Source organism: Paenibacillus sp. 22594 (genome assembly GCF_052044425.1).
In the GTDB taxonomy this organism is placed as follows: domain Bacteria; phylum Bacillota; class Bacilli; order Paenibacillales; family Paenibacillaceae; genus Paenibacillus_AQ.
This window is the reverse complement of record NZ_JBQENA010000004.1, coordinates 1-57,671: the sequence shown is the minus strand read 5'-3', so window position 1 is coordinate 57,671 and position 57,671 is coordinate 1. Positions and strand designations below refer to the sequence as shown.

The following is a 57,671-nucleotide window of genomic DNA, read 5'->3' as shown; positions in this document are numbered from 1 at the left end:
TTTCTGAAGCGGATCACGCCGGAGCTGAACTATTCCATTTAGGAGGCAACCCTATGGCTATTACAATAAGCGTACTGGATCAAAGTCCAATCTTTCCCGGTGAAACGCCGGAGGAAGCCTTTCAGCATACGGTCAAGCTGGCGCAGTTATCCGAGCGGCTGGGCTTCCGCCGATTCTGGGTTTCGGAGCATCATGACTCCGAACAGGTAGCGGGCTCCTCCCCGGAGGTGCTAATCTCACATCTGCTGGCCAAGACAGAGCGCATCCGAATCGGCTCCGGCGGCATCATGCTGCAGCACTACAGCCCTTATAAGGTAGCGGAGAATTTCAACGTGCTGGCAACGCTTGCTCCGGGCCGTGTGGATCTGGGGGTTGGGCGTGCACCCGGAGGTTTGCCCCGAAGCACGCAGGCGCTGCGGCAGGGAGGAGAAGAAGCGGCTTCCTTGACAGACAAAATCATTGAGCTTGAGAAATATGTGCATAACCGGCTGGAGGCGGATCATCCGCTGTTTGGGCTGAAGGCGGGGCCGACTCCAGGTACTCCGCCCGGGCTTTATGTGTTAGGTGCCAGTGTAGCGAGTGCCGAAATCGCTGCCGAGCTGGGGCTGCCGTATGTGTTCTCTTTGTTCATAGGCGGGGATCGGGCAGTGGCTGTGGAAGCCATTCGTGTCTACCAGAGCAGATTTGACACCTCGCAAGGTAAGGAACCGCAAGCGATACTTGCACTTGCCGTACTGGTCGCAGAATCGGAAGAGGAGGCCCGGGAGTTGGCTGGAGCGCACAAGCTGATCCGGATTCATCTTGCCAGCGGCAAGACGCTAACGGTAGCAACCCGTGAGCAGGCTGAGGAATTCACACGGCAAAGCACAGAGGCCTTTACGCTGGAAGAACGGGAGCCGGAGATTACCAAAGGCACAAAGGAATCCGTCCGCGAGCAGCTGCAAGCTTTGGCCAAGGCATCCGGTGTTGAAGAGTTTATCGTCACAACCAATGTGCAGCCCTTTGACAAACGGGTCCGTTCCTTTGAATTGTTGAGGGAAGCATTTGCTGAAGTCCTTACAACACTTTGAGGAGGGAGTCAGGTATGACGAATCAAACGGTGGAGTTCAGTCCGGAGGCGTTTACGGAGACATTGATTGGAATCCGCAGGCATTTGCACCGGCACCCGGAGCTTTCGAATGAAGAGTATCATACGACAGCATATATCACAGCGCTGCTGGAACAGGCCGGGGCGACCATCACGGACTACGGACTGAAAACAGGAGTTATCGCGGAAGTGGGCGGACAGCAGGGGGGACCGGTGATTGCTCTGCGTGCCGACATTGATGCGCTTCCGATTCAGGAAGAAACCGGTCTGCCCTATGCTTCGCTGTATCCCGGCAAAATGCATGCCTGTGGTCATGATTTTCATACGGCGGCACTGATTGGAGCGGTCCAACACTTGAAGCGGCAGGAAAGTCAGTTAAAAGGTACGGTACGGTTTCTGTTTCAGCCGGCTGAGGAAAAGGCGAAAGGCGCACTGCAGATCATAGACAGCGGAGCGCTCGAAAACGTCCGTGCAGTCATCGGCATGCATAATAAGCCGGACTTGCCAGTAGGAACGATTGGAATTACCGGTGGTCCGTTAATGGCTGCAGCAGATGGTTTTATGGTGGAGATACGGGGAGCCGGATCACACGCGGCGGTGCCGGAGGCAGGGACCGACCCTATCGTAGCCGCTTCGCATATCATTACCGCGCTCCAGAGCATTGTCAGCCGCAATGTCAGCGCTCTGCAAAGTGCAGTGGTCAGTGTTACAAAAGTACACAGTGGAAATTCCTGGAACATTATTCCCGAGACAGCGGTGCTGGAGGGTACGATTCGCACTTTTGATGAAGCTGTGCGGAGCAGGGTTCTTGAACGGTTTGAGCAGGTGGCGGTCGGAGTGGCCGCTGCTTTAGGATCGGAAGCGACGGTGCGCTGGCTAGGCGGTCCTCCGCCGGTGAACAACGATCCCGTGCTGGCCAGGCTCGGAGAAGAAACAGCCGATTCGCTCGGCTTTCACCGTGTGAAACCTCAGCCTTCGCCGGCGGGGGAGGATTTTGCTTTTTATCAGCGCGTGGTTCCCGGATTGTTCGTCTTCGTGGGTTCTGCCGGGAACTGGGAGTGGCATCATCCCTCCTTTAATCTGGATGAATCGGCACTGCCAGTGGAAGCCGCATTCTTTGCTGATCTGGCTGTTAGGGTGTTGGAACGCTTCTCTGCAGAAGAGGGTGAAGTATCATAGCTAATTCCCGCAGTTATGACGTTATTATCGTTGGGTGGCTTGCCGAAGCGGAGAGAGACGCTTGTACCTTTTCACAACTGAATATCGGGCCATTTTCCTTGCCCCGCTTTGACTCATCACAGGTCCAGCCGCAGTCTGGACTTACTTTGGAGGGGACTTAATGAGCAGTGAGCAAATCCGGGATTATCTGAATACGTATGACCAATTGGCACAAGCACTGGAAGGTCTGACGGAGGAACGGCTAAAGTGGAAAGCCGCACCGGCCAGCTGGAGTGTCACCGAGGTGCTGGCGCATTTGGCCGATCACAGCATTGTCGTTTCCTTCCGCATCCGTGACATTCTGGCCGGCACTGAGGTGCAGCTCCCGGCATTTCATCAGGACGCCTGGGTTAGCGGGCAGCACTCCAATACAGGCCATGCCGCTGACAGTCTGGAGCTGTTCCGCAGTCTGCTTCACTACAATGGCCTGCTGTTCAACCGGCTAAGCGCCGGGGAATGGGAGAAAAGCGGGATTAATTTTAAAGGCGAGGTTGTCAGCGTTACGGATATTGTCCGCAGCTTTACAGCCCATGTGCAGACTCATCTTGCTCAGATTGAACGGATCAAGCAGGGAGCTGCCGTATTCCATTAAGCTGGTAGTTGGCTCCATAAAACTAACTTTTAGGAGGAATGTATATGACGAGGCCAAAACAATTAAAGCTGGGTGCGCTGCTGCACGGGGTTGGGGGAAGCACCTCTATGTGGCGCCATCAGGACGCCAAGCCGGATGCCAGTGTAAACTTTGAGCTTTATAAGCAGTGGGTGCAGAAGGCCGAGGAAGGCAAGCTGGATCTGATCTTCATAGCGGACGGATTATATATTAATGAGAAATCCATTCCGCATTTCCTGAACCGTTTTGAACCGCTGACGATTCTTAGCGCACTTGCGGGAGTCAGCAGCAGAATCGGCCTGGTTGGCACATTGTCCACCTCCTATAGTGAGCCATTTACCGTGGCCCGGCAGTTCGGATCGCTGGATGTGATCAGCGGCGGACGCGCAGGGTGGAATGTGGTGACTTCTCCACTGGAAGGCTCCGCCTTGAACTATGGCAAAAAGGAGCATCCTGATCATGGCAAGCGCTACCGGATTGCTGCCGAATATTTGGAGGTGGCGCGGGGCTTGTGGGATTCGTGGGAGGATGATGCATTTGTCCGCAATAAGCAGACCGGAGTCTTTTTTGATCCGAAAAAAATGCATACACTGGACCATGAAGGAGAATTCTTCTCCGTTAAGGGGCCGCTGAATATCGCCCGCTCCAAACAAGGGCAGCCGGTTGTTTTCCAGGCAGGGTCTTCGGAGGTTGGTAAAAATTACGCCTCGAAGGAGGCGGACGCTATCTTTACGGGGCATGACACGCTAGAGGAAGCGCAGGAATTCTACCGGGATGTGAAGGAGCGGGTAGCCTCTTTTGGCCGAAATCCGGATGAGGTGCTGGTTTTTCCAGGTATTGCCCCCATTCTTGGCGAGACGCCGGAGGAAGCGGAGCGCAAATATCAGGAGGTTGCCGGACTGGTAACGATTGAGAACGCGCTGAACTATCTGGGGAGATTTTTTGAGCATCATGATTTCTCACAATATCCGCCGGATGAGCCTTTTCCGGAGCTTGGAGATTTGGGACGGAACAGCTTCCAGAGCGGCACGGACAAAATCAAGAAAAATGCCAGGGAAAAAGGCCTGACCCTGCGGGAGGTCGCTCTGCAGGCTGCAACTCCGCGTAGCAGCTTCATCGGCACACCGGCGCAGGTTGCCGATCAGATCCAGGCCTGGTTCGAAGGCGGAGCGGCGGATGGATTTATGATCGCTGCTGCAGTTCCAAGCGGGGTGGAAGAATTCGTGGATCATGTGGTTCCGATTCTTCAGGAACGGGGATTGTTCCGTACCGAATATGAAAGTGACACCCTGCGGGGAAATCTGGGTCTTCCTGTTCCGGCAAACCGCTATGCGAAAGCTTCGGAACCTGCGCGGCAGGTGTGATTGCAGAAATAGAGGAATGCAATTCTTACATGGGTGTCCCAACATGCAAAGCAGCGATCCTCCTATCACGGGAGAATCGCTGCTATTGCATGTTTTTTGTGATTATAAGAATGAAGAGAGCTGTCCCAGTCATAGGGCCGTTAGAACAAGCTCAAATTTATTTGCTCTCACCGGCCTTGCGGCTACGGAGGCGTTCCAGCTCAGCTTCAACGGCACTGTTCAGCGGGGATTCAGCGATGCCGGAGGAATAATGTCCGGAGCTTTCGGCAGATGCTTCCCATTCGCTGATTTTGTCCTCCATGCGGTCGAAGCCGCGGGTGGCAGCACCGGGATTCAAGATCTGTCCAGGGTTACCCGTATGGGCAGTATAACTGGTGCTTTCGGCGGAACGCTTCAGCTCGGCCGCTTTACGGGCACGGGCAGCCAGTTCAGCTCTTTTGGCCTTTAGCCGTTTATGCTCTTCCTTGGCATTCAGCAGAGTGCTCTCCAGAACTACGAGGGCTTCGCGGGTTTCTTCCAGTCCTGCGGTGCATTCCTGGATACTTTCAGTGTAGCGCAGTTTTGCCATGACCGCTGCTCTGGCGGCTGGCTCATTCCCTTCGCTCATGGCTTGCACGGCTTCAGCCTCGCTTCGATCGGCCAGCACCTGATTCTCGTAAATGCGGCGCTCCAGAACACTTGCTGCGGCTTTGAACTCACGCTGTCTGGTTTCGGCACCGGCTATTTTTTCCTCCAGATCCCGCAAATATTGTCCGGTCAGCAGTACCGGGTCCTCCAATTTATTCAGTCCTTCGTGGATGGCTGCTTTGGTCAGGGTTGTAATTCTTTGAAAAATACTCATGTTCATTTCTCCTTTTATTTTCATATATGGTGGCGCTGGTGTGGCGGCTCTGAATTAGTAATACTCATAACCTTCAGGGTAGCTGTTATAGTTCTCTTTAGGTACCACGATACTGGCCAGAATGTACAGGAACGCTACAGTCCCGAAGCTGAATAGGGCAGTGGCGACAACTAAGAGCCGGATGATGGTGCTGTCGATGTTTAGGGAACGGGCCAAACCTCCGCAGATGCCGCTGATTCTCTTGTCACTTTCGGAACGATACAATTTTTTCATAATATAATCTCTTCCTCTCCTATGGGTTGAACCGGGTTAGCAGTTCGTCTTAGCCGTTGTCTATGTGTTTATTGTATAGCTATTGATGATGCTGCAAAACGGCCTGAAGACTGTTCTTTAGTCTCGACCTTAGTCGGGGACGGCATCGGCAGTAAGGCGGGGAAGGCTTGTCCCGTGACAGGATAAGACCATAGTGATCCCGTTTTTTTAACATAACTTGTCAGCTTGTTTATTTGGAATTAACATTGAATGCTTATACTAGCTAGACAATACCGGATCATATCAAGATCAAGACAAGGGAGGACTGGCATGGGAATCCACAAATATTTCCGCTCGCTGAACGAACTGGAACGTATTATCCGCTGCCCCGGCAAATTCAAATTTGAGGAGCACAGCGTAGCGGCCCATTCCTGGAAGGTCGTGCAGTATGCCAAAACACTGGCCGACATCGAGGAGAAAAATGGTGCAGTCATTGACTGGAAGAAGCTATATGAAATTACGAGCAGCCATGATTACGGTGAGATTTTTATTGGCGATATCAAAACCCCGGTGAAACACTCATCTCTGCAGCTGCGGTCCTTAATCCAGCAGGTGGAGGAGGGGATGATCGATAATTTCATTAAGGAGCATATTCCGGAGGAGTTCAAAAGCATCTTCTACCACCAATTGCGTGAAGGCAAGGATGAGTCGCTCGAAGGGCTGATTCTGGAGGTGGCCGATAAGATGGACCAGGTGTATGAAGCTTTTGCCGAACTGCAAAGAGGGAACACGGAGAAGGAGTTTGTGGTGATGTACCGCAATGCCCTGATCAAGATCAAGAACATCGATTTGAAATGTGTCGAGTATTTTCTGGCGGAGATTCTGCCGGACATGGTAAACGAAGAAACGATATCTTCAATTGATATCAGACAGATTACGGAAGAGGCACTGGCTCTGTAGGAAGGAGCGGGTACTCTTCTTTTTTTTGTGGATATTATGTTTGTCTAGTCTGGTTCGATGCAATATATAAATTGGATAATCATGTATATAATAATCCACACATGTTATAATGAAGGAAAAATTTGGGGTGATCATAACCGTGGGATATTTGGACGTATTGCCGGTTTCCAGTGTATTGGCCTGGTTCGGCGGCTTGATGCTTGTTATTTATATTTTGGAGTTCGTGTGGATGCCCCCTAATGGCCGTCTTCGCGTAAACGGTGTGAGAGAATTTGTGAAAAAAGTAACAGCTGATGTCCTGATCTTTTTGATTCTTACCAGTGTCCTTGTCTACTCGCTCCACCCTCAAAAGAGTCAGGTCCTGATGCTGCTGGTCTTTGCATTAAGTATCGTCAGCTATCTGTTCAGCACGGGATTCCTGAAGCTCTCTTTTGCATATCGCGTGTGGGGAACGGCAGTGCACATCCTGCTCTGTACGGGTTTTTACTGGCTGTTCGGCATGATGCTGATGGATTCACTAAAGGTAACGTTCAATCTCAATATGACGGATAATTTCGACATCTTGTATTTTGTGCACGGGCAGGAACGGGGCGTAGTCTATGGATTTTTTGCTGTTCTGGTTATTCTTTATTTTGTGATCGGCAAGCTGTACATGAGACCCGTATATGCATTGTATTCGGAAGCCTATGAGGCGCGCTGCCAGGCCAAGGTTGAAGTATAGGAGTTTTCCACAAAACATATGAAAGAAGGATCTGCATGAGTCTGAGCAAAAGGTTATCCCAAATCCTGTTCCCGGTCATGGTCATGTCTGTGATGGCGGGATGCGGTGATAACACACAGAATAGCGAAGCAGCAAGCAAGCAGGAGCCGTCGACCCCGATTAGCGCTCATCAGGCGCATTGGTCCTACGAGGGAGAAACATCACCGGAACATTGGGCGGAGCTAGACAAACTTTTTACCACCTGCAGTACAGGTAAGGCACAGTCACCCATTAATATTCCACAGGAAAAAGTAAAGGATGAAGCGAGCCTGTCACCAGTCTCTGTGGAGTATTCGCCGTCCCCGGTAGCTATAATGAACAACGGACACACGATTCAGGTTAACCTGAAGAATCAGGACAACCGCATCACTATTGAAGGGAAAACGTATATGCTGCAGCAGTTCCACTTTCACCTGCCCAGCGAACATGAGGTGGATGACAAGCATGCGGATATGGAGCTCCATTTTGTGCATAAAAGTGATGAGGGTAAGCTTGCAGTACTAAGTGTGCTGATCACTAAAGGCACAGAAAATGCCGAACTGAGCAAGCTGTGGTCCGTGCTTCCGAGCGAAGAAAACAAAGAAGAAATTGCGGTTCCGGGTAATTTTGACATGAACAAGCTGCTTCCGGCAGACCTTCATTCCTTCCGCTACCAAGGATCGCTCACCACGCCGCCATGCACCGAAGGCGTGCAATGGATCGTTCTAGAACATCCGGTTCAATGGTCTGAAGCCCAAATCAGCCAATTTGCAGCAATTTTCCCGCATGATAACCGTCCCGTACAAACGCTCGGGTCACGGGAAATTGAGTCGGATGAATAAAGACCTTTATCTCCACGATTTCGAGAGATAAAGGTCTTTTGATCATGTATACAGGTTCAACGCCGATTTATTTCGAGATCTGATCCATCAATGCTTTGATTTCCGGATCCAGGCACAGGGCATTCATGATAATGGTCAAAGCCTCTGCTCTGGTCGATGATTGAGCCGGGGCAAATTTGCCGTTGCCTTTACCACTAATCAGACCGATTTCGGCAGCTTTGGCAATCTGGTCCTTGTTCCATGCACCTGCCGTATCACTGAAGGCGATGCCCCCTTTTACCGGTGACACGTTATTGAAGTTCACAATCCTGGATAGGATGGTAACGATTTCGGAGCGGCTGATTTCCCGGTCCGGCCTAAAGGTTCCATCCGGGTAACCGGCAATGACACCATTAGAGGCTAACACGGCAATGGCCTCTTGGGCCCAATGGGCATTAACGTCACTTAATGGAAGGGAGGTATCCGACTTCACCAAACCAAAGGCTTTGATAAGGACTGTGGCAAATTCCCCTCTGGTGATGGTTTGGTTCGGTTTGAAAGAGCCATCGTCATACCCTTTGATGATTTTCAACTTAAGGAAGGCCGTGATCGTCCGGGTGCTCCACAGGTCAGCTATATCCTTAAGGGCTGGTACGGGAATGTCCCCGTCTTTCGCGGCAATGATGCTCTTCAGTGTCTCTTTTAGGGCTTGAGCGCTTACTCCCTCAGCAAAAACAGCAGATGGCGGCATCTTAACCGGAACAGGCTTATCTGAAGGAACAACTGAAGGTGTTGCTGTAGGCACTGCACTTGGTACCGTGCCAGGGTTCTGTCCTGTCCCTGTACCAGGAGTTGGGCTAGGGTTCGTGCTTGGTACCGGACTTGGGTCTGAGCTTGGAGCCGGAGTTGGGTTCGGGCTTGGTTTTGTGCTTGGCTCCGGTTCCGGTTCGGGATTAGGGTCAACGGTTTTTGCTTTTTCAATAGTCAGGCTTTGCAGTTTTTGGCCATCTGTCGTTCTTGCTTCAATCAATATCCGGTCTTTGTCGATCGAGATGGCGGAATAGACCGGAAAATTATCATCATACAGATACTCCAGGTAATCAAACTTGACCGCATCGTAGAACTTCCAGCCGGAGGAACCGCCAGACAGGTACACAGTGCCTGGGCTGCCATCTTTCCTGGGCTGGGCATTCTTCATAGGATAGGTCCAAGCGAGTGCATGATCGTGGCCCACCAGCACCAGATCTACCCCAAGCTCCTCAAGGACAGGAGCCAGATATTTGGTGACCAGTTCCGGTCCGCGCCCATCCTCCGTATGATAGGCAGGCCGGTGGAACATAGCAACCTTCCATTTCGCGGAGCTGGCATTTACGTTCTTCCGCAGCCATTCTGCTTGCTTCTGCATGTCTATTTCATCGGCTTCCGAATTCAGCACTACAAAATGCGTATCCTCATAATCGTACGAATAATTCAAATGCTGTTGCCCGTCCATTCCGTTACCCGGCTGACCCAAAGCGTTAATAAATACGTCCTTTCCGCCATTCTTCACATCATGATTCCCCATGGTGTAGGCAGAAGGAATGCTGCTGCTGTATAACTGCGAAGCCTTCATATCCTGTTCCCATTCGTTCATAACCCCGCCATCATCGACAATATCCCCTCCGTGCATGACAAACCGTGTATCCGGATAATGGGTAAAAGCACTGCTCATCAGGTTCTGATGAATATGATAGGCTTCTTCGGTATTGGTGTGAGAATCAGTTACAAACAAGAAGGAAAATGCTTCCGGGTTTGCTGACTCTGTAGTAAACGTATGCTGAGCACTCCACAACCCCGGAGTTCCCACACGGTAAATGTATTTCGTACCCGGTGACAGGCTCTGCAGCATCCCTTTATGGAACAACGTTTCTCCCACACGGTCAGGAGCTAACAGCAGCTGCGGTGCAGCAGCCTGCTCCTTGACATTCGACTGGTCAAAACCTGTGAATTCACTGGCTTTTACATATTGAATGACACCGTTCTCCACACGCGGGGCGGTTCTCCAGACGATGCTTTGAGTGGTTTTTAAATCCTCTGTAACATAGGTCCGCACATATTCAGGCTCCTCTGATCCCAGCTGTGGCACAACAGAAAGTGAGAACACCTTGCTGACTTTATCCCCATTCACTGCCTGGAGGTTAAGGTTCGTTAAGGCCAAGGTAGTCAGAGATGTCCGGACTTCACCCTTCGCATCGGTTAGGCCCCATCCATCCTTCAGGAGCTTCACTTGAACCGCTGCACTTGAAATCCAGCCCGTTGCTTTGCCGTCCGGTAGCCGGATGGCGGTATAATCTCCACGGGTCACTCCAGTCGAGAAGAATTGTTCACCTGGAGCGGCGGAAGCGAGCTTGGCCGATCCCGGGTCAGCATCCGCATAGACATCAGACGATACAGAAGTCACTTCCGCAAAAGACTGGGGAAGAAGAGGATCGGACGGGATAATCGAGACCCCTTCGACCGGCACGCCTGCATCATCCGTGACACGAAGCGTACTTTTCGTATGGAGTGAGCTCCCTTTTACAGTGAGGATATAAGGGAACCCGATCGTATACTTGTGGGGTGCAGCCAGTGCATAGACAGCCTCCCCTGCGGTCATTCGAAAACTGCCGTCGCTCATCTCGATCGATTTGAATACCTCGCCGCGTTCCATCTTGGCACTGGGCTTTACAGCTATATTCAATAGCGCAACGGTACCGTCAGCCGGTAACGATTGTTTACTAAGTCCGGCAAGCGACAGCTGGTATTGGCCCTTTACAGGGTCAGTCTCATTCTGCGTAACGAGCGATGCTTGTACTTTAGGTTCAACAGTGGTGATTTCCAGGGTCTGCGGATCGTATTTAAGCTGGGCATAGGCATCCGTTAAGTCAGCCGCATTGTTGATCTGGAGCTTCAATTGGAACGTTTTGTTGCTGATGACTTCCGATGGGGCGTCCAGATGATATTGAATGCCGTCTTGAATGAAAAAGGAGCTGACAAGCTCGGCGGGATTACCCGATCTGTCATATACAGCTGACTGAACGGTGTGATACCCCCCTGCCAGAGGAGAAGAAGGCTGATAGGAAATCATGCCTGTAGTCGCATCATACTCGCTCTTCACAGGATGTCCGTCCAGATTTAAGGCAACAGAGCCGGGGGCAATGCCCGATTGAGAATCGGTGGCCGAAAGCTGAATATGTGGTGAGCGCGTATCGATAACGGCTTCATTCGCCGGGGACATTATGCCGAGTATCGGGACGTTCATATCTTCAGCAGGGTCCTGCTCATAGACCAAGCGTAGATCATCTACCCATACGGTACCTTTATTTTTCTTGTCGAAAATGGATTGCTCAATCCGCATGTATATCTCCAGCTGGATCGGTCCAACTTTGTCCTGCGGGATATCCCCCTCGATGTATTTCCAGCCCTTCCAGTTCACGCCAACATTCTCGTCCAGATATTCAACCTCAAAGGACTTTCCGTTGCCATCTCTGAACTTGCTGAAAATAAGATGTCCATCGTTGTTCCCGTACACCCACATCCCAATTTTTTGGGGAAGGCCGGTAATAGGATAAGGAGCTTTAGGTCCAACATACACATAGGAAGGGTTCTCCTTAACACCTATGTAGTCATAATCCAAACGTACGGAATTATTCCCTGAACGGACATGCAGGGGATCCGCTTCCAAACTCATGGCACCTGAGAAATTTCTTTTTTGAACCAGTACATTATCACTTAGGTTATTCTCGAAATCTTCGATGACGATCGAATGGGGGAGGGGCGCGTCAGCGGCAATGAGGCCTGCGGGTTGAAGAGTACTGATGATAACAGTGATGAGCAGCAGGAACATCGTTGCTCTTTGTGATATGAATGACAACCTTCGGTGAATACTCTTTTTGAACATGTTCTTCTCTCCTCTTAATCTAAAAGATTCATTGTATACACCAATGCAGTATCGTATGTAAGGCTTGCTTATGTGAAGTTAATTATAAAGATGATCTTTGCTGATAGGATTAATTTAAATAATTAACTCTGTAAACTATTAAGGGATTATCATATAAACATCGATTCAGATCGCCGTTCTTTCATATTTTTACTGTGCCCAATTTCCACATTATAGTATAGTAAAAGTTAAGTATTACCAGTTATCAATTACATAAAGTGATTTTGTGTAAATTACTAGAAAGCATGAGGTGTTATCTTGTTAAAAGCTTTGGCGAGTATTCTGACTATACTTGTGTTACTAACGGGTTGCTACAATAATGGGAATTCCCCGGCACCCGGCAATGAGGCGGCTACAGCCCTTAAGGACACACAAGCAGAACCATTAGAATCGGTAGAACCAACAGAACCAGAACCAACGGAACAAGCTGAACCGACAGAACAATCAGAACCGGTAGAACTGACAGAAGCCCCGGAGGTCCGGCAGGAAATCATCATCAAAAGTGTGCTCAGCGGACCGCCTACCGGCAAATTGACGGTTCATGACCTGAAGCAAAAATATGAGCAGGAATCTACGGAAGTGCTGATGCCACTGTACAATGTCAAACAGGACGAGAAGTTTACCTTCAGTTTTAAAGCGGATATGACGGGAATACCCGCAGAAGATATCATCTCTGTACATACGGACCCTAAGGCGCTGCCGCAAAGCCGGATTGAGGCAAAGGTATATTTTCATTATTCCGGTAACAACGTGGTTGTGGTGAAGCCGTTTTTAGAACTGTTAGAACATGATGGGGTATTTGATCACATTTGGGGCAACGCGCCTGCTTATTACATCCGCGTGAATTATGATATGGAATCCCCGACCCCGCTGAAGCTGGCCAAGCCACTTATTACCCCGTTTACAGTGAAATCGGAAGTCTCTACGCCTGAACTGAATTATGTCATTGATGAATCAGGCAATCTCAAATTGACCTGGAAACCGGTAGAGGGGGCGGAAGGATATAAAATCTATAATGTGTATTCTGATAGCATGTCTGCCAAAATTAACGGTCCGGAAGAGGGCTATGAAGATGTTTATCCTCTTCTGGATGCAACCATCCAGGGTACGGAGTATGACCTGACCCATGTAAATGGGAAGGATGGGAGTTCTCTCCAGAATCTCCTAAGCCCTTTTGGGTATTTTGTAACGGCTTATAAAGGAGAGCAGGAATCCAACTTTGGAAATATGATCAGTATTGGGGAGTTGGCTGATAAGCTGCCTCTTGCACTTGGGGGTTCCTATGAAAGCTATGATACATTGTCTGAGCTGCCCAAGAAGATGTCCATTCAATTTCTGGATGATTCTTTAGCAGATCGCGATATTATCTATATTATGGATAAGAACAAGCTTATGAAAGACAGCATCGTGGAGTACCGGATTCAAGGCACGGAGCTTAAAGGGGACTTCCTGATTTTTGATGCGACAGATGCCGAATACCAGTCGTTCGTAAAATCGCATTCCTATAAGGCACCGAATACGGGACTGGCCAAGCCGCAGAATTCCAGTTCCTTGGCCGTTTCTCCGAATGTTCAGACCATCATTGGTGGAGGTAAGGCGCAAGAGGCTTCGGGCACAGGACTTGATTTGGTTAGCCGGCAAAGACTGAATACGAAACAGCAGGTGGCAGCAGGCGATGAACAGCCCGTTCCTGAACCGGAGATTCTAAGGAAGATTGGACTGAATGTGAATTCGGCGGTAGAAGAATATCTGGCTCGCAATATGGTGGAAGGCAAGGAGGAGTTTTCGCTATTAGCTTTTCCTGAACTGCAGAACAAGGATGTCTTGGTGGATTACGTAACGAAGGTGATCTATCAGAATCCACAGATTCTGGGTGTGGACACTTACTATTACGACTATAATACAGTCACCCTGCACATCAAATATAAAGATTCTCTCCAAGAACTCAAACGTAAACAGAAAGAAATTTCTGCTGAGGCAGAGCGTATTGCCCACGCCATCTTTCATAAAGGAATGAGCGCCGGGCAAAAAAACAGGGCGATTTACGAATACCTGAATGATAACACCATCTATGATGACGCTGCATCCACAATCGTAGAAGACAGCAAAGGCCCGTTCGATGCCAAAATCAATGACGCGTTTACTACCTACGGTATTATGGTCAAAAAGAAGGGGGTATGTATGAGCTACGCGTCATCTTACAAAATGCTCGCCGATCTGGCCGGTCTTGAGACGATTGTCGTTACTGGGACACTGGAAGGAACTCCACATGCGTGGATTAAGGCCAAGATCGGTTCAGAATGGTTCAATATTGATCCTACCAACGGCTTGACCAATGCGGGAATTCCTTATCTGCTCTATAATGCCAACGATGCCACCGCGGCCGGGTTAGAGTACGTCCAGGATGACCTGTTCTGGCTGGATAAAGAGGTGGACTCATTCGAGGGAGTAACCGAAGCCAACGACTATTATGTCAAAAACGGACTGGAAATCCATTCAGCTGCAGAGTTCAAAGCTGTGCTGCAAAAGCTGCTGAAGCATGATGAACCGGTAATCTCTGTTCGGGTGAATCCGGAAATCGCCGAAGCGGAGCTGGGGCAACTCACTGCACAAATCCTGAAGAACAGTTCAGACACTGCAGACTATGGTTATGGGTATAAGAACTATTTTCTGATCTGGCGTAGTCTATAGTTGAAAGCCCTTCACAGCCCGTACCTATTTCCCCGTACATGCACTTCTGGGCATCTACCCACATACAATAAAAAGACCATGAACCCGTTGCTCTCACTACTGATCGGTTTCATTGTACATGTGCGGGAGGTGTCGCCAAGTTGCCAGGAATAATAAGCACGATAGCGCTGCTGATCAAAGAACTGACACTGCTGGTATCCTACGTAAGGAATAATGCTTTTCCCCAGCCTCTCTCGGAGCAGGATGAAAGCAAATACTTAGGGATGATGGCCGAGGGAGATGCCAAGGCACGGAATTTGCTGATCGAGCATAATCTGCGGCTTGTTGCCCATATCGTCAAAAAATTCGATAACACCGGCGAAGACATGGAGGATCTCATCTCCATCGGCACCATCGGGCTGATCAAGGCCATAGAGAGCTACCGCCCGAACAAAGGCACGAAGCTCGCTACTTTTGCTGCCCGTTGTATAGAGAATGAAATCCTGATGCATTTGAGATCGCTTAAAAAGACCAAAAAAGACGTATCTCTGCATGATCCGATCGGGACGGACAAGGAAGGCAATGAAATCACCCTCATCGATATTCTCGGTTCCGACGCAGATGATATTGTGAAGGAAGTGGATCTGAAGATCGAGAAGAGTAAGATTTACCGCAATCTGGACATTCTGGATGACCGGGAAAAAGAAGTCGTGGTTGGACGGTTTGGGCTCGATACAGGCGGGGAAGAGCGGACACAGCGGGAGATTGCAAAGGAGCTGGGGATTTCGCGGAGTTATGTTTCGAGGATAGAGAAGAGGGCGCTCATGAAGCTGTATCATGAGTTTTATAAGGCGAAGCGATAACAATAAATGAGACCGAGACTTTTTTTAAGAGTCTCGGTCTCATTTATTTAGATAAATCTGACAAAGTCGCTTTTTATTGACTCACGAACTGGCCGCTGCCCTTGTATTTGTTGGTCTTAGTATCCCATATAAAAATGCCATGTGCTAAATCAAACCCGCTATCAGCATTATACTTTTTCCAATGTTGATGAAATTGGCCGTTTTTATCGACTTCAGCAGAATAGTCAGCCATAAACTTAAGCTTGTTCACTAATGTTCCTTGTTCTAAACGGTATACATACACTTGAGTGTTGGATGGTAAATAATCTACAAAAACAGCTGCATGTTTCTCCTTTGATGAAATAGAAATGAGTTGGATGGTTGGGTCATCTTCTTCATAAGCTACATTAGCAATAAGTACGACAACATTCTTAGAATTTACTAAAAATAAATTTCCTGACTCCGTAAGCATTATGCTTTCATTTTTTTTATCCCCATTTAAATCTGCTGTTTTACTAAGCCGTATGACTTCGTTAGGATAATTCTTTAATAAGATAGTCTTGGCATCAATAGTTGCCGCGTAAGTTGACTTGTTGGTAAGGAAAAAAATTAGGCTGAAAACGAGCAAAACAGAAAATTTTTTATACATTGCTAGTAACCTCTTCTTTCTAAAACAATTTGTGTTAATCTGGAATATTGATTGGTGCTTAATACTTATCTTAGTGATCTCATGTAGCGACAATAGTTTTATTCTATCAGCAAGTGGGAAAATGTTCTATAAAGTAAAAATGTGGGTTCCGAAATATCTTTACCTATGATGACCGTGAAAAAGAGGTTTTGGTCGGCCGCTTTCGGTCTGGACACAGGTGGTGAAGAGCGGACGCAGAGGGAGATAGCTAAGGAGCTGGGGATCTCGCGGAGCTATGTGTCGCGGATTGAGAAGTGGGCACTCATGAAGCTGTATCATGAGTTTTATAAGGTGAAGCGGTAAGTCATCCGAGTCTGTCTATAGACAGACTCTTTTTATTTTTAGGCAGATATGATCCTCTCAATTGAACTTGTTTAGCAAGAAGGTTCCCAAACTTTGTGGAAAGGCTGTATGGGGTTCCCGGCTAGTGTATTCGACTCAAGATTTACAGCTGAGGATCTGTTTTCGAAGCTCAAACTTAATTTTGAATAGGTTTTGTTTTACGAATATATCGTCCTGGAGATACCCCTTCTGACTTAGTAAATTGTTTTGTGAATGAATATATATCCCCGTAACCAAGACTAACGGCTACGTGTTTGATGGGAAGTCCAGATAGCAGCATCATTTTTGCCTGTCTCATTAAATGTTCAGTGTGATATCGCTTAGGGGAAATCCCCGTAGTATCTTTAAAAAATTTCCGAAAGTTCTCGTAGCCCATATTCACGGCAGATGCCACTTCCTGAATATCAAAGTGAATATCATTGGAAACACTAATAAGCTCGCAGGCTTTTGTTATTTTACTTTCATTTTCATTGCTATGAGCATTATGAATGCTACTGTGTAATCTGATAATCAAATCCTGAGACTTCATTAGCAGGGAGGGAAGACTTTCATCTGTTGCACTTTTCAAGGCTTTCAGCAAGGAAACAAAATCAAAGAAAAAATCGTTCGTATACTGTGTCGGTTGAACTTCCTTATCGGAATTAATAATTCCAAGTGTCTTTAAGTATGAATAGACAGGATACCCGACACTGATATAAAACTCGATCCAATTACCATCTGGTTCAATTGCAGTAGAGTGCAAACGTTCAGGTAGACGTTGAACAAGATCACCTGCTTGCATATGAGTAACGGTACCGTCCGTAGAAATAAACTTTCCACTGCCTTGCAATACTAAAAAACAGCTGTAATATCCTATCTTAAAATCATATTGAGAACGCTCTGCTGATCTTTTCCGCATAAAGCCGCAAGATAAAATACCTTGATTAAAATCTTTGCCGATACATCGGTAGATTACATCATTTTCATTAATGTCTTCAAAATTCATGTATTCACACTCCTACCAAAATGGATAAATGAAATACCATACTCAACATTTATTATAAGGGATTTTCCTTGTATTATAAGGGTATCTACATTGAAAGATCAACCAATTAGAACAATTGATGGGAGTGTTATTTAAGCCAATGAAGCCGAACAGAGATTGGGAAAATCAATATGTTACTCAAAAAAATCGTTATCCCATGCATGAGCCCTACGGAGTATACGAAACCGTTGAACAGGCTTTAAGCGGAGATCGGAGAAAGTCTAAATACGTAAATAGCTTGAATGGAATGTGGAAGTTTAAATTGTTCGGGTCTCCCGATGAAGTAACGAATGAATTCTATAGTCCTGAACATGATGTTTCCCATTGGGATAATATTTCGGTTCCTTCCAATTGGGAACTTTCGGGGTATGGAAAACCTGTATACACCAATATGTTGTATCCCTTTGTTCAAAAAGGGGAGGGTTCACATCACGAAATTCAACTCAAGAATAATGAATACATTTTGAATCCGCCTCATGTGCCAGATAGTAACCTTACCGGTTGTTACGTCCTAACGTTTGAAGTTGACGAACATTTTAACGAAAGGGATATATTTATCGATTTTGGAGGTGTAGAATCGTGCTTTTATCTTTGGTTAAACGGCAAACGGGTTGGTTATTCTCAGGACAGTAAGCTTAACGCTTCTTTTGATATCACTGATTACATTCAAAAGGGACAAAACCGTATAGCTGTTCAGGTTATGCGGTTTGGAGCCGGTACTTATCTGGAGGATCAGGATTACTGGCATCTCTCGGGGATCTACAGAGATGTTCTCATTTATGCAAAACCACAGATGCGCATCCATGATTATAAGATCGAAACCCTCTTTTCAGGTAATTACAACAATGCCGAATTAACCGTGACGGTTTTACCTAATAATCAAGCGAATGGTTATGGTGAGGCCCATGTGCGGTTGTCCCTTTATGATAGCAATCAGCAATTGGTTACTGAGTTCGAAACGCCAAAGTTTGCGGATTGTGATTTCTACCTGCGAGAAAAATATGTAGCAAAGGTTACAAAAACCATTTCAAATCCTCAATTGTGGAGCGACGAGAACCCTTATCTCTATAAATTGGTGTTAGAAATGATTGATTGTTCTGGAAATGTAGTTGATATTGAGAGCGCGAATGTCGGCTTCCGTGAAGTGAATATCGATCGAAAAGGGATCCTGAGAATTAATGGGAAGCGTCTCATTATACGGGGAACCAATCTTCACGCCTTTTGTCCTGAAACAGGACGAGTCGTAACAACAGAATATATGCGTGAGCAAATCAAGGTCATGAAATCGCTGAATATCAATGCGGTAAGAACAAGTCACTATCCCCACGCAATCGAATGGTATGACCTGTGTGATGAACTGGGCATTTACTTGGTGGATGAAGCCAATATTGAAACACACGGTCTTGGCGGCCAGTTAAGCGCATCCCCCGAATGGACACATGCGTATATGGAACGGGCTACACGGATGGTTCTGAGAGATAAAAATCATCCATCCATTATTCTCTGGTCTCTGGGTAATGAATCCGGTTATGGAGCGAATCATGCTGCAATGTACGGCTGGATTAAGGAGTATGACAAAACAAGGTATGTTCAGTATGAATCTTTGAATCCTCCGGCAAATATCTCCGATATTGTGGCGCCTATGTATCCTCAGAAAGATTGGATCTTGGATGTCATGGCTGATAGCGAAGATTTGCGTCCTTTTATTATGTGTGAATATGCGTATGCGAAAAGTAACAGTAACGGAAACTTTAAGGAATTTTGGGATCTCATTCATAAATTCCCTCGGTTTCAAGGAGGATTTATTTGGGATTTTCAGGATAAAGCGCTTGTTAAGCATGATAAAGACGGTAATAAAAAGTATGTTTATGGCGGGGCATTCCATGAAGAAGTTACTGATCCTGCTCCTGATATGTGCCTGAATGGTATTGTTTTTCCTGATCTAACTCTCAAGCCGGCTGCGTATGAAATAAAAAATGTACAATCTCCTATCCAAATTGATTACATGCCTGGGAATAATGGCTATCGAATTTATAATCATTACACGCATCGGGATTTAAGCCATTTGAATATGGTTTGGGAGCTGGTTTGCGATGGAAATGTGATTGAAAGCGGTAGTTTGCCTAGATATCACACAGCACCCGGATCCGTTGATAAGCTTCAAGCGCCTTACGATTCGTCTAAAGTCTCCGGGGAAGCTTTTCTTAATTTCCATGCTTATTTGGACGAGGACACCTTTTATTCTAATAAGAGAACCTGTATTTATGCATGCCAGATAGAGATTAAAGATTCTGTTAATAAAGTGCATACTGGAGATATAGAAAATGATAGTTTGAAGTATGATGAAACGACAAATGAAATTCATATATATAATGAAAATACAACGGTTCTTTTCTCGAAAGAAACAGCAGAGTTCATTTCTGTAAAATACAATAACAAGAATTATTTCACGGGAGGAACAAATAACTTCTATCGCCCTCCAACAGGCATTGATGCAGGTATTCATCTCGAAACGTCCAATTATGCAGATGAATGGAAAGTTCTCGGGCTCCATTCCAATCAAAAAGAAATCAAGAATATTCGGGTATTTGCAGCACTAGCTGCTGTTATCATTCAAGTTAATTGTATTTATCATGGATGCATTGAAACAAAAACCAATTATACCGTCGGCGGCAAAGGTATAGAAATCACAAATACAGTTGTGAACAATGCCAAGGTCGACACCCTTCCGAGAATTGGGCTAAGCTTTAAGTTCTCTGATGCTTGGAAGAATATGAAATGGTATGGTCGTGGGCCATGGGAAAACTACGCGGATCGCAAATCTGCCGCATTCGTTGGAGTATATGAAAGCACTGTAGAACAGCAGCACGTACCCTATATCTTACCGGTAGAATGCGGTGGTAAGGAGGATGTCCGATATTTATATTTGTCATCCAAAGAACAAGAAGTAAAAGTATCGGCAGCGGGACATTTCCATTTTGATATTCATGGGCACAGTATTGAGCAATATGACAACGCCGCCTATGAAGACGAGCTAGGAAATTCAGATTCTGTTTTTCTTAATATTGATTACAAACATGCAGGTCTTGGTGGAGATACCGGCTGGACCAAAAATATTCACGATCCATATCAAATTAAGAAAGGTATCTATGTTTATACGGTAACTATAGAAATCATTTCTTAAGAAAAACTAATAGAGGTAATTTGGATTTCGTGTCTAAAAATGGAGTTTTATAAGGTGAAGCGGTGAGCAGTAGTTGTTAAATGTAGGATAATAGCCTGTAGGGATGAGAGAATAACGTCTCATTCCTACAGGCTATTTATGTTTCTATATCATGAACAAATTTTGGGTATCATCGTAGAGCATTCTACTTTCCGCTATACTTATCTAAGTAGCTTGAATATGCCATTAAAGAGCTTCGGATAGGAGGCAAAAGTGCAAACTTTAGATGATATCCTTTCGTTTATAAGCCGAAATTATTTGAAAAAAGATGAGCAACTGGAGATGCCAACAATAATAAGTGATGATTCTCTTATTGATATAAATATTGTAAAAAGGACTGCCCGTACGCTACGAAGAGTAGGGATCATTATAATGGCATGGCAGTATGGCTTAAGTGCTCAAGAAACTCCGGAGCAGCAGCTGTTACGCTGGACAGTGGGGAAGCGCGCCCTATTAGATGACAATCAACAAACTTTTGACTGGCTGAGAAAGGGATGGATTGTGAAGGAGGTCCGTTTCAAGCAAGATGGTAAATCTGTAGACCGGATACAGTACCGGATGGGGTATTTATTATATGTTCATTTATTGAATAAGCAAAGAGATGGGGAACGGGGTTTATTAGGTCAATTTATGTTATACCAGTCGGACGCTGCCCGAAGAATGGAACAAATTACGTGTGTAACGGACGAACGATTGTCTCAGTTGAAGGGTTTGACAGTATTCTTAGCGGATAGTTTAGGGTGGAGTCTTAGTGCTCTGAAGGATCAGCCTGTTCTTCCTGCGAATTGGAGTGTATCTAAACGAATCCATTCATTACACTTTTTACTGGCTTTTGGCATGATTTCTTGTACCAAAGAAATATTTGACTGGAAAGAAATTGGCGCGCAGTATTACCCGGGTATCGGAGGCTCTAAAGCATTTGATATGTCTAAAATAGAGTTTCTCAGCATCTTGGAGACTATAAGTGGTCACCCAGCGGAAGCGCTAGGGATGATTAGCGGGGGGCAAATTACGCCCATCTATTTCGCCGGTACTCTTAAAGGGAAATGGTCGAATTTCCAGGCAGGTCCTGTCCATGCCGTAACGAATATTTCAGTTTCACAAGATCAGTATTTAACCGGAGCAACCACATTATGGTTAGTTGAGAACCGGGCTATTTTGACGCGGATGTCAGCAGAACCTCATTTCTTGCAGGAGACTAATTCTTTGATTGTATGTGTAGACGGCCATCTTCGGAGTGTGCATCAGTATTTTATCAGACAATTATTGCATAGTAGCTCTATCGACCAAGTGATCTTATGGAGTGATTATGACGAGGCGGGGCTGCAAATTGCAAGGGAAATGTATCACTCGCTTAGGGGATATAATGTGCGGCATAAATGGGTCTGTCCCGATCATTCCATATTAACGAATTGGGCGGAGTATCAACAGCACATGGAGAGCTTGCTGCAATATATGAAATTGGAACAAGAGATTGTGTTAGGGGGGGCAGAGGATTGGAGAAGCTGGATCAACCATTAATTTCGATTTTTCAGACAAACGAATTGGGGCCGGAAATGCACCAGGCTTTAAGGGATATAGCTCTATTATCCGGGGTTCTGAATGATCTGGGCTCCCAGAATTTTCTGCAAACGCCTATCGAAATTTTAAGGTTCTTACGAATTATTCAACTGATTAATGAGGAAGCTTTGGGTCTGGATGAACCGATTGAGAACGTAGATACGCTGTATTTCCGTTACCGAAATCGCTATGATGACCTTGACCCGCCAAGCAAGAAAAAGGTTGAACAGATTGTAAATGTTCTGGTGAAGTATAACTGGATATCCAAACAAACAAGACATCTTAAAATGCGTGATGTAGGGAAGCGGATGATGGACACTCTCATACGTCTTGCTAATGATTCCTTAGCCTATTACATGCATGATGATATTGGCCGATCGTTATTCCAGGCCAAACGGGATGCCGAACTTAGCGAAGCCTATGACGATCATGGCATTTCCGGCGGCAACAAAATTGCCAGTATGATTCGCAACGTGGAAAATGCTATTCAATTGATGAAAGAACGGGAATTAGAAATGCTGGCAGACCGTAATGCACTGCCCCAGCTAGAGATTATCCATCAGTTGATGCAGGAGCTGGAGATGAAGCTGACAGAGCGTTTCCGCCAATTCCATACGTTAGAAGACAGTCTTGTGCTCAGTCATTTAATGCAGGCAGGAACTTCTGCGCTTGCCGATGGCACGAATCTGAGTATGGGAATGATTAATAAATATCTTAAATTTACGATGATGAAGCAAACGATGCTCTTGTCCTCGATTAATCCGGAAAAAGTCAGGTTGTTCATTACACAAATGTATGACCCGCCTCAAGAATCAGACATTCCTAATGCTCATCAGATTATGAGTTTTATGGAGCAGAATGAATACGAGGGGGAGTCCATGGATGGTTTGTGGATGCCTGTTAAATTCGCCGCGCCGCTGTCCGGTGTAGCCATTGGTGAAGCTATTCAATATCTGGAGAACTATGAGCCGCTGGTTGACAGGATGCAGGAGGATACCCAGGACACCCAATATATCAATGAGGAAATAGATATTGCACAATTAGAGGTTATGATGGGAGATTCAGAGTGGTTGCTGACTAAATCTATAATTGAGACGGACGCCATTGAAGTATTCATGCAGGAAGTGGAGCAAGCTTCGCTAGAGACGGTAATCATTGAAGCGACATCTGCGGAGTGGGGCGATGCGATTAATGCACTTACGGCGTTATCTGCGTTAGTAAGCAGCAAGAAGCTGACGATGGAGGAAGCCGCGGAGAATTCAGAATCCCAAGCTCCGCTATATGACAAAGAATGGGACTGGATGAATCCGGGGGATATTAATCAAGTAGTTAAACATAACAAATCTTCAATGAACAGGCAGAAGAGGAGTGACGATGAGCTTGACGGATGAATTAAATGTAAATCCGCTTAATGTCATGCAGGCAATCAAAGGCATGCTGACCGAGGCGGAAGAGATCGTGTTCATGAATCTTTTATTCTCATCCTCTGCAACAATACGTGTGGGCAATTTCGGCTTATCCCGGCGTGAGGTTGAGAAGCAATTAAAGATCTCTGATGATGGCGAACAGTTCAATTCGTTTTTAATACGGGTTAATCAGGCGGTAAGCCGGTATTTTAAAGTAATCTATGATGTGAAAAGAGATCAGGTGATTGTGATGATGCGGGTTCCTGCCAGATCGGCACGCAGTACGTTGTCTAAAGAAAGTCTGGCCATTCTCTTGTTTATCTTTTATCAGCAAGAAGTGTTGCAGCATGAGTTCACGCTATTCGATCAGTTACTAAATGCCCTTGGACATGAGACGACAAAGGCAAATCAGCGTTTGATTCTAAATATTGACCAATTAAAAAAAATCGGGGCACTCGAAGAATATGATACAAATTCAAATGAGAAGGCGTATACCATCACTGGAATTGGTGCTAATATGTTCTCGGATTCCTTTCTGCGACGTACGGTTGAGTTTAGTCAATCCAATCAATTAAACAAAGAGGAAGTTCTGAAGTTTTTCAAAAGATATAATCTGTATCAGGAAGGAACTGACGAAGAATAATGATACCTTGGAAAATGTGGTTTACTGGCATTCGGGATTATCAGCCAACGATGATGGACTTGTCAGGAAAAGAATCACATATCTTGATCACCGGCCCTAATGGAGCAGGGAAATCTACCATAACGTACTGTATGGGGGTTGTTTTGTATTCTTCCAAGGTAGATATAGATGGTCTGAAATCCCGCAATCTCCTTCCGGATGATACGTGGAAAGCTCATATTCAGCTATTGTTTAAGAACGAGGGAAGCATGCGCATTGATGCCCCTGCTTTTATCGAATTCTCGATTTATATTCTGCAGGAACCGGGACAGCCCGCGAAGAAGGAATTTATCATTCAATCGGGGGATGATCCGGAGCAATGGGATGAGACTATTAAGTATACTTCCGGTGACCGTCAATACAATTTCACCACGTACAAGAAGGACCTCCAGTACAAATACAAAATTGATCCCGATCTGTTCTACCTGATTTGGTATCAGCAGGAGGTCAATCAATTCGCGGTCATGGACCCGCAGGAGCGGTTTCGTATTTTTGCTGAAATGCATGGCATTGATCAGGTACAGCACAACTGGGAAGAAAGTATGGAGAAGTTGAAGGAAGTACAGGAGAGTCTAAGAACAGCGGATATAAACGTGGCCAATAAAAAGCAATGGCTTGGGATGGCGAAGGTAGCGCTGGAACGATATGAGGATAATCGCAAGCGCCTTGTAGAAGGAGGCCGGATGTACGCTGGAGCACTGCTGAAATTAGAAAGATTTTACAAGCAGGAACAACAACATTTATTAGCGAAGCAAGAACAATTGCTCGTGGACCAGGAAACAGCGAAGGATAGCCTTGACCTACTGCAGGAACAAGCCGAGCGGATTAATTATGAGCTAACGCAGGTCCAAACGGAAAAAGAACGGATCAATGAGGAAATCATTTTATTGCAGGAGAAGCTATCTGTTGTAAACAATGAAATAAATGACACCACGAACGTTATTAATGAATTGAACAACCAGCTGAAGGAGCTTAATCAAGAAAAGTCTGGAATTACACGGACTGAAGAAGAGGTACAGGGGCAGCTCGCGGCAATCACTTTACAGCTTCAAGCGTTGAATAATAACATAGGGAAAGCCGAAGCTGACATTCAGGAATCTGAGGCTGTTATAGAAGAATTAATGAATTCAAGCTATATTCTGCATGCGCAGATTCAGCAGGATAAGGCACTGGAGTATGAACACCAGGGTCGGTTATGGCAATATCACAGCAGTTATAATGTGAATAAGAATATTGCAGCATTAGAGCAAAGAATTCGCGATTTCAAGCATGAGCAAGACAGGAAAGTGAAGTTGCTTAAGGAATTCACTGAAGAGGGACTTCAGCTTGAGCATAATAGATTATGGTCGGACCGCCAAAGAGAATCACTTGCGCTATTTAAAGCAAATGGGGTACGTGCTTATACCTTAAATGAGCTGGTTGAATTAGATGAGTCCGCCCGGCCGGCAGCAGAGGAGCAATTCGAAGCTATTAAATATACAGTGTTTTTTGATGGTATGCATGTACAGGCTCCGAATGATTTGTATCATGTTCCTCTGCGGAGTATCGTGCCGGATCGATCGGTTACTGACATTCAGGAGCTTCAGATCCATGTGAAAAAAGGCATCAGTGATGAAGTATTCCCGCATGCAGTTAAGGTTCTTTGGTGGATAGAGCAATTCTATCGGGCAGGTGAAATGCGTGTAGAGAATGGTCTGCTGATCGACCTGAAGGGGATTCGGGGTCCACAGGAGAAGAAGAGCTATATCCTAAGCCAGAAGGCTCTGCAGAAACGTAAAGAGGAAATTCAGAAGAACATTAGCCAATTGAATACAGCGCTTGCGGATATCGAAGACTCCATTAAGAGTGATACGCAGACTATGCAGGAATTGCATGCCATTATTCAATCTGTTCGTGAATCCGAAGCTTTCCTCACCAAGAAGCATGAACGTGAAGGAAGGGTCGCGAAATATACACTAGAGGTGCTGCGTCTTGACGAGCAGAAAATGCAGCTTCAGGAACTAAAGGCAGTGCACAAAAAGTTCATCGAGAAACAGGTCAAGCTGGAGCATACGCAGGATATCCTGCAGCATGAAGCGGACTTTTATGTGCGATTAGGACAGCAGAAGGAACAGTATGAAACGTTGCAGCAGAAGTTGAAACACCGCCAGAGCTTATCCGCGCAGCAGGATACGATGAAGCAGCAATCTGCCACACTCGAAGAACAGCTTGATCAAATAGAAGACAATGAACGCCGACAAAACCGCAAGCAGGCCAAGAATCAAGACGAAGTTGAACAGGTAACGCGTACATTACAGCAAATGAATGTTCAATTAAAAGATACAAATGAAGCGCTTGATGCATCACAAATAAATCTGCTTACGGTTATCGAAGAAATTGAGAATTTCAAAGGAACAGCACGGTTTATTTATGTTGAGCTGGTTAGCGAGCCTGAACCAGAACCCAATAATGCGAAGAAACAGCAGTCGCTGGCCAAGCTTCGCCAAGAGTACGAGTCCGGGAAAGTTACATTTAATAATGCCAGATATGAATCGGGTCTTGATCCCGCAGCACCTGACAATTACAAAGTCATTGAAGAAGATGTTCATCGGCTGCAGGATGAGTATAAGCGGACAAGCTTATTGTTTGAAGAGAATCAAGAACGGGCTGAGACGTTGAGAGATCAGCTGGAGACGACCATCAATATGAGAGTGCTTGAAATAGAGCAGCGATTTAAGAACTATATGAGCGGTTTTCAATTCGAGGGGCAGATTGATTGGAAGCAGCAAGAGGATCGCAAGGGACGGGTACTGTTCCATTTATTCATAAGAGCCCGTAAGGAAGGGCACCGTGGAACGTTAGAGGATGTCAGTGTGAAGGCACGGGGAGGAAGAGTTGGCAAAGGTGTCTCTGGCGGAGAGGAATCGCTTAGTTCACTTTTGTTTGCACTCGCTTTGTTACAGAATCTGCAAACGGCACCAGGCTTTATTGTGATGGATGAATTCGATAGTGCGTTAGATGAGCAGCGGAAGTTAAAGGTATTTGATCTCTATGCCAGCGAGCTAAGGCGGAAATTAATTATCCTGTCTCCGAAGTCGCATGAGAACTCCTACCTGGACCGGTTCTCCAAAGCATACATTGTGCATCATGATCCTACTGTACCTTGGAGTAAAGTGACGGGGTTAATTCTAAAGCGTGAATGAGGGAGCGGAAGAATAGATTGGCCCGTTAGAGTGAGCTAAACATTGTTAATTCTTACGGGCTGATTTGTTCTGTGATGAACATAGTCTTATGCAAATAGAAATTGCGCTGTACTGTGGTATACTCGAACTATAAGTAGAAAATGAGGTGTATGTATAATGATGAATCTTACACAGGACCTTGCTAAATTGATTCGATTAACAGGTGATCGTGCAAAATTGGATGCTAAAGCAAATGGGACATATATAGTATATAAGACAGCTGAAGGGCAAATTGTTAAAGAATATAGCACAGGTGAGATTGAGAAAATGAACGAACAGGAACTTAACCATGAATGAGACTGTTGCAACCATGTTCGTTTTTGCTGGTAATAATGGAAGCGGTAAGAGTACAATCCGCAACTTGATTGTTGATCGGCTTGGAGTAAGTGTGAATATCGATCCGGATGCACTAGCTCGCAAATAAACACTCTACATCCTGAGCGGAGCAAAGTATCTGCTGGAAAAGAAGCCATAAGAATAGCCAGAGAATGTATCCGAAACAAGTGGGACTTCACTGTGGAAACTACTTTAGCGGGTGGAAATGTTATTCGACAGATACGTGATCAAAGGAACGAGGCTTTGAAATCATTATGTTTTGTAGGACTAGGAGATGTTCGACTTAACATTGAACGTGTTGCTATGCGCGTAAAGAATGGTGGTCATCATATTGAAACCGAAGATATTATTAGACGCAATGTAACGAGTATGAACAATCTATTGTCTCACTTGGACCAAATAGATCATCTAGTCGTTATAGATAATAGTAAAGCTGATGGTGAAATTATTTTTGAAGTAGATAAAGGTGGAATAAAGTATTATTTAGATGAATTGCCTGAATGGGCACAAATAATTGATCGGAGATTACAGACTAAATATAAAATGCAAAAGTAAACCAATTCGAATCGGGATCGTTCGTAATTGGTTTATTTTTTTGACATCGCATCGTGTCCATAACCTCAAAAAATTCGACAATACAGGCGAAGATATGGAGGATCTCATCTCCATCGGCACCATCGGGCTGATCAAGGCCATCGAGAGCTACCGGCCGAACAAAGGCACGAAGCTCACTACTTTTGCTGCCCGTTGTATAGAGAATGAAATCCTGATGCATTTGAGATCGCTTAAAAAGACCAAAAAGGATGTATCTCTGCATGATCCGATCGGGACGGACAAGGAAGGCAATGAGATCACCCTCATCGATATCCTCGGCTCCGACGCAGATGATACTGTTAAGGAAGTAGATCTGAAGATCGAGAAGAGCAAGATATATCGTAATCTGGACATTCTGGATGACCGGGAGAAGGAAGTTGTGGTTGGGCGGTTTGGGCTGGATACGGGCGGGGAAGAGCGGACACAGCGGGAGATTGCGAAGGAGCTGGGGATTTCTCGGAGTTACGTATCGCGGATTGAGAAAAGGGCGCTCATGAAGCTGTATCATGAGTTTTATAAGGCGAAGCGGTAAGCTTAAAATTAAGGCGGTATTCGTTAATGATAGAGCCAATAGAAAGCGACTTGTCTGCGGATGAGTTGCTTTTTGGTTTATGATCTACATATCCCATTGCTACATCTTTACGAAAAAAATGATAAGAACCAATGGATATTCCTAAGATGACATGGCGCAAATTAAGAATAGGTCTCTGTAAGATTTCCGGATGGAGAAGGTGCCTGATTTAACTATGTAGCTTGAGGAGTTAAAGCCTGTTTCTATTGCAATTTCAGTTATACTTTTTGAAGAGTCGAGCAGCAGGAGCTCGGCTTTTCTTTATTAACTATGCACCGAACCTAAGGTGTTAAGCTAAAAGGTTGGAGAAGGAAGGACACTATCTAAGACGAAGCACGATGCTCTCGAATGAGTAATAATTGTGAAATAACAAATGTCGTAATATTATATATTGATTGTCGTTATTCTCTATTAAAAAATAGTTGCGATCATGATACTTTATAAATAGATGTCATGATTATATATATTGGAGGGTAAGGCTGATGAGCATTGGGTTAGGAGTAATTAGCTTTTGGCATGTCCATGCCTGGGACTATGTGAAACAAGCACAAGAGCATAAGGATACTTTTATTGCAGCAGTATGGGATGAAGATGCAGAGCGAGGGAAGAAAGCGGCTGAATCTTTGGGAGTTCCCTTCTTCACTTCATTAAATGATATGCTTGCGCAAAAAAATGTGGATGCCGTAATTGTGGATGCACCAACCAATAGGCACACAGAAATACTGGTGGCTGCTGCCGGGGCGGGAAAACATATATTCACCGAGAAGGTGATTGCTCCAACGGTAAAGGAAGTTAATGATATTATTTCGACGATTGAAGCAAGACAGCTGAAATTAACGGTTTCATTGCCACGGTTAAACGATGGATATACCCTATCCATTCAAGAACTGATAAGTCAAGGCTTGCTCGGTGAGATCACATATGTCCGGGTCCGTTTATCACATAATGGGGCGCTTGCGGACTGGTTGCCTGATCATTTCTATAGTTTGGAGCAATGCGCAGGAGGCGCGCTAATTGACCTTGGCTGCCACCCTATGTATTTATCCCGGCTATTTTTGAGCGAAGAAGTTACCGGGGTGAATGCGAATTTCGGCTACATCACAGGCAAAGAAGTAGAAGATAATGCAGTTGTGACACTTTTTACGAAATCAGGTGCAATCGGAGTCGTAGAAGCCGGGTTTGTGAACAGTCATTCCCCGTTTACGATCGAGGTCCATGGAACCGAAGGGTCTCTTTTATTTGGAACACCGGAAGAAAAATTGCTGCTTAAGACCAATTTAGGTAACGGAATCTCTGGCAACTGGACGGAAATAGCTCTGAAAGACAATAGGGAGAGCGCTTTTCAGCAGTGGGTGGGCCATGTTCAACATGATACACGCGCTGACGAGAATATCCGGGTAGCTGTTGAACTTACTGCCTTAATGGAGTCCGCTAACCGCTCGGCTAAAGAAGGACGTGTGGTTGCTTTGTCTGAGGTAAAGATTTGATCTACCAAATGATGTCTCAAAAACCGGATATTCTGGAAAGGCTTGATATCTCGATTCTATGGGGACATTATGAAATTACAGTGCTCAGGTTTCACTTAACATCCTTTCCGCCTGGGAAAATCATTGATTTCCATAATCACGCCGAGTTTGAATTTCATTTCATCCCCAAAGGTAAGGGAAAGGTAATCTTAGGTGAGCAGGAGTATGCATTAGCAGAGGGGATGCTTTACTTAACCGGACCAGGTGTTATGCATTACCAGGAAGCGAACTGCGAAGAGGCGATGGATGAATTTTGCCTGCATATTGATATCAAAGAGAAACCTAGAGATGGAGCGGACCCATGGGAGGTAGCGGAAGCCGAAGAATGTGTCGGGAAGCTGCGGCATTTGCCCCTTTTTCCTATCCTGGATCGTTATCATGCCATGGATTGCTTTCTTGAAGCCTATGAAGCATATGACGGGAAGCTGTCCGGATATTATACCTCCATCAAGCATCAGGTAATCAGTATTCTGTTGAAGGCCGTAAGAGCGTATGATCTGGGCGGAATAGTTACAGAAGCTCCAGTACGGGATATGTTGAACTACAGGTACCATTTTGCCATTCAATACATGAAGGCTAATGTTTCAAGCGGAGTAACCCTGGACACTGTTGCTGAAAAACTGAATATCAGCTCCAGGCAGTTGCAAAGGGTTTTTAAAAAGGTTAACCCTGAACAAACGTTTAGCAGAATTCTCGAGGATATACGTTTGCAAGGAGTCTGTCACAAGCTATCTGAAAGCGTTCTCTCTATTGAACATATTGCTCAATCCGAAGGATTTGCCAATGCGACCTATCTGCATAATGTTTTTCGCAAGCGCCTCGGCATGACCCCCGCTGTATATCGCAGAGAAAACTCTATAAAGTGAGGATGATAAGGATGACTAAAAGCTATCGTATTGGAATAATCGGATGTGGCGGAATCGCGAACGGTAAACATTTTCCAAGCTTAAGTAAGTTAAAGAATATCGAAATCGTTGCGTTCTGCGATATTGTGGAAGAGCGGGCTGAACAGGCTGCCAAGCAATATGGAGGCAAAAACGCCAGAGTCTATACAGATTACACAGCCTTATTAGAGGACGGTACAATAGATGTTATTCATGTATTGACACCAAACGAATCACATGCGGAAATTTCCATCGCCGCTTTAGAAGCCGGCAAGCATGTAATGTGTGAGAAGCCAATGGCTAAAACAGCAGCAGATGCCAAAAGAATGGTAGAAGCAGCTGAGAGAACCGGAAAGAAATTAACGGTTGGCTACAACAACCGCTTTAGAGAAGACAGCTTGTATTTGAAGAAGCTCTGCGAGGAAGGACAACTGGGTCACATTTATTATGCTAAGGCTCATGCGATCAGAAGAAGAGCTGTACCGACCTGGGGTGTTTTTCTGGATGAGGAAAAGCAGGGAGGAGGGCCTTTGATTGATATCGGCACCCATGCACTTGATCTGACCTTATGGATGATGGGCAATTATAAGCCAAAGGTCGTCTTGGGTACTAAATATCATGAGCTGTCGCAACGGGAAAATGCCGCCAACGCATGGGGACCTTGGGACCCTGAGAAATTTAAAGTTGAGGATTCGGCCTTTGGAATGATTGTTATGGAGAATGGCGCGACAATCATGCTGGAATCCAGCTGGGCGCTTAACTCGCTGGAAGTGGATGAGGCCAAATGCAGCTTAAGCGGAACGGAAGCAGGCGCGGACATGAAGAATGGCTTGCGTATTAATGGTGAACAATTTGGCCGTATGTATACGAACCAGATTGAGCTTGGAGCAGGCGGAGTGGCTTTCTATGACGGTAAAGAGGAAAGCGCGCCTGACCTGGAGATGAGAAAGTGGATCGAGGCAATTGATCAGGACAAGGAACCGCTCGTAAAACCTGAGCAGGCATATACAGTTTCATTAATTTTGGAAGCAATCTACGAATCGGCACGTACAGGTAAAGCGGTTTATTTTAACGAGTAACAGGGTATCCGCTTTAAAGCTCGTTTTTGAGGTTAATATAGTAAATCAGTTTAGAAGGTGTGGGCGTTCGGAAATTACCACAACTTAAGGAGGATACGACAATGTTAAGAGGGTTGACACGGGAGGGGATTGGGGCAGTTGAAAGTCCGGAGCGTATGATCGAATTGGCATCTGAAGCCGGATTTCAGGCGGTGGATTTCAGTGCCAAAGAGCTGATCGACCGGCTCGGAACAGCGGGGGCAAGAGAGAAGCTAACCAAGCATGGCGTTATTATTGGCTCTATTGGATTACCAGTAGAATGGCGGGCGAGTGACGAGGAATTCCGGGATGGCCTGTCTGCCTTGATAGAAGAAGCTGCAGCGGCAAGAGCCCTTGGCTGCACATGCTGCTGCACTTACATTTTACCGTCAACAGATATGAAGCCAGCGCATTTCATGGCGCTTGCCACCCGGCGGCTGAAGCTATGCGCCCAGATTCTCGGCGTTTACGGTCTGCGGCTTGGACTTGAATTCGTCGGCCCGTATCATTTGCGGACATCCTGGAAATATCCATTTATTTGGACGATGGAAGAGACGCTGGACTGGATTGATGCCATCGGGGAACCGAATGTCGGTTTGCTGCTGGACGCTTATCATTGGTATACAAACGGTGGGACCATTGCGGATATCGAACGGCTGCAGGCCTATCAAATTGTTCATGTGCATATCAATGATGCACGAAATGTGCCGGTGGAAAAGATGCTGGATAACGATCGGCTGTATCCCGGAGAAGGGGTGATTGATTTAGCCGGATTTGTGCAAGCTTTGCAGCATATCGGTTATGATGGCGTCGTATCACAAGAAATACTTACTCTGCATGCGCCGGTGGAAACGCCGGAGCAGTTGATTAAGCGGTCCAAGGCTGGTTTTGATCGCGTATTTGAATATAAAAACAAGTCAATTTGAATCAGGAACGATCGTAATTGGTTTGTTTTTTTACATCGCATCGTGTCCATAACCTCAAAAAATTCGATAACACCGGCGAAGACATGGAGGATCTCATCTCCATCGGCACCATCGGGCTGATCAAAGCCATCGAGAGTTACCGGCCTAACAAAGGCACGAAGCTCGCCACTTTTGCCGCCCGCTGTATAGAGAATGAAATCCTCATGCATTTGAGATCGCTTAAAAAGACCAAAAAGGACGTATCCCTGCATGATCCGATCGGGACGGACAAGGAAGGCAATGAGATACGCTGATTGATATCCTTGGCTCCGATGCGGATGATATTGTTAAAGAAGTGGATCTGAAGATTGAGAAGAGTAAGATATATCGCAATCTTGATATTTTGGACGATAGAGAAAAAGAGGTTGTCGTCGGGCGCTTCGGCCTGGATACAGGCAGGGAAGAGCGGACGCAGCGGGAGAGCGCGAAGGAGCTGGGGATCTCGCGGAGCTATGTGTCGCGGATAGAGAAACGGGCGCTAATAAAGCTGTATCATGAGTTTTATAAGGCGAAGCGGTGAGCGGTAAAGGTTAAACAAGTGTATTTCAAACAGTAGAGTGATCTTCTAAGCGACTTGTCTACGGATAAGTTGCTTTTGTTTAATCACAGACAATATTGAAAAGAGGTAATCGACTACAATGAGTAGCTACAAAAATATATATGATCTTCCTGTTCAATTATTGCATACATACGAAAAACATGAAAAACATCGAGCATCGTATCAGAAACAGATAGATTATTATAAGAAACAATTTTTCATGACAGATGATGTGGTTCGAAAAAATTGTGTGCTAAATCAACTGATAAAGATACACGAAGGGAATAGAGAACAAATAGTGAAGTGGTGCTCAGAACTACTCCGTCACCATCACGATCAAGTTTGCGTGCGTGAGTATCCTGTAACTCTAACATATATAGGATCAGTACCCGCAGCTCGAACGGCATCACAATTCTAATAAAAGACATCTTGGACTGGTTCTTTTATAGCCTTAGGCTTTTTACTCGGTTCTTTAAGTTGGTCTGTTGCCTTAAAAATAGTACTGACATCACTATCGGCCGGAGATGGTGATGGTGTCGCTGAACTTAAAACAGGATATTGGATTTAGGAATAATAATCAGAGCTAGAATAAAGCAAACCAATAGCTGAATCCCAGTGTACTTTGATATACTCTTTCGATTTCGATTATTCGAATCTCCCCAACAGATGACTTTCTGAGGAAAGATCATTTCAAATAGCCAAACTGGGATCGCGGCGAGAGCAATGAAAAGAAAATTAATAGCAATGGTCTCGCGGAAAGATAAGTTTAAAAACAATAGGATTTCAAATAGAAGTATAGGAAATTAATTCTATAACTATTACCGGATTGTATGACGATCCACTTGAGATAAAGATGAATTTCAAAGTAAATTCAAACCATTTCAAGCAAAACAATATAATTTTATTTGAAGGTTCATATGGAACGTGGATTTAATTTATGAATAATTTCAACTCCGACATCTACCAGTTTTTCGTTTCCCAAAAAGTTCAGTGCAATCTTAGCTCTATTTTTACGGCTATCTACTTTTTTAATGATTCCTTCTAATCCTTTTAGAGGCCCTGAAGTGACAAGTACTTTTGAGTTAACAAGATAAACCCTAGAATACTCCAGTGTATCTCTATCATCAAGCAATTTAATAATGGGTTTGATTTCTTGAGGCTCTATTTTACATTCCTCTTTATTAAAGCTCTTTCCATTATGGACGATACGGTAGCAACGGGGGATTCTCTTAATTTTATAGTAGATTTCGTCGGTCAACCTACAATAGATCAGAACATAGCCAGGGAAAATTTTCTTTATAACATGTTGAATCTTGCCGTTTTTTTTCTCGGGCACTCTTCGCTTAGGAACTACGGCGTTTAAAACGGAGGAGTCAAAATGCAGATTAAGATGTTTGAGCACCATTTCTTCTTGATTGTTTTCAACAAATAATGCGTACCAATATTTCATTTTCCTCTCCACCTTTAATTTGGATATTATTACAGATATAGAATACAACCTTTATCCTGCAAAATTTGTAGAATTTTGATAATTCTATTTTGTTTTTTATGTGATTAAATAAGTGTAAATATTTAAAAAACATAATATGTAAATAGAGGATTTTAAATCAAAATACTGTACCACACCTGTTGATTAACCACATATCCGGCAACAATTCCAGCAAAAGAAGACGAAAAAATTGCATAAAGATAAGCGATGCATGTTTGGGGACAGCTGAACTATCATAGTCATAAAGAGTCCTAATCAGCACATACACGATTAAAGCAATATAAGTTGGCCATTGACCGCATTTTCAAGAGGTGCAAAACAAGGTCAGTTCGTTCAAATGTTGTTTAGTTCAACGGAAAAAAGCTCAATTTTCGGCTCAACACAAAATTAGCGGTTGAAACTTTCGGACGGTCTGGACGCTTTCAATTACGTAACCATGAATGTGAAACCGATCCGAAATTCGAATCGCCCGAGGGAAATACTCGCGAATTTAAGTGTGATATGTTTGGGCGAGGTCCATGACAACCGCCTTGGGCTCGAGCTTCAGGAACTCCAGGTGCTGCTCGACATACGTACGGAGAGTCCTCCAGCTTCTGCCCGTCAATCAGATCCAGCATGGATTCACCTCGAAGAGCTGAATGCCGGTATTGTAGGTATTTCCCTTTTTGATCGCAGAATCGTCGATGCCCAGCACCAGTTTCTCGGTATCTTTCGCTTGACCCCAAGGCTACTCCAGCAGACGCTCGTTCTCGAAGGGAAGCGCCCTTTGATGCATAACAAAACCGTACTAGCCGGTGCTTCTTGCATTCTCGCGCTATAGGCGGCTGCGGAAACGAGCGCCTGGTTAACCGTCTTTTCTCGAAAGAGCCGACTGTATTGTTCCTTCGGTCCAACCCACGCATACGACCATACAAAACCAATATGACAGCGGGAACAGGCCAAGCGGGCGTAGAAATGTGCACAAAACGCTTCTTGCCAAAGCGCTGATATGACAATGGTACGCGGCTTGTCGTCTTAGATTATTATCAATACCAGAAGAAAATGAAATAGTTGGTGGCGGGAGAAATCGGCGGAGAAATATAAGCAGAATCTATACCGAGCCGTGAAGAAAAATGATCTTCCTGTATTCGAGGAGGAAATCAAGAAACTCTTAAACGATGTCAAAGCAAGGCTACTGGTGATTCGTGTATTCACATCTGGGATTAAAGTGCCGTATATGCATTAGCACGTATGCGTGAAGTGTGTTAAAGACTATAGTAAAGAAACAAATTTAATCATTTTAATATCTAAACAATAACTAGTGTGGAAAAACTTTGAACAAATTGGTACCGACCTGTATTCAACCTATATTTTGATATTTATTGACAATATTTATGATTGGGAGTATCATTTGATCATACATATTAACACTATTAATGATATTGATGAAGATGAATATAACAATACCTCACTGGCAATAATCGATGTTTCGGCACGTTATTGGTCATAAGGAGACATAACAAGTAGCTTGAGTAGTGCCGGCGGAAAAACACGGCTGGACGAGAGGGCGAAGCTATGTTTTTTTTTTTTTTATTTTTGAAAAATGTCATAGATTATTCAATGAGTAATTAGGCACAAATAAATAAGAGTAAGCGACCTATAAGTAAATGAATGTATAGGTCGCTATTTTTTGTAGATTGAGTTGCACAATGTGGAGCGTGATCAAGTAGATCATTATTGATGGAATTTATTCGAATCTTCTAACATTTGAATCATTTTCATAATGCGTTGCCTTAAAGAGCAACAGAGTACTTCAATCCCATCAACTTCATTTTTTTGAATCTTATGCTGCATTATACTGAGCTTGTTTGTTTATGCGGTCACAAGCTAATTTTGTACAGTTGTACACCAAAGTGACCAAGTTAAAAATGAAACTTAGCTTTTTGTCCTGAACGGTGTCTTACATTGTTATGTTGAAAATATTCCTCTAAAAAAGCATTAACTCGTTCTACAGCAGATCGTTGCTTTGCGATTGTCATATCGGTAGGTATACTCTCGCACACAAGTTGGAGCAAAGTACTCGTAAAAATCCAGTAATTCAGCTTCTCGCCGTCGGTTACATGCAATAATAGCAAATGCTTTAGTTTTACTAACTTCTTGGTAAATTGCTTCGTAGTCATATCCTGCATCTATAGTAGTTGCATACTTAATTGTGAAGTTTGGACACTGTAAAGTGATCCCATTCAATAATGGAATTGCAGCTTTTCCGTCATTTGAATTCCCAGTGAGGATTGATGGGGATTTCGTCTCTTAACGTAAAATATGTTTCGGTTAGTTGAGCGGCGCTCTCTTTTTCATAGATTGATTTCTGTTCTTCTTCCATTTGCTTTTTTTGAGCCAAGATTCACGCTCGTGTTTAAGCTTTCGACCAGGCTATTTCCTTGTTTGGCTGGGGTTTGATCTCGTGCTTCGATATGGGTTGCATCTTATGGCAATAGTATCGTCTGTAATAAATCCCTCAACAACAGCCTACTTGAGCACGAGTTCCTGAATGTCTTCGAGAACTTTGCTACTAATTGGGAATAAGAAGCTGCTGAAGGAATCGCTTCTGCAAGAGAGAATCCACAATCAAAGCGAAATAGGATGGCTCATCTAGTCTTTTCAATAAATGTTTAATAATAATTCAAGCAACAAGAGAATAGACCATTGCTGAAAAAAATATAACATCAAATCAATGTTTCCGTTCCAATCCAAACAAATTGTGTAGTGTAAATAGACTCTTGTGTCGAATATAGGTCATAGGGAGTTCACCTCGTCTCTTTGGTTTGCTTAGTCGCTTAACCTATTCGAGATTTGGGGAGGCACTCCTTTTTTATTCCTGAAGAACCTTGTTATTACATGGGCTGAGATTTATGGGATTGATTCTTTTACTATTAATGTGGGGGTAGAACATGACGACCTGTATTATGGAGGATATGCGTATGATAATCGAAGTTTCAGACGTGGTCAAAAAGTACAATAAACTCGATGTGTTGAAAGGGGTTAATCTGAGCATACGTGAAGGTGAGATATTTGGGTTGCTAGGACCTAATGGGGCTGGAAAGTCTACGTTGATGAATGCGATATTAGGACTTTTACGTTTTAACAGTGGCTCAGTGAAGATACTTGGCAAAGACTTTTCTACACATGCGACAGAAATTAAACGTCAAATTGGTTACGTTCCTCAAGAAATTGCTATATTTGAAACGTTAAATGCGATAGATAATGTCACTTATTGGGGCAGATTGTATGGTCTGCGAGGAAATGAATTAGCAAAAATGGTTAAGAAGGCACTGGAGTTTACTGGTCTGTGGGACAGACGGAAATCGAAAGTGAGCACTTTTTCAGGCGGCATGAAAAGAAGGCTCAATATTGCTTGTGCGATTGTGCATAAACCGCGTGTTCTATTTATGGACGAACCGACGGTTGGGGTTGATCCGCAATCACGCAATCATATCTTGGAATCTATCCGTATAATGAACAAAGAAGGCACGACGGTCATTTATACGACTCACTATATGGAAGAGATTGAAGCAATCTGTGACCGTGTTGCTATCATGGATTTCGGCCAGATAATTGCACTTGGGACAATTGACGAATTAATCGCAGACCATATCCACGAACAGTGCCTAAGATTGGAACTCACTGCTAATACAGCAGAAGTTGTCAAAGTAATCGAGTCCTTTGATGGAGTCTTGTCCTTTAGTGTTAACAAAGAGATATTAGAAATTAAACTAGATAAAGGTGACAGTTGTATTCCTCGTTTATTGGAAGAATTAATCAAGCAACACTTTAACATAAAATTTATGACAGTAGAAAAACCGGATTTGGAAACTGTTTTCCTCCAATTAACAGGTAAAAAGTTGCGTGATTAATTCGGAAAAGAGGATATGAAATGAATATTTTGTTCCAGATGTTCTATGCGGTTAAACGGATAATCATGAATCCAAAAGCAATTTTAATTAATCTGCTTACATATGCTATCATTATTCTCATTTTGGGTTCGGTATTCGGTAGTACATATGATATACAAAAGTCATTGGGGAAGGTCACAATAGCTTATGTAAACCTTGATTCAGGCAGGTATGGCGCTATTTTTGATGCTGTTTTGCATTCAAATGATGTTACTCAGCTTGCGAAACTAAAGCCGGTTAAGTCATTAGATGATGGCAAAGTTCTTATTAATAAGGATAAAGCAGATGCCATTATTTATATTCCTGATAATTTCTCTAACGATAGAGATCTCCCCCATGTCGTCAATGTTTACTTATCAACAGAATACGGTGTACCTACGCTGGTTGTTAAGAACATTGTAAGCAGTCTAACCAATTTGATGAATACGTCTAGCGTTATTTACAACTTAACAGGACAAACAGAAGTCGATGCGATGAGTTCCGAGCCGCAGAAGAATAATGAAGAAAATGTCAAAGAACAATCCTTAACAAGTTCAAATTCAAGTTTGCAAGCGACGACTGCGATGGGGTATTACAGCATAGCGATGATACTGATGCTTTTATTATACGGGCAAGAATACGGTATTTTTATGGCGTCTGAAGACTATTTAGGCACTTTAGGTAATCGAATGCGCTTGTCTGTTGTGAAACCGTATGTACAATATATTGGCAAAGGACTTGGTTTGTCATTGGTGACATTTTTCCAAGGGGTCATCTTACTTTTGTTAACAAAGTACGTATATGGTGTGGATTGGGGAAACCATATCGTAGTTGTACTTCTTACTTTGTTTATATTATCCATACTCGTTACACTACTTGGGATGATGCTGGTTATTATTACACGTAGCATTGAAAAAGCACAATCATTATCCAATTTTATAACGCTGGGGGGGACTTTCATCGTTGGCGGTTTTGTAATCGTGGACTTTGGATCACTTGCCTATCTATCACCAAGCTATTATGCTAAGACTGCTCTTTTCAATGTCATATATGGGAATCAAGTGGAACAGGCACTTATTAATATTGGAGTAATGATATTAATTTGTGTCGGATTAGTGCTTGTAAGCCTGGTTGCTTCGAGGAGGACGGTAGAATGACAATATTTCTTAATTGTATTAGACGTGTTTTCCAGAAGGGTTGGAGTTTGTTGTTTATTTTTGTTATACCTATTTTACTGATTGTTTTTTTGATTGTGGTGACATCTCAGGAAGTTCAATATAAAGTTGGGATAATAGATGAAGACAATACCATGTTCACGCAAGATTTTATAGAAGAATTGAAGGGGCAGTACGAGATTATCAATCTGACGAGTAATGATGATGTCAAAGGCATGGTTATCAATTCAGAACTAGACGGTGGGTTGCTTTTTCAGCAGGGCTTCACTGAAAGCTTGTTGAATGGTGAGGACGTCTCTGTATTAATCTATGATTTAGCAGGTACTGACATCTTTGGTCCTGTAAAAGTGTATGTGTCAAGCTATGTATCTTCTGCAAAACAAATTGCAAGAGCGTCTGGAGGTGATGAGAAGATTTTTCACCAAGGCATGGACTATTACAAGAACAGCATGTTCAACGTTACATATGAAAGTGGGCTTAAGTATGCAGGCTCAGAACGAGATGTCAGGAATGCAGTAAAATCATTAGGATTTATTGCTTGTGGTATGATATTTCTCATGACATTCTCCACCAGAATAATCTTGCAGGATAAACTATCAGGTGTGTATGATCGTATTGCAGTTACGCCCGTTTCAAGATTAAGTTATCTCATACAAAATATGCTGGCATGTTTTGTTATCGCTGCTATTCAATCAGTATTGTTACTGAACATTATATCTAGCATAGTAGATTTTCCATTCGGGCAGACCTCTGAGGAGAAACAAGAAGTGTTGCTCGTGTGCTTGGCTTTCTCTCTTGTTTGTGTCGCTCTAGGTGTAGCAATCAGTAGATTCTCGAACACCCGCCTAATGGCTAGTTCGCTCTCGACTTTAATTTACTTTCCTATGCTAATGCTGGGGGGGTGTTTTTGGCCGCGGGAGATTATGCCTAAATTTGCGCAGCAGATCGGAGATTTTTTTCCGACGACATGGTTTTTGCAAGCAGGTAGGGATGTTATAGCCGGGAAAGGTATTGCTGCTGCTTCACAGCAACTGATATATATGCTTAGCTTTGCAGCTCTACTTATATTTGTTTCTTTTATCGTAAGAAATGAAAAGGTTAGGACGTGATATGAACATAGAAACAATTTTGATAGATCAAAAAAGTAAATGATATGTTAAGACAGGTCGTAATCCAATGGATTACGACCTGTCTTAACATCCAAGGAGGGAGCGTTTATGTATAACATAGCGATATTACTGCCAGGCACGGGATCACAATATTTAAAGATGGGAAAGTCCATGTATGACAACTATGCATCTGCAAAAAGAGTTTATGATATTGCTGACGAGTGTCTAGGTTATCATCTTCGAGAACGAATTATGTACGGTGATAGTAAGGAATTCAATGATACAACATTTGTGCAGGCAGCTATTTTGACAACGAGTATTGCGTTTTTTACTGTATTTCAAGATGTATTTAATATCAAGGCGGATTATTATGCAGGTCGCAATATAGGAGAACTGTCGGCATTAGTTTGTTCAGGGGCAATCGATTTTTCAGACGCACTTAATTTTATTGTAGAACATAACCAAATTACTTTGTCCCAAAGTGATACATCAGATAGGGAAGAAATATCGTTTCGGTTACAGGAGATTATCGCAAAAATACCCTTAAAAAGGCATGTTGAAAACGTTGTCACCGCTGTAGATGGCAAAATATATACAGACAGTGAAGATATCGTAAGGCTAATGTTACAACCTTATACTCAGACACGTTGGCAAGATACAATTCGATATATGACGGGCCAAGGTATTTATCGCTACATTGAAATAGGTCCTTCCAACATGTTACGTCCTCAGGTGTTAGAGGTTGAGCCTGCAGCACGCGTTCTTACCATGGATCATGAAGGCGACCCTTATTATTCCACCGAACTGTTTAAGAAAAAGAAGTTATTTAACAGGACGTATTTGTTGTCAAGAATGTTAGGAGTTGCAGTTAGTGTACCAAACAATAATTTTAACGATAAGGATTATCTTCAAAATGTCGTGATGCCGTACAATCAGTTGAATGACATCTATGATAAGTATTCGTACTCCAATGAACAACCTTCCGACTTAGATATGGCAGATGCAAGCCGCTATTTTATGCAAATTATGCATGGGAAAAGGAGTGATGCAAATGAGATAAAGCTAAGGCTATCCGATCTTCAGGAAGAAACGCTTATCGAAGATGTTGATATGTTCACTGATTTGAATAAGAACACGTTACTAACAAATGGCACACCGGTTAGTGGTTTGTTTTAAGGAAGGAGCGAACAATGTGATAACAACTAAAAAGACAGTTGCAATGGACCTCGTTATCTCCATGTTCAAAGAGGGGAGAATAGATAAAGCAGAAGCAGGACAAATATTAAAGGGTCTGAATTCGCAAAAGACACCAGTTGCTATAGTTGGGATAGGTTGGAAATCCCCTGTATCAGATAATTATAATGACATATGGGATGTAATATCAAACAAGCGCACGTTAATACAGGCATGTCCAAAGGATAGAATAACATGTGCTACGCAATTATTGGGTAGGTTAGATACAGATGAGCGTAATTATCATTACGGTGCCATTTTATCAGATATCGATCAGTTTGATTATGAATTATTTGGATTATCGCATGAAGATGCATCATTGATGGAACCTAGCCATAGAATCATGCTTCAAGCTGCTTACCGGGCACTTGAAGATGCGGGGTATCTTAGCACAGACCGCAGAAATGAGATTACAGGTGTGTATATCGCCGCTAATTTTACTGCTAATCAAATAACTAATTATCTTAAGTACATCGGTGATGTTAACATGAAATCGTATATGTTGAATTGGACAAGCTTTCTTGCTACACGCCTTTCAAATCAATTTGATTTGCGAGGTCCTTCAACTGTGATTGAGAATAGCTGTGTTAGTGCTGCATTAGCGCTTTATGAGGCTTGCAATTTGCTTGAAATGGGTAAAATTACGTCAGCACTTGTCGGGGGAATCAATATTTCGCATTTGCTTGATAAAAGAATAGTATTGAATGAAGTTTTTCATCATGCGCCGGATATTGCGAGTAAAGGCTATGATGATGAGCCTGGAGGTAACTATGTAGGTGAAGGAGCAATCGCCTTGTTTTTAAAGCCGCTTGATAAGGCTGTGGCAGATCAAGACCGGATACATGGAATTATCAGGGGAGTAGATACAAATAATAGTGGTGGGGCTTCCAGTGACTTTCTTCAAACAAGTTCGGAAATGATTACAGAAGTCGTACAGAGAGCGCTTATCGATGCGAATCTACGAGCGGAAGATATTACGTATGTTGACGGTGAAGGGTATTGTGAAAGAATTGAACAAGCGTTAGAAGTTAAAGGATTAATTAATGGCTTTCAAACTTCTACACAGAAAAAACAATATTGTGCACTTGGCATATCGAGTGCTAATTTAGGCTATTCAGAAGCAATGCTAGGTATGAGTAATGCTGTGTGTTGTGTGCTTGCCTTAAAGCATAAGCAGATACCGCCTGTCTATAAATTTGATACCCCTTCCGCCTATTTGGATTTAATCAATTCGCCATTTTACATAAATGACAAATTAAAAGACTGGGAAGTTGAGGAAGGAAAAAAACGTATTGCTGCATCGTTTTCTAGTGGATATGGTGGAGGGAATGCACTAGCCATATATGAAGAGTATGTTCCTGATGAACATAATTTCCAGCCGTGGATTAAAGACTCCTATTTATTTTGTATTTCGGGGCACACATTTGTTTCCTTGCAACAGACAATTAGCAAGTTCACAGAATTTATAAAGGAATATAAAGATACGGAGAAGGCTAACACGCTTGATTTTTCCTATACGGTTCTAGCACGTCGCCAGCATTATAGTCCATTTCGTCTAGCGGTTGTTTACCGTACATTTGATGAACTCTATGAGGCTTTAAGCCAATGGATCGTCCAAAACAAATCCAGTTGTGATATTTACTATGATAACAAAAGAAAAAAGAGCGTTGCAGAAAATCGTGATGTAGAGCAAGGCATGCTATCTTCTTTTGCCAATCACGATATGCGTGAAATAGCTCAGTACTATGTGAATGGTCATGCCATTGATTTTAATAAGTTGTTTCATGACGAAAAGCCCAAACTGATAGATGTTCCAGGTTACTGTTTTACACAATCGAAATGTTGGATAGGAGGGTAGATTAGGGCGTTAATGAACGGCCTAATCAATTATAATGATGAGAAAAGCATTCTATTTTCCAGGACAAGGTTCACAGTATGTTGGTATGGGAAAAGCACTATGTGAAAATTCTAAAATTGCTTCAGATGTATTTGCGGAAGCGAGTGAGGTATTGTCACTTGATCTAAAGAAGTTGTGCTTTGAAAGTGATCAAGTAAATTTGACATTAACACATAATGCCCAGCCTGCAATATTAACAACAAGTGTAGCCATGTTTCGTGTACTGATGGACAGGCACATGATTAAACCCGATTTAATGGCTGGACATAGTTTAGGTGAGATTACTGCACTCACTTGTGCAGGTGCCATTGATTTTGCGGATGCTGTCAGAATTGTGCGCAAACGGGGAGAGTTGATGCAAGAAGCGATTGCACCGGAAGCAGGTTGCATGGTATCAGTGTTGATGCGTGATGTGGAGAAACTTGAGCATATTTGTCGTTCGGTTTCTCAATCAAACCAAATGGTAAGTATCTCAAATTATAACTCACGCACACAAACTGTTATTTCTGGGCATCGTAAATCTGTTGATCAGGTTGTAAATGTATTGAATGAAGAAGGAATAAAATCTGTTTATCTCAATGTAAGTGCTCCATTTCACTGTAACATTATGCAACCAGTCGCAACGCTTTTTGAAGAAGAACTTAATAAATACCGGTTTAAAGATTTTACGATACCTGTCCTTTCTAACGTAACAGCTAAGCCTTACCTTAGCAGTGAAGATATCATTCCTAATCTCACAGCGCAAATGTATACACCTGTTCGCTGGGTAGACTGCATGCTCTATGCTAAAAAATATATGATCCAGTATGGCGTGGAAGTAGGTCCGGGACATGTACTTAAAAACTTGATGAATAACATTTTCGGTGACACGCCTATATTTGCATATGATCATGTTGAAGATATCGCAAAGCTGGAAAAACATATTCAGAATACTGCTATTCCGTTTTTGTCCAGAAGTTTAGGTATTATTGCGGCTACCCGTAATAATAACTGGGATAGTGAACAATACCAACGAGGGGTTATTGAACCCTATAACAAGTTAAGTGCACTTCAGAGCGAGATTGAGAAGGAAGGAAGAACTGCTACTGAAGATGAGATGCAACAGGCTATTACGATGATGCTAATGGTTTTCAAAACGAAACAAACAAGCCGGGAAGAACAGATCGCAAGATTAAAAGAGTTATTTAGAGATTCCAATACGGAAACCATTTTTGAGCCTTTTGATTACAATGCAATTTAACAAAAGAAGGGGGCTATCCAGTGGATTTGAATATGATTAAGCAAATACCGTATTCGCTATCTGATTCCGATTGTCATGAACCTTCTATTCAAGATATAGCGATCATTGGTTTACATGCACAAGTTGGAAAAGCCAACAATGTTAAAGAGTTTTGGGATTATATCCGTGATGGGATGGATTTGGTCACTGATTTTCCGCAACAACGGTATCAAGATGCGGTTCGAACATATCAGTACATGCACCAGAAGGAGATACCTGAAAGTTTAGGGCAAAGTGCGTATATGGACCGAATCGATTTATTCGATCCAAGTGTATTTAATATCTCACCCCGGGAAGCTGAATTCATGGATCCGGCGCAACGTATGTTTTTGGAGTCGGCTTGGACAGCACTTGAGGATGCAGGCTATGGTGGCGGTTGTTTAAAGGGAAGTCCGACAGGTGTGTTTTTGGGCCATACAAGTCCACCTGATTCTTACCGTTCGTTGCTGAAAGAGAGTGATGAGCATACGTACGGAATTTCAGTTTCTGGAAATGTGGATGCCATTATCGCAAGTAGAATCAGCTACATATTAAATTTAAGAGGACCTGCAGTTAATATTGATACGACTTGCTCTTCTTCTTTGGTAGCTGTACATATGGCTTGTGAGCAAATTAAAAATGGTAGTATTACAATGGCGATTGCGGGTGCTGTTCGCTTCAAAATGACACCTGCACCACAAGTGATTAAGAACAAGATGGGAGTTGAATCTTCTTCTTCCAGAACAAAGACGTTTAACTATGATGCTGATGGTACAGGCACAGGAGAAGGTGTTGTATGTTTCATCCTCAAGTTGTTACGCGAAGCTGTCCGCGACCGCGATAATATTTACGCGGTTATTAAAGGGGGGAGTATCAACCAGGATGGAGCTTCAATTGGCATTACTGCACCAAATGCTGAAGCTCAAGAATCTGTCATAAGAGGGGCATGGAAAGATGCTCGAATTAATCCTGAGACGATATCATATATTGAAGCGCATGGTACAGCAACAAAACTCGGTGATCCTGTTGAAATTAATGGTATCGAACGTGCGTTCAGCCGAGTGACAGACAAAAAACAATTCTGTGCAATCGGATCTGTGAAGAGCAACGTGGGTCACCTTGATAGTGCAGCTGGAGCGGTAGGGCTGCTTAAAGCAGTTTTAATGCTAAAGCATAAGCAATTACCTCCAACGCTTCACTTTACAGCACCTAACCAAAAGATTAATTTTTCATCATCTCCTGTTTATGTTAATGATAAGTTATGTCATTGGGAGTCAACGCATTATCCAAGACGGTGTGGCGTTAGTTCCTTTGGCATGAGCGGAACAAACTGCCACATCATCTTAGAAGAAGCTCCCCAAACAGATAGTGTAATACATAGTCCAAAGCAGTCTAGAATCTTTACGGTTTCAGCCAAAGATGAACAGACCGTTCGCCGTTATATTGAGCAGTATAAGCAATACCTAATGCAAACGCCAAACTGCAATCTTGATGATTTATGCTATACCGCCAATGTCGGAAGAGTTCATTTTGGGTGTCGATTTGCGATGATTCTTCATTCTCCGGAAGATCTTTTCGCAATTAGCTTCACAGAGCATTCTAAGGATAACCGGTATGTCTACAGCGAACATAAAATAACGGATTCAGATATTACGGATGGATATATTCACCGCAATACGGTGCAATTAATTTCGCAAAAAGCTGCTGAAATAACACAGCAAATTATCCATGAGTCGGACAAGGACCCAAATAAAGACTTGTTAAATGCATTAATTGCACTATATGTCCAAGGGGCGACTATTGACTGGGCACAATTATATGGAAGAGAAGAACGACGTAAGTTGAGCATCCCTACTTATCCGTTCGATCACAAAAGATATTGGGTTTCGTTACCGTCTAGGCAAGAAAAAGAAATGTTTGAATCTCGCAAAAAGAATCTTCATCCATTAGTTCATACATGTGTAGTAGACACCCATCGTATGCATGTATATATGACAGAGATGAATGTTGAACAATGTTGGGAATTAAAATGTCATATGATAAATGGTGTTCATATTTTACCTGGCACTGTTTTTTTTGAAATGGCAGTATTTGTAAGTGAGCGGTTTCTAAAACATGCTCAATTTAATATTGAGAATTTATTATATCTTGTTCCATTTGCTTGTGGCACCCATGAAACTCGTACAATCCATACCATTATAAGAGAAGAACATGATGGTATTACTGTAAACTGCTTTAGTAAAAATAATAAGGAAATTGAATGGATTCATCATTTAGAAGTATCTGTGCGCACAAGAAAACATGCGCCTCCTAAAAATATATCAATCGATGTCCCATCGATAATAGCTCGTTGCGAGGTAATTGATAGGCATACATCATTGGCACCTAAATCAATCGTGGAAATTAAAGGGAATAAATGGAATAACTTATCGGCACTTTATAAAAATGATACAGAACTTTTACTTTATTTCTCAGTTGATAAAGCCTTACTAAAAGAATTGGATCAATATATACTGTTTCCGTCTTTACTTGATCCGGCAATTAATTCTGGAAATTTGATTATTAATGATGTCTTTTTGCCGTTCTCCTGTGAACAAGCGCGCTTCTATCAACCTCTTCCGGCTAGAATGTATAGCTATATTAAATTAAAAGAGCAAGAGCGTGCAACGGAGGAGTTTGCGGCTTTTGATATCACGCTACTGGACGAGAATGGTCGTATCATTGGGGAGCTGAACAATTATGTTATTAAAAAAATCCATGATGAGGAAAACTTTATGAGGTCATCCCAACATCAGTATAGAACGACACACTGGATTGCTTGCCCTGACGCCTTTGATAAAGCGGTGAATGTTGTAAAGGAAGACGATTGCATTCTCATCATGTATCGTCGAGAGCAACTCAATTCGTCTTTGATGTTGCAGATGCGACAGTACTTTGGAGAACGGATGATAGCTGTAGAGTTAGGAGAGGCATATGATTTTGCTACCATTCTATCTTCATTGGCGAAGGAGAAGATCAAATATATTGTTCATATTGCTTCGCTTATGTATGAAGAGGTGCAAACAGCCTCACAGCTTGTAACAGAGATGGAATTGCTCTTCAAAAGCACATTTAACCTGGTAAAGGAATTACTTAACCAAGAAGTTCGTCATTCTATAAACTTGGTTATATTCACCTCGAATGCAACAAAAGTAACCGGTGAGGAAGAACGGATTCAACCGTTGAGCTACGGATTGAGTGGTATGGTCAATTCGATTGGCAGAGAGTATGCGAACATACAGACACGCGTAATAGATATTGATGACGATACTTCTGCAGACGTTCTAATCGAAGACATGCTTAGCAATGAAGCGTTGCATGCTGTGTCCTATCGAAAAAATGTTAAGTATATGCAACAACTTAACAATATCGCACAGGGAACAACTCTTGATGATGAACAAATGACGTTAATCGATAACGGGGTTTATATCATCACAGGTGGCTTAGGCGGCATGGGGTTAGCCATTTCCCAGCACTTATTCAGTCTTAATCCTACTATTAATATCGTATTACTTAATAGAACTTATTCGAGAGATACATTTTCGCTTCTATCGGATCCTGTTGATCCAATTCTGCGCAAGAAACTGGAGCAGGTGCAGAACCTTTGGTCTCAAGGGTTCTCATTGGATATTATGCAGGTTGATATTTCTGACTATGTACAAATGGATGTTACATTACAGCAAATACGAGATGCACATGGAGCGATCCACGGGGTGATACATGCTGCCGGTATTGCTGGAGATGGTTTCATTATGAATAAGACATGGCAAACATATGAATCGGTTTTAAGACCGAAAATTGCCGGAACCTGGATAATGCATGAACTGACACGCAATGATCCATTAAGCTTTTTTGTGATGTGTTCTTCTTATTCTTCCATATTCGGTTCAGCGGGACAGAGCGATTATGTCGCTGCGAATGCGTTTATGGATAGTTTTACATATTACCGCCGTACATTAGGGTTGCCTAGTTTGACAATTAACTGGACAGGGTGGCGTGAATCTGGAATGGCGGTAGTAAGTGGTATAAGAGAAGAAGGGGTGTATGCGCGATTCCTTAATGATGAGGAAGGAGCTGCCGCTCTCTGGCATGCTTTGGAAACAAAGTTGCCACAGGTACTGATCGGAGATATAGATTATAAAGCACTAGAGAGGGAACACGGCAATCTTATTATCAGTTTGTTTGAGGATAATAGCAATCTTAGAGGTAACGACCAGAGCCATTGGATTAAGGAAACTAACCCCGAAGACAAAGAGATCGTTGTGATCGGTAAGAATAAGAGTGATCTTACTGTTATTGAAAGAAATGTAATCTACGCTTGGTCGCAAGCTCTCGGTAAAGATCAAGTAGATATCCATGCTAAATTTTTTGAATCGGGTGGCAATTCATTGCTTGCTGCATATCTTCAAAAAGAACTGAATAAGTTCTACCCTGGCATCATCGTGATCACTGATATGTTTGTATATTCTACAGTAGTAGAAATTGCACAACATATTGAGGCAAAGACAATGAAGAGCGACAAGATAACAGTTAAGAAAGAAAGTAGTAATAACATAAAAGATATGATAGACCAATTCGTTGCAGGGGATATGAATATGGAGCAAGTGCTATCTTTGCTTGATAAGCACAATTAAAAGGAGTGATTTAGTTATGAACACTGTAAAGAGATTTATTTTAGATCAACTCAGCAAGCAGCATATTTCCCAAACAGAAGCAGTAAATTTGTTAGCAAAGCTTCAAAAAAATGAAGAAGATGAATTAACCGAAATAGCGGTCATTGGCGTTGCAAGCAAGTTGCCTATGTCAAAAAATTCAGGGGAATTCTGGGATAATTTAGTGAATGGTAGGTTGTGTTTTGTACCGAAACCTGAAGATAGACTCATTTTTGACGAGATGATATTAAAGAATATGGCTTTTGGCGAGTATATCGGCTATACACCTTCGCCAGAAAATTATGACAAACTTGAGCAGTTTCAAGGTGGTTATATTACGGATTGGGATAAATTTGATGCCGGCTTTTTCGGGATTCCTCCACGGGAAGCACGCTATATCGAACCTGAGCAAAGGGTATTCATGGAAACTGCGATGACAGCAATCGAAGATGCCGGTTATAGCATTCCGACGATAACCAATTCGAACATGGGTGTATTTGTAGGAAAAGATCAAACAAACTCTATCCATTATAAACACCTGACCGTAGATGATCAGATGAAACTAAGTGGATTTTGGAGTGGTATCTTAGCAAGTCGTATTAGCTATACGTTTAACTTAAAAGGGCCAGCTTTCATCGTTGATACTGCCTGCTCTTCCGGACTTGTCGCCGTACATGAAGCGTGTAGTGCGCTTCGCAATCAAGAGTGTGATATGGCACTAGCAGGTGGGATTAACCTCGGCACCGCTGGTCTATATATGCAAGATAGTGCTAACAAGGAAACTTCAGATGAGGATATGAATATTATGGACTCCGTCCAATCCACAGATTATCGCATCCGCACCTTCGATAAGAAGAGCAGTGGTACAGTGTTCTCTGAAGGTGTAGTTGTATTCTTATTGAAGCCACTAAAGAAAGCGATAAAAGATGGCGACCACATTTATGGTGTGATAAAGGGGAGCTCAGTAAACAATGATGGGGCTTCAAACGGTATCACTGCTCCGAATCCGCTTGCTCAGGAGGAAGTCATCATTAATGCGTGGAAAAGAGCTAACGTTTCACCTGAATCTATCAGTTACGTTGAGACACATGGTACTGGAACGTTGCTCGGTGACCCGATTGAAGTTACTGGCTTATCTAATGCTTTTTCAAAATTTACGGATAAAAAGCAATTCTGTGGAATTGGCTCTGTGAAAACAAACATTGGACATTCGATCGGTGCTGCCGGCCCAGCAAATCTATTAAAAGTTCTTCTATCTATGAAACATCGGATGTTACCACCGAGTCTTCATTTTGAGGAGACGAATCCATACATTAATTTTATCGATTCACCATTATATGTAGTCGACAAATGCATGGACTGGGATAGCGGGGAAATGCCGCTGCGAGCAGGAATAAGTGCATTTGGTTTCAGTGGAACAAATTGCCACCTTATTGTGGAAGAATATAAGGATTCTGCTCTGTTACCGGACACGACTTTAGATAATGTACTTACTCTATCGGCAAAAACAGAAACTGCTTTGCTAAGCTTAATTCATAATTATGAACAGTTTCTTGAAAATGAACAAAATATACCGGTCGGTAACCTATGCTATACAGCGAACACGGGCCGGGGGCATTATTCCTATCGAATCGCTATTGTCTTCAATACTCTCAAAGATTTAACAGAAAAACTTGCTCTTTTGAACAAAAATGATTTAAAAAGTATGGCCACTCATCGCATTTACTATGGAAAAAATTATGTCGTATCAGATAAGCGGCAAAGTATAAATGAAGGCGATATTTTAACTAGTGAGCTAAATCGCATAACACAAGAAGCGCAAAACCTTGTATTAACAGGGAGCGATTTGGGTGAAAATAGTTCACATCTTTCCCAGCTTTGTGAGCTTTATGTGAAAGGGGCCACAGTTGATTGGAAGCAGTTGTATCAAAATGGCGCATATAAGCGCGTTTCTTTACCAACATATCCATTTGATAGAACGCATTATTGGGCTGAAGCGGTTTCAGCGGCACAATCTATCCTTAATAAACCGGATAGTACGATATTACATCCGCTTGTTCATCATTGTATTGTTGATTCGATGAAGCAAAGTGTGTATCTCATTAATCCCGAACTAACAAAAGAATGGGTTATAACCGACCATAAGCTTATGGGCACCCATCTGCTGGTCGGAACGGCAATTGTTGAAATGATTAAAGAAGCATGCCAGCATTGTTTTAACAATGCAAATATTGTGATTCAGGATCTCGTTTTTATGGCTCCGTTGCTAGCATATGAAGGGGAGAGGGATATCCATATTGTTATTACTCACAATGACGTTAATGCAGAATTTTCGCTTGTATCTAGGCATGAGGAATCTACTGGGGACGTGTGGATAGAACATTCCAAAGGTACGGTTTGTATTCATGATGATATGCCGCCTAAACAGTTATCATTTTCAGAAATAGAATCAGATCCCGCTTTAATAAAGTTTAATGTTAAACAAACGTCGGAAGAAGAAGAACTGTTTCAAAATAATTGGGGGGGGGAGAGTGCTAATTATTTTGGTGAGCGTTGGAATTCCATATTAAACTTCTTCACCAAAGAAAATGGTGATCGGGATGAAGTTATAACCGAGATACAAATTTCAGACAAGTATTTGTCTGATCTAGACCATTTTTCTTTCCATCCGGCATTAGTTGACGATGCAATTAATGTACCTGTTATCCGAATTTATTCGGGCGGGCTTAGATTATTGCCTTTATCGTATAAAAACTTAAAATTTTATCGCCGAATTCCGAGTCATTTTTACAGTAAGCTTGCTTTGACGAAGGATGCTAACACGGAAGTTTTTACGTTCAGCGTTTCACTCGTGGATATGTCTGGAAATCTCATCGCAGAGGTGGAAGAAGTCACACTTAGGCAAATCAGAAAAATGAATGAGTTTAATAAGAACTCCTTCTACGGTATAAACTGGATGCTGCAGCCGGTAACGATGCAAAAAACTCGGAATGTGCAAGGTAATATATTGTTTTTTTGTGATAAGGGTGAATACTATGCTCGTGCACTTGCAGAACGAGTCCAGCATCAAGACAGCCAATTGTTTTTTGTCTCAATTGGCAAAAAATTCAGCCAAATCAATGCAACCCAGTTTACTGTTGGTGAAGATGAGGAAGATTATGATAAACTGCTTGCTGCGATTGGTGTGGATAATCTTTGTTCAGTATACCACTTCAGTACCGTTGACTTTACACGAACGGATGTTTCAGCAGAGCGATACGGAGAAGAATTACATCAAGGTCTCTATAGTGTAGTTTATTTGACCAGAGCGATACTTAGAACGATCCGTGATTCTGTCGAGTTTGTGTTGTTGACTGACTATGCACATGAAGTAACAGGGGAAGAAGCTTGTATCAAGCCTGCACACGCAGCCTTTCTGGCAGTAACCAAGTCAACTGTGACAGAGTATCCTAATCTTCGCTATCGTTGTATCGACATAGATGAGGTAACAGATTTGGAGACTGTGCTAGATGAGGTGTTGACGGAGTATCCAACCTTCCGCGTCGCATATCGAAACAATCAACGATTCACGGAGGCACTTACTGTAATCGAGCAGAAACAAGAATTGGTAAGGGAGATAGAGATTAAGCAAACAGGTGTCTATTTAATTACAGGAGGTACCGGTGGATTAGGTTTACAAATGGCATTAGATTTAGGGAATAAGGGAGCACGAACAATCTGCCTTCTAGCTCGTAAAGCATTGCCTGACCGGTCAACGTGGCAAACAGTACTGTTGAATGGGGATCCTAAACTTAAAACCCTTATTGAATCGATCTTATATCTTGAAAACCTAGGATGTACTGTTTTGCTTCGATATACGGATGTTAGTGATATGGTACAAATGGAAAGCATTCTATCAGAGCTAAAAGCTGCATATGGTCCTATTAATGGCATTATCCACTGCGCGGGAATAGCAGGAGATGGATTTCTGTTTAACAAAAATATGAATTCATTTCGTGATGTCATAAGACCAAAAATTAATGGTACGGTAGTATTGGATGCTCTGACAAGAGGAGAAACGCTTGATTTCTTTATTCTGTTTTCTTCGATGACATCTTTGTTCGGAGGACCAGGGCAGAGTGATTATACCGCAGCTAACGCTTTCCTTGATGCATATGCGCCATACCTTCGCAAAAAAGGTGTACCTGTACAAACAGTGAACTGGCCAGGATGGAGTGAAGTTGGCATGGCAGTAGATTATCAGGTTGCTGATGCCGTTACCTTGTTCCGTTCACTGGAGACAGAAGTAGCTATTCAGGCGCTAAATGAGATCATAAAGCACGATTTAAGTCATGTTGTACCGGGGAAAATTAATTATGACATTCTTCAACAAATAGGGGAGAATAATCTTCCATTTAAACTATCGCCATGGTTGAAGAAAAATCTTGATCGTCATATAAGTCGTAACAATACACAGAGAAAACAAGTAGTAAAACAGACGATTACACCAGATGATGTACACGTTATAGGTAAAAATGATAATTATACGACTACAGAGAATGAAGTGGCGTTCCGCTATGCTATCGTTTTGGATTTAAGGGAGATTGATATCTATGAGAGCTTTAATGCTCTCGGAGGGGATTCCATTCACGCGATGGAGCTTTTAAAGGAAATAAATGTAATATATCCTAGAACGATTGATATCACGGATATTTTTACTCACTCTTCAGTAGAAGAATTAGCGGGGCTCATTGATAAGAAGCGCGGTATCAGTCCAGATCAATCCGATGACATGGCGTTTAATGTACCAAATTATGAATTGTCAGATGATGATATTATGTCAATGCTAGACAATGTGGAACAAGGCAATGCATCCTCTTTCGATGAAGCGATAAAAGTAATTAAAAGTAACAAATGATAAATGATACATGACTGTATCATTACATCTCGCATTGTCGGATTGAAGAAAGGAGTTATTGATATGGGCAATGAAATCAAGTTATTTTGCATTCCTTACTCAGGGGGTTCCGCCGAAGTATATCGTAGATGGAACAAATCGTTACATAGTGATATACAATTATTCCCGGTAGAATTGCCGGGTCATGGCAAGAGATTATTTGAGCCACTTCAAGACGATATAAATACTATTGTTGAGGATATCACTGCCACGATAGCAAGCAATCTTAATTCGAACGATAATTATGCGATATATGGACATAGTTTAGGTTCATTACTTACGTTTGAAACGTATTTCAAGTTAATCGAGAACGGTGTTCATAAACCGCAGCATATTTTTTTTAGTGGACGTAAAGCACCGCAAAATATGCATAACAAAACTTCATTTCATCGATTGCCAGACGAACAATTTTTGCACGCAGTTATGAGTTATGGGGGCAATACGCATGAAATAGTTGAAAATCAAGAGTTGCTTGATTTATTCTTACCGATATTACGTGCTGATTTTAAGATATCAGAGACGTATTGTCACCAAGAGAAGAAGGATAAGATCGCTTGTGATATTACTGTCATTAATGGCCGCAACGACCACAGTGCCATAATGTATGACATGAGCGAGTGGGGGTATTATGCAGGTGGGGCAACGGCTTTTCATTCGGTAGATGGTGGACACTTTTTTGTTACAGAGAATTATGGACCTGTTGTGGATATTATCAAGCAAACTTTGAGAATAGCGGATAACATTCTAGACAGGCAAATTGTGAACTAATCCTCATTCATCTTAATTAGAAAAGAGGTTTTAATCAATGAACAGTAATGTTATTTGGGGGATAGTATTATTAGCGCTGAGTTTGTTCCTTAAGCCATTGTTAGCGGTTTTGGGGCTGAATGAAAAGTTTGGATTGTTCTGGCAAGGTGAAACTGTGTTTACAGTGAGTCCACTCTTAGTTCGGGTTATTCTGGGAGTAATTGGGGTTATTATGCTTATCATGGGCGGTATGCAAGTAGCAAAGCAAAAGAATGAATAATTGAAAGGATAGCGAGCCATTATGAGAAAATTCGTTCCAAACAGGAAACATGAAGAAGACAAGTCTTCATATTGGACATATTTACTTGATGATGATAATCCGACTGCGATTAAGCCACTCTTCCCGTACAAAATGAGTTCAAAAAGGACAGCGGATACGAGTCAAATTGACTGGGTATTTCCACAACATGTATGCGAAAAACTTACAAAACTTAGCCAAGCATGCACTATCTCTATGAACGTTATTATAGATGCTGCTTGGGGACTTGTTTTGCAAAAATATAATTATACTGATGATGTCATGTTTGGAACAATAATCGACGATCCACTTTTGAACAGTGTTATTCCGGTAAGAATGAGGTGTAATCAAGACGACGTATTATTTGATCTTTTACAGCAACTAAATGAACAAGAAGCGGAAAGTAGGAAATATGTCCACTGTGATATATTACCCCAAAAAATCAATCACTTGATTAAAACGGTTTGTACAATTAAGGATCGAACAACGGACGAGGGGAAACCATTCGTACACTTCCCCCTTGAGGAACAATTATCTGATATTTCACCTGATTTGCTTCTTGATTTTTCTTTTGATTGTAATCAGTTGAACGTAGTGATTCATTTTGATGAATTAAATTATACCAAATTTGAAATAAGCAATATACTAACAATGCTAACGATTGCTTTATCTGCCTTTGCTGAGGATTCGGAAAGGAAGGTAGGTGATATTTCATTCGTGAGCGATGAGGATAGAGATAAAATCTTAACCCAGTTTCAAACCAAGCCAACGCAATATCCGCACGAGGAATCGATCAAAAGCCTATTTGAGGCGCAGGTTAAGAAAACACCGGATCGGATAGCAATATCCTGCGGGACGGAGCAGCTGACGTATACGGAGTTAAATGCGAAGGCAAACATCGTTGCCAA

The 57,671-nt window shown here is 43.0% G+C and carries 39 protein-coding genes and 4 pseudogenes (1 of these 43 running past the window's edge); 35 read left to right on the top strand and 8 right to left on the bottom strand.

The window, feature by feature from the left end:
* The 5 genes from ACTJKB_RS14315 to ACTJKB_RS14295 form a co-directional block, all read left to right on the top strand.
* Nucleotides 1-42 carry the 3' portion of an amino acid ABC transporter ATP-binding protein gene (locus tag ACTJKB_RS14315; protein WP_440834821.1) on the top strand. 711 nt of this gene lie to the left of the window's left edge, so only the last 42 of its 753 coding nucleotides appear in the window; its start codon lies off the left edge, out of view; its stop codon occupies nucleotides 40-42.
* A gap of 11 nt (nucleotides 43-53) precedes the next feature.
* Nucleotides 54-1,070, top strand: coding sequence for an LLM class flavin-dependent oxidoreductase (locus tag ACTJKB_RS14310; RefSeq protein WP_440834819.1), 1,017 nt, complete (start codon nucleotides 54-56; stop codon nucleotides 1,068-1,070).
* Nucleotides 1,071-1,084: 14 nt separating this feature from the next.
* Nucleotides 1,085-2,266, top strand: coding sequence for an amidohydrolase (locus ACTJKB_RS14305; protein WP_440834817.1), 1,182 nt, complete (start codon nucleotides 1,085-1,087; stop codon nucleotides 2,264-2,266).
* A 160-nt stretch (nucleotides 2,267-2,426) separates the two neighbouring features.
* The gene (locus ACTJKB_RS14300) at nucleotides 2,427-2,897 is read left to right on the top strand and encodes a DinB family protein (RefSeq protein ID WP_440834816.1); all 471 of its coding nucleotides are present in this window, start codon (nucleotides 2,427-2,429) and stop codon (nucleotides 2,895-2,897) included.
* 44 nt (nucleotides 2,898-2,941) lie between these two features.
* Nucleotides 2,942-4,279, top strand: a complete 1,338-nt coding sequence (locus tag ACTJKB_RS14295; protein ID WP_440834815.1) for an LLM class flavin-dependent oxidoreductase — start codon at nucleotides 2,942-2,944, stop codon at nucleotides 4,277-4,279.
* Nucleotides 4,280-4,436: 157 nt separating this feature from the next.
* On the opposite strand, the gene ACTJKB_RS14290 is transcribed toward ACTJKB_RS14295, so the two are convergent.
* Together ACTJKB_RS14290 and ACTJKB_RS14285 are read right to left on the bottom strand one after the other, a co-directional pair.
* Entirely contained in the window at nucleotides 4,437-5,120 is a 684-nt protein-coding gene (locus ACTJKB_RS14290; RefSeq protein ID WP_440834813.1) for a PspA/IM30 family protein, read from the bottom strand.
* A gap of 54 nt (nucleotides 5,121-5,174) precedes the next feature.
* A complete protein-coding gene (locus ACTJKB_RS14285) occupies nucleotides 5,175-5,393 on the bottom strand; it encodes a PspC domain-containing protein (protein ID WP_440834811.1) in 219 nt (72 codons plus the stop codon).
* 309 nt (nucleotides 5,394-5,702) lie between these two features.
* Between ACTJKB_RS14285 and ACTJKB_RS14280 the strand changes: the two genes are divergently transcribed.
* The 3 genes from ACTJKB_RS14280 (at nucleotide 5,703) to ACTJKB_RS14270 (ending at nucleotide 7,913) form a co-directional block, all read left to right on the top strand.
* Complete coding sequence (locus tag ACTJKB_RS14280) at nucleotides 5,703-6,332, top strand: YfbR-like 5'-deoxynucleotidase (RefSeq protein WP_074085790.1); 630 nt, start codon at nucleotides 5,703-5,705, stop codon at nucleotides 6,330-6,332.
* A 109-nt stretch (nucleotides 6,333-6,441) separates the two neighbouring features.
* Nucleotides 6,442-7,053: a hypothetical protein gene (locus ACTJKB_RS14275; protein WP_440834808.1), complete on the top strand. Its 612-nt coding sequence runs from the start codon at nucleotides 6,442-6,444 to the stop codon at nucleotides 7,051-7,053.
* A gap of 35 nt (nucleotides 7,054-7,088) precedes the next feature.
* A complete protein-coding gene (locus tag ACTJKB_RS14270) occupies nucleotides 7,089-7,913 on the top strand; it encodes a carbonic anhydrase (RefSeq protein WP_440834807.1) in 825 nt (274 codons plus the stop codon).
* 67 nt (nucleotides 7,914-7,980) lie between these two features.
* Here ACTJKB_RS14270 and ACTJKB_RS14265 read toward each other — a convergent pair whose 3' ends face one another.
* Nucleotides 7,981-11,811, bottom strand: coding sequence for an S-layer homology domain-containing protein (locus ACTJKB_RS14265; RefSeq protein WP_440834806.1), 3,831 nt, complete (start codon nucleotides 11,809-11,811; stop codon nucleotides 7,981-7,983).
* Nucleotides 11,812-12,108: 297 nt separating this feature from the next.
* On the opposite strand from ACTJKB_RS14265, the gene ACTJKB_RS14260 reads away from it, so the two are divergent.
* Together ACTJKB_RS14260 and sigK (ACTJKB_RS14255) are read left to right on the top strand one after the other, a co-directional pair.
* On the top strand, nucleotides 12,109-14,541 hold the full coding sequence (locus tag ACTJKB_RS14260) for a transglutaminase domain-containing protein (protein ID WP_440834804.1): 2,433 nt from the start codon (nucleotides 12,109-12,111) through the stop codon (nucleotides 14,539-14,541).
* A 140-nt stretch (nucleotides 14,542-14,681) separates the two neighbouring features.
* Nucleotides 14,682-15,383 (top strand): RNA polymerase sporulation sigma factor SigK, encoded by a 702-nt coding sequence (sigK, locus tag ACTJKB_RS14255; protein ID WP_054939435.1) that lies wholly within the window; start codon nucleotides 14,682-14,684, stop codon nucleotides 15,381-15,383.
* Nucleotides 15,384-15,456: 73 nt separating this feature from the next.
* Here sigK (ACTJKB_RS14255) and ACTJKB_RS14250 read toward each other — a convergent pair whose 3' ends face one another.
* Nucleotides 15,457-16,011, bottom strand: coding sequence for a hypothetical protein (locus ACTJKB_RS14250; protein ID WP_440834802.1), 555 nt, complete (start codon nucleotides 16,009-16,011; stop codon nucleotides 15,457-15,459).
* Between the two features lie 167 nt (nucleotides 16,012-16,178).
* Between ACTJKB_RS14250 and ACTJKB_RS14245 the strand changes: the two are divergent.
* Nucleotides 16,179-16,353 (top strand): annotated as a pseudogene (locus ACTJKB_RS14245) (sigma factor-like helix-turn-helix DNA-binding protein); the annotation flags it as partial.
* Nucleotides 16,354-16,528: 175 nt separating this feature from the next.
* Here ACTJKB_RS14245 and ACTJKB_RS14240 read toward each other — a convergent pair.
* Nucleotides 16,529-17,377 carry a helix-turn-helix domain-containing protein gene (locus ACTJKB_RS14240; RefSeq protein WP_440834801.1) on the bottom strand — a complete coding sequence of 283 codons (849 nt, stop codon included), beginning with the start codon at nucleotides 17,375-17,377 and terminating at the stop codon, nucleotides 16,529-16,531.
* 139 nt (nucleotides 17,378-17,516) lie between these two features.
* Between ACTJKB_RS14240 and ACTJKB_RS14235 the strand changes: the two genes are divergently transcribed.
* The 13 genes and pseudogenes from ACTJKB_RS14235 to sigK (ACTJKB_RS14175) form a co-directional block, all read left to right on the top strand.
* On the top strand, nucleotides 17,517-20,600 hold the full coding sequence (locus ACTJKB_RS14235; protein ID WP_440834799.1) for a glycoside hydrolase family 2 TIM barrel-domain containing protein: 3,084 nt from the start codon (nucleotides 17,517-17,519) through the stop codon (nucleotides 20,598-20,600).
* A gap of 252 nt (nucleotides 20,601-20,852) precedes the next feature.
* Nucleotides 20,853-22,160: a DUF2399 domain-containing protein gene (locus tag ACTJKB_RS14230; protein ID WP_440834798.1), complete on the top strand. Its 1,308-nt coding sequence runs from the start codon at nucleotides 20,853-20,855 to the stop codon at nucleotides 22,158-22,160.
* Nucleotides 22,136-23,590, top strand: coding sequence for a hypothetical protein (locus ACTJKB_RS14225; RefSeq protein WP_440834796.1), 1,455 nt, complete (start codon nucleotides 22,136-22,138; stop codon nucleotides 23,588-23,590). Before ACTJKB_RS14230 ends, ACTJKB_RS14225 begins: the two co-directional genes overlap by 25 nt.
* Nucleotides 23,574-24,248 (top strand): hypothetical protein, encoded by a 675-nt coding sequence (locus tag ACTJKB_RS14220; RefSeq protein ID WP_039301191.1) that lies wholly within the window; start codon nucleotides 23,574-23,576, stop codon nucleotides 24,246-24,248. Before ACTJKB_RS14225 ends, ACTJKB_RS14220 begins: the two co-directional genes overlap by 17 nt.
* A 131-nt stretch (nucleotides 24,249-24,379) precedes the next feature.
* A complete protein-coding gene (locus tag ACTJKB_RS14215) occupies nucleotides 24,380-27,469 on the top strand; it encodes a chromosome segregation protein SMC (protein WP_440834794.1) in 3,090 nt (1,029 codons plus the stop codon).
* A gap of 159 nt (nucleotides 27,470-27,628) precedes the next feature.
* Nucleotides 27,629-27,805 carry a hypothetical protein gene (locus ACTJKB_RS14210; protein WP_440834793.1) on the top strand — a complete coding sequence of 59 codons (177 nt, stop codon included), beginning with the start codon at nucleotides 27,629-27,631 and terminating at the stop codon, nucleotides 27,803-27,805.
* Between the two features lie 219 nt (nucleotides 27,806-28,024).
* Entirely contained in the window at nucleotides 28,025-28,399 is a 375-nt protein-coding gene (locus ACTJKB_RS14205) for a hypothetical protein (protein ID WP_440834791.1), read from the top strand.
* Nucleotides 28,400-28,403: 4 nt separating this feature from the next.
* Nucleotides 28,404-28,970 (top strand): RNA polymerase sporulation sigma factor SigK, encoded by a 567-nt coding sequence (gene sigK / locus ACTJKB_RS14200; protein WP_440835604.1) that lies wholly within the window; start codon nucleotides 28,404-28,406, stop codon nucleotides 28,968-28,970.
* A gap of 521 nt (nucleotides 28,971-29,491) precedes the next feature.
* Entirely contained in the window at nucleotides 29,492-30,496 is a 1,005-nt protein-coding gene (locus ACTJKB_RS14195) for a Gfo/Idh/MocA family protein (protein ID WP_440834790.1), read from the top strand.
* An 8-nt stretch (nucleotides 30,497-30,504) separates the two neighbouring features.
* The gene (locus ACTJKB_RS14190) at nucleotides 30,505-31,401 is read left to right on the top strand and encodes an AraC family transcriptional regulator (protein WP_440834788.1); all 897 of its coding nucleotides are present in this window, start codon (nucleotides 30,505-30,507) and stop codon (nucleotides 31,399-31,401) included.
* Nucleotides 31,402-31,412: 11 nt separating this feature from the next.
* Nucleotides 31,413-32,498: a Gfo/Idh/MocA family protein gene (locus ACTJKB_RS14185; protein ID WP_440834787.1), complete on the top strand. Its 1,086-nt coding sequence runs from the start codon at nucleotides 31,413-31,415 to the stop codon at nucleotides 32,496-32,498.
* Nucleotides 32,499-32,599: 101 nt separating this feature from the next.
* A complete protein-coding gene (locus ACTJKB_RS14180) occupies nucleotides 32,600-33,442 on the top strand; it encodes a sugar phosphate isomerase/epimerase family protein (protein WP_440834785.1) in 843 nt (280 codons plus the stop codon).
* Nucleotides 33,443-33,489: 47 nt separating this feature from the next.
* Nucleotides 33,490-34,001 (top strand): annotated as a pseudogene (sigK, locus tag ACTJKB_RS14175) (RNA polymerase sporulation sigma factor SigK); the annotation flags it as partial.
* A 931-nt stretch (nucleotides 34,002-34,932) separates the two neighbouring features.
* Here sigK (ACTJKB_RS14175) and loaP read toward each other — a convergent pair.
* The 3 genes and pseudogenes from loaP to ACTJKB_RS14160 form a co-directional block, all read right to left on the bottom strand.
* On the bottom strand, nucleotides 34,933-35,469 hold the full coding sequence (loaP, locus tag ACTJKB_RS14170; protein ID WP_440834784.1) for an antiterminator LoaP: 537 nt from the start codon (nucleotides 35,467-35,469) through the stop codon (nucleotides 34,933-34,935).
* A gap of 439 nt (nucleotides 35,470-35,908) precedes the next feature.
* A pseudogene (locus ACTJKB_RS14165) lies at nucleotides 35,909-36,488 on the bottom strand (transposase); the annotation flags it as partial.
* A gap of 842 nt (nucleotides 36,489-37,330) precedes the next feature.
* Nucleotides 37,331-37,758: pseudogene (locus ACTJKB_RS14160) on the bottom strand (transposase); the annotation flags it as partial.
* Between the two features lie 710 nt (nucleotides 37,759-38,468).
* On the opposite strand from ACTJKB_RS14160, the gene ACTJKB_RS14155 reads away from it, so the two are divergent.
* The 11 genes from ACTJKB_RS14155 to ACTJKB_RS14105 all read left to right on the top strand — a co-directional run.
* The gene (locus ACTJKB_RS14155; protein WP_440834782.1) at nucleotides 38,469-39,401 is read left to right on the top strand and encodes an ABC transporter ATP-binding protein; all 933 of its coding nucleotides are present in this window, start codon (nucleotides 38,469-38,471) and stop codon (nucleotides 39,399-39,401) included.
* 20 nt (nucleotides 39,402-39,421) lie between these two features.
* Nucleotides 39,422-40,576 carry an ABC transporter permease gene (locus ACTJKB_RS14150; RefSeq protein WP_440834780.1) on the top strand — a complete coding sequence of 385 codons (1,155 nt, stop codon included), beginning with the start codon at nucleotides 39,422-39,424 and terminating at the stop codon, nucleotides 40,574-40,576.
* A complete protein-coding gene (locus ACTJKB_RS14145) occupies nucleotides 40,573-41,703 on the top strand; it encodes an ABC transporter permease (protein WP_440834779.1) in 1,131 nt (376 codons plus the stop codon). The genes ACTJKB_RS14150 and ACTJKB_RS14145 overlap by 4 nt, the downstream gene beginning before the upstream one ends.
* 108 nt (nucleotides 41,704-41,811) lie before the next feature.
* Nucleotides 41,812-42,879, top strand: coding sequence for an ACP S-malonyltransferase (locus ACTJKB_RS14140; protein ID WP_440834778.1), 1,068 nt, complete (start codon nucleotides 41,812-41,814; stop codon nucleotides 42,877-42,879).
* 16 nt (nucleotides 42,880-42,895) lie between these two features.
* Nucleotides 42,896-44,794 (top strand): beta-ketoacyl synthase N-terminal-like domain-containing protein, encoded by a 1,899-nt coding sequence (locus tag ACTJKB_RS14135; protein ID WP_440834777.1) that lies wholly within the window; start codon nucleotides 42,896-42,898, stop codon nucleotides 44,792-44,794.
* 37 nt (nucleotides 44,795-44,831) lie between these two features.
* Nucleotides 44,832-46,073, top strand: a complete 1,242-nt coding sequence (fabD, locus tag ACTJKB_RS14130; RefSeq protein WP_440834776.1) for an ACP S-malonyltransferase — start codon at nucleotides 44,832-44,834, stop codon at nucleotides 46,071-46,073.
* Nucleotides 46,074-46,093: 20 nt separating this feature from the next.
* Nucleotides 46,094-50,764, top strand: a complete 4,671-nt coding sequence (locus ACTJKB_RS14125) for an SDR family NAD(P)-dependent oxidoreductase (RefSeq protein WP_440834775.1) — start codon at nucleotides 46,094-46,096, stop codon at nucleotides 50,762-50,764.
* Between the two features lie 16 nt (nucleotides 50,765-50,780).
* Nucleotides 50,781-55,679, top strand: a complete 4,899-nt coding sequence (locus ACTJKB_RS14120; RefSeq protein WP_440834774.1) for an SDR family NAD(P)-dependent oxidoreductase — start codon at nucleotides 50,781-50,783, stop codon at nucleotides 55,677-55,679.
* Between the two features lie 63 nt (nucleotides 55,680-55,742).
* Nucleotides 55,743-56,486 carry a thioesterase II family protein gene (locus tag ACTJKB_RS14115; RefSeq protein WP_440834773.1) on the top strand — a complete coding sequence of 248 codons (744 nt, stop codon included), beginning with the start codon at nucleotides 55,743-55,745 and terminating at the stop codon, nucleotides 56,484-56,486.
* Between the two features lie 37 nt (nucleotides 56,487-56,523).
* Entirely contained in the window at nucleotides 56,524-56,745 is a 222-nt protein-coding gene (locus tag ACTJKB_RS14110) for a hypothetical protein (protein WP_440834772.1), read from the top strand.
* A gap of 21 nt (nucleotides 56,746-56,766) precedes the next feature.
* The coding region (locus tag ACTJKB_RS14105; protein WP_440834771.1) for a condensation domain-containing protein at nucleotides 56,767-57,671 on the top strand (905 nt) is incomplete at its 3' end.

Excerpts from the sequence above, each read along its gene's own strand:
- ACTJKB_RS14290 (WP_440834813.1), bottom strand. The coding sequence starts at position 5,120 with ATGAGTATTTTTCAAAGAATTACAACCCTGACCAAAGCAGCCATCCAC.
- ACTJKB_RS14180 (WP_440834785.1), top strand. The coding sequence starts at position 32,600 with ATGTTAAGAGGGTTGACACGGGAGGGGATTGGGGCAGTTGAAAGTCCG.
- ACTJKB_RS14215 (WP_440834794.1), top strand. The coding sequence starts at position 24,380 with ATGGGGGTTGTTTTGTATTCTTCCAAGGTAGATATAGATGGTCTGAAA.
- ACTJKB_RS14110 (WP_440834772.1), top strand. The coding sequence starts at position 56,524 with ATGAACAGTAATGTTATTTGGGGGATAGTATTATTAGCGCTGAGTTTG.
- ACTJKB_RS14155 (WP_440834782.1), top strand. The coding sequence starts at position 38,469 with ATGATAATCGAAGTTTCAGACGTGGTCAAAAAGTACAATAAACTCGAT.
- ACTJKB_RS14145 (WP_440834779.1), top strand. The coding sequence starts at position 40,573 with ATGACAATATTTCTTAATTGTATTAGACGTGTTTTCCAGAAGGGTTGG.
- ACTJKB_RS14115 (WP_440834773.1), top strand. The coding sequence starts at position 55,743 with ATGGGCAATGAAATCAAGTTATTTTGCATTCCTTACTCAGGGGGTTCC.
- loaP (WP_440834784.1), bottom strand. The coding sequence starts at position 35,469 with ATGAAATATTGGTACGCATTATTTGTTGAAAACAATCAAGAAGAAATG.
- ACTJKB_RS14210 (WP_440834793.1), top strand. The coding sequence starts at position 27,629 with ATGAATCTTACACAGGACCTTGCTAAATTGATTCGATTAACAGGTGAT.
- ACTJKB_RS14270 (WP_440834807.1), top strand. The coding sequence starts at position 7,089 with ATGAGTCTGAGCAAAAGGTTATCCCAAATCCTGTTCCCGGTCATGGTC.
- ACTJKB_RS14295 (WP_440834815.1), top strand. The coding sequence starts at position 2,942 with ATGACGAGGCCAAAACAATTAAAGCTGGGTGCGCTGCTGCACGGGGTT.
- ACTJKB_RS14265 (WP_440834806.1), bottom strand. The coding sequence starts at position 11,811 with ATGTTCAAAAAGAGTATTCACCGAAGGTTGTCATTCATATCACAAAGA.
- ACTJKB_RS14310 (WP_440834819.1), top strand. The coding sequence starts at position 54 with ATGGCTATTACAATAAGCGTACTGGATCAAAGTCCAATCTTTCCCGGT.
- ACTJKB_RS14275 (WP_440834808.1), top strand. The coding sequence starts at position 6,442 with ATGAAGGAAAAATTTGGGGTGATCATAACCGTGGGATATTTGGACGTA.
- ACTJKB_RS14305 (WP_440834817.1), top strand. The coding sequence starts at position 1,085 with ATGACGAATCAAACGGTGGAGTTCAGTCCGGAGGCGTTTACGGAGACA.
- fabD (WP_440834776.1), top strand. The coding sequence starts at position 44,832 with ATGAGAAAAGCATTCTATTTTCCAGGACAAGGTTCACAGTATGTTGGT.
- ACTJKB_RS14150 (WP_440834780.1), top strand. The coding sequence starts at position 39,422 with ATGAATATTTTGTTCCAGATGTTCTATGCGGTTAAACGGATAATCATG.
- ACTJKB_RS14300 (WP_440834816.1), top strand. The coding sequence starts at position 2,427 with ATGAGCAGTGAGCAAATCCGGGATTATCTGAATACGTATGACCAATTG.
- ACTJKB_RS14220 (WP_039301191.1), top strand. The coding sequence starts at position 23,574 with ATGAGCTTGACGGATGAATTAAATGTAAATCCGCTTAATGTCATGCAG.
- ACTJKB_RS14195 (WP_440834790.1), top strand. The coding sequence starts at position 29,492 with ATGAGCATTGGGTTAGGAGTAATTAGCTTTTGGCATGTCCATGCCTGG.
- ACTJKB_RS14240 (WP_440834801.1), bottom strand. The coding sequence starts at position 17,377 with ATGAATTTTGAAGACATTAATGAAAATGATGTAATCTACCGATGTATC.
- ACTJKB_RS14120 (WP_440834774.1), top strand. The coding sequence starts at position 50,781 with ATGAACACTGTAAAGAGATTTATTTTAGATCAACTCAGCAAGCAGCAT.
- ACTJKB_RS14285 (WP_440834811.1), bottom strand. The coding sequence starts at position 5,393 with ATGAAAAAATTGTATCGTTCCGAAAGTGACAAGAGAATCAGCGGCATC.
- ACTJKB_RS14185 (WP_440834787.1), top strand. The coding sequence starts at position 31,413 with ATGACTAAAAGCTATCGTATTGGAATAATCGGATGTGGCGGAATCGCG.
- ACTJKB_RS14140 (WP_440834778.1), top strand. The coding sequence starts at position 41,812 with ATGTATAACATAGCGATATTACTGCCAGGCACGGGATCACAATATTTA.
- ACTJKB_RS14235 (WP_440834799.1), top strand. The coding sequence starts at position 17,517 with ATGAAGCCGAACAGAGATTGGGAAAATCAATATGTTACTCAAAAAAAT.
- ACTJKB_RS14190 (WP_440834788.1), top strand. The coding sequence starts at position 30,505 with ATGATGTCTCAAAAACCGGATATTCTGGAAAGGCTTGATATCTCGATT.
- ACTJKB_RS14280 (WP_074085790.1), top strand. The coding sequence starts at position 5,703 with ATGGGAATCCACAAATATTTCCGCTCGCTGAACGAACTGGAACGTATT.
- ACTJKB_RS14250 (WP_440834802.1), bottom strand. The coding sequence starts at position 16,011 with ATGTATAAAAAATTTTCTGTTTTGCTCGTTTTCAGCCTAATTTTTTTC.